General features: G+C 40.9%; 47 protein-coding genes and 2 pseudogenes (2 of these 49 cut by a window edge). 28 read left to right on the forward strand and 21 right to left on the reverse strand.

Annotation, left to right across the window (positions count from 1 at the left end):
- Together PSF11_RS08135 and PSF11_RS08140 are read right to left on the reverse strand one after the other, a co-directional pair.
- A protein-coding gene (locus PSF11_RS08135; RefSeq protein WP_004922642.1) for an L-cysteine desulfidase family protein crosses the window boundary here: on the reverse strand, nucleotides 1–678 show its 5' portion. 642 nt of this gene lie to the left of the window's left edge; the window shows 678 of its 1,320 coding nt (coding positions 1–678); its start codon is at nucleotides 676–678; the stop codon falls past the left edge of the window.
- A 200-nt stretch (nucleotides 679–878) separates the two neighbouring features.
- Nucleotides 879–2,231, reverse strand: a complete 1,353-nt coding sequence (locus tag PSF11_RS08140; protein ID WP_004922637.1) for an MATE family efflux transporter — start codon at nucleotides 2,229–2,231, stop codon at nucleotides 879–881.
- A 216-nt stretch (nucleotides 2,232–2,447) separates the two neighbouring features.
- Here PSF11_RS08140 and PSF11_RS08145 point away from each other — a divergent pair, with 216 nt between their 5' ends.
- A complete protein-coding gene (locus tag PSF11_RS08145) occupies nucleotides 2,448–3,344 on the forward strand; it encodes a diaminopimelate dehydrogenase (protein WP_014656589.1) in 897 nt (298 codons plus the stop codon).
- A 384-nt stretch (nucleotides 3,345–3,728) separates the two neighbouring features.
- On the opposite strand, the gene PSF11_RS08150 is transcribed toward PSF11_RS08145, so the two are convergent.
- Nucleotides 3,729–4,556 carry a phosphoenolpyruvate hydrolase family protein gene (locus PSF11_RS08150; protein ID WP_004922623.1) on the reverse strand — a complete coding sequence of 276 codons (828 nt, stop codon included), beginning with the start codon at nucleotides 4,554–4,556 and terminating at the stop codon, nucleotides 3,729–3,731.
- A 10-nt stretch (nucleotides 4,557–4,566) separates the two neighbouring features.
- Entirely contained in the window at nucleotides 4,567–5,790 is a 1,224-nt protein-coding gene (locus PSF11_RS08155) for a Tm-1-like ATP-binding domain-containing protein (RefSeq protein ID WP_014656588.1), read from the reverse strand.
- Between the two features lie 310 nt (nucleotides 5,791–6,100).
- Here PSF11_RS08155 and PSF11_RS08160 point away from each other — a divergent pair, with 310 nt between their 5' ends.
- Nucleotides 6,101–6,733 carry a TetR/AcrR family transcriptional regulator gene (locus PSF11_RS08160; RefSeq protein ID WP_040132348.1) on the forward strand — a complete coding sequence of 211 codons (633 nt, stop codon included), beginning with the start codon at nucleotides 6,101–6,103 and terminating at the stop codon, nucleotides 6,731–6,733.
- Nucleotides 6,734–6,788: 55 nt separating this feature from the next.
- Here PSF11_RS08160 and PSF11_RS08165 read toward each other — a convergent pair whose 3' ends face one another.
- Nucleotides 6,789–7,199: a GNAT family N-acetyltransferase gene (locus PSF11_RS08165; protein ID WP_004922612.1), complete on the reverse strand. Its 411-nt coding sequence runs from the start codon at nucleotides 7,197–7,199 to the stop codon at nucleotides 6,789–6,791.
- Between the two features lie 149 nt (nucleotides 7,200–7,348).
- Between PSF11_RS08165 and PSF11_RS08170 the strand changes: the two genes are divergently transcribed.
- On the forward strand, nucleotides 7,349–8,404 hold the full coding sequence (locus PSF11_RS08170; RefSeq protein ID WP_072502468.1) for an AbrB family transcriptional regulator: 1,056 nt from the start codon (nucleotides 7,349–7,351) through the stop codon (nucleotides 8,402–8,404).
- 37 nt (nucleotides 8,405–8,441) lie between these two features.
- Here PSF11_RS08170 and PSF11_RS08175 read toward each other — a convergent pair whose 3' ends face one another.
- Complete coding sequence (locus tag PSF11_RS08175; protein ID WP_004922605.1) at nucleotides 8,442–8,789, reverse strand: YacC family pilotin-like protein; 348 nt, start codon at nucleotides 8,787–8,789, stop codon at nucleotides 8,442–8,444.
- 247 nt (nucleotides 8,790–9,036) lie between these two features.
- Here PSF11_RS08175 and cueO point away from each other — a divergent pair, with 247 nt between their 5' ends.
- Together cueO and hpt are read left to right on the forward strand one after the other, a co-directional pair.
- Nucleotides 9,037–10,662 carry a multicopper oxidase CueO gene (cueO, locus tag PSF11_RS08180; RefSeq protein WP_072502467.1) on the forward strand — a complete coding sequence of 542 codons (1,626 nt, stop codon included), beginning with the start codon at nucleotides 9,037–9,039 and terminating at the stop codon, nucleotides 10,660–10,662.
- 362 nt (nucleotides 10,663–11,024) lie between these two features.
- Nucleotides 11,025–11,561, forward strand: a complete 537-nt coding sequence (hpt, locus tag PSF11_RS08185) for a hypoxanthine phosphoribosyltransferase (protein ID WP_014656584.1) — start codon at nucleotides 11,025–11,027, stop codon at nucleotides 11,559–11,561.
- 82 nt (nucleotides 11,562–11,643) lie between these two features.
- On the opposite strand, the gene can is transcribed toward hpt, so the two are convergent.
- Nucleotides 11,644–12,297 (reverse strand): carbonate dehydratase, encoded by a 654-nt coding sequence (gene can / locus PSF11_RS08190; protein WP_004922593.1) that lies wholly within the window; start codon nucleotides 12,295–12,297, stop codon nucleotides 11,644–11,646.
- Nucleotides 12,298–12,555: 258 nt separating this feature from the next.
- On the opposite strand from can, the gene PSF11_RS08195 reads away from it, so the two are divergent.
- From PSF11_RS08195 to PSF11_RS08250, 12 genes are all read left to right on the forward strand, one after another.
- Nucleotides 12,556–13,497, forward strand: coding sequence for an ABC transporter ATP-binding protein (locus PSF11_RS08195; protein ID WP_004922590.1), 942 nt, complete (start codon nucleotides 12,556–12,558; stop codon nucleotides 13,495–13,497).
- The gene (locus tag PSF11_RS08200; RefSeq protein WP_014656582.1) at nucleotides 13,494–14,264 is read left to right on the forward strand and encodes an ABC transporter permease; all 771 of its coding nucleotides are present in this window, start codon (nucleotides 13,494–13,496) and stop codon (nucleotides 14,262–14,264) included. The genes PSF11_RS08195 and PSF11_RS08200 overlap by 4 nt, the downstream gene beginning before the upstream one ends.
- A gap of 754 nt (nucleotides 14,265–15,018) precedes the next feature.
- Entirely contained in the window at nucleotides 15,019–15,570 is a 552-nt protein-coding gene (locus PSF11_RS08205; protein ID WP_004922584.1) for a fimbrial protein, read from the forward strand.
- Between the two features lie 137 nt (nucleotides 15,571–15,707).
- Nucleotides 15,708–16,388 carry a fimbrial biogenesis chaperone gene (locus PSF11_RS08210; RefSeq protein ID WP_014656581.1) on the forward strand — a complete coding sequence of 227 codons (681 nt, stop codon included), beginning with the start codon at nucleotides 15,708–15,710 and terminating at the stop codon, nucleotides 16,386–16,388.
- Between the two features lie 35 nt (nucleotides 16,389–16,423).
- A complete protein-coding gene (locus tag PSF11_RS08215) occupies nucleotides 16,424–18,988 on the forward strand; it encodes a fimbria/pilus outer membrane usher protein (protein ID WP_072502466.1) in 2,565 nt (854 codons plus the stop codon).
- A gap of 14 nt (nucleotides 18,989–19,002) precedes the next feature.
- A complete protein-coding gene (locus tag PSF11_RS08220; RefSeq protein ID WP_004922574.1) occupies nucleotides 19,003–20,061 on the forward strand; it encodes a fimbrial protein in 1,059 nt (352 codons plus the stop codon).
- A gap of 12 nt (nucleotides 20,062–20,073) precedes the next feature.
- Nucleotides 20,074–20,625: a fimbrial protein gene (locus tag PSF11_RS08225; protein ID WP_004922571.1), complete on the forward strand. Its 552-nt coding sequence runs from the start codon at nucleotides 20,074–20,076 to the stop codon at nucleotides 20,623–20,625.
- A gap of 1 nt (nucleotide 20,626) precedes the next feature.
- Complete coding sequence (locus PSF11_RS08230) at nucleotides 20,627–21,169, forward strand: fimbrial protein (RefSeq protein WP_004922566.1); 543 nt, start codon at nucleotides 20,627–20,629, stop codon at nucleotides 21,167–21,169.
- A 578-nt stretch (nucleotides 21,170–21,747) separates the two neighbouring features.
- On the forward strand, nucleotides 21,748–22,317 hold the full coding sequence (locus PSF11_RS08235; protein WP_004922560.1) for a fimbrial protein: 570 nt from the start codon (nucleotides 21,748–21,750) through the stop codon (nucleotides 22,315–22,317).
- Nucleotides 22,318–22,377: 60 nt separating this feature from the next.
- Complete coding sequence (locus PSF11_RS08240) at nucleotides 22,378–23,058, forward strand: fimbrial biogenesis chaperone (RefSeq protein ID WP_004922557.1); 681 nt, start codon at nucleotides 22,378–22,380, stop codon at nucleotides 23,056–23,058.
- A gap of 27 nt (nucleotides 23,059–23,085) precedes the next feature.
- A complete protein-coding gene (locus PSF11_RS08245; RefSeq protein WP_072502465.1) occupies nucleotides 23,086–25,581 on the forward strand; it encodes a fimbria/pilus outer membrane usher protein in 2,496 nt (831 codons plus the stop codon).
- Nucleotides 25,582–25,595: 14 nt separating this feature from the next.
- The gene (locus PSF11_RS08250; protein ID WP_072502464.1) at nucleotides 25,596–26,639 is read left to right on the forward strand and encodes a fimbrial protein; all 1,044 of its coding nucleotides are present in this window, start codon (nucleotides 25,596–25,598) and stop codon (nucleotides 26,637–26,639) included.
- Nucleotides 26,640–26,779: 140 nt separating this feature from the next.
- On the opposite strand, the gene PSF11_RS08255 is transcribed toward PSF11_RS08250, so the two are convergent.
- The 10 genes from PSF11_RS08255 to sfsA all read right to left on the reverse strand — a co-directional run bounded on the left by PSF11_RS08255 (nucleotide 26,780) and on the right by sfsA (nucleotide 36,154).
- Nucleotides 26,780–27,994, reverse strand: coding sequence for a hypothetical protein (locus PSF11_RS08255; protein ID WP_072502463.1), 1,215 nt, complete (start codon nucleotides 27,992–27,994; stop codon nucleotides 26,780–26,782).
- Nucleotides 27,995–28,052: 58 nt separating this feature from the next.
- Nucleotides 28,053–29,267 carry a hypothetical protein gene (locus PSF11_RS08260; protein ID WP_072502462.1) on the reverse strand — a complete coding sequence of 405 codons (1,215 nt, stop codon included), beginning with the start codon at nucleotides 29,265–29,267 and terminating at the stop codon, nucleotides 28,053–28,055.
- A 243-nt stretch (nucleotides 29,268–29,510) separates the two neighbouring features.
- Complete coding sequence (panD, locus tag PSF11_RS08265) at nucleotides 29,511–29,891, reverse strand: aspartate 1-decarboxylase (protein WP_004922542.1); 381 nt, start codon at nucleotides 29,889–29,891, stop codon at nucleotides 29,511–29,513.
- A gap of 48 nt (nucleotides 29,892–29,939) precedes the next feature.
- Nucleotides 29,940–30,803: a pantoate--beta-alanine ligase gene (gene panC / locus PSF11_RS08270; RefSeq protein ID WP_004922538.1), complete on the reverse strand. Its 864-nt coding sequence runs from the start codon at nucleotides 30,801–30,803 to the stop codon at nucleotides 29,940–29,942.
- A gap of 33 nt (nucleotides 30,804–30,836) precedes the next feature.
- Nucleotides 30,837–31,628, reverse strand: coding sequence for a 3-methyl-2-oxobutanoate hydroxymethyltransferase (panB, locus tag PSF11_RS08275; RefSeq protein ID WP_014656572.1), 792 nt, complete (start codon nucleotides 31,626–31,628; stop codon nucleotides 30,837–30,839).
- Between the two features lie 59 nt (nucleotides 31,629–31,687).
- Nucleotides 31,688–32,179: a 2-amino-4-hydroxy-6-hydroxymethyldihydropteridine diphosphokinase gene (folK, locus tag PSF11_RS08280; protein WP_004922531.1), complete on the reverse strand. Its 492-nt coding sequence runs from the start codon at nucleotides 32,177–32,179 to the stop codon at nucleotides 31,688–31,690.
- Between the two features lies 1 nt (nucleotide 32,180).
- Nucleotides 32,181–33,752 carry a polynucleotide adenylyltransferase PcnB gene (gene pcnB / locus PSF11_RS08285; RefSeq protein WP_004922527.1) on the reverse strand — a complete coding sequence of 524 codons (1,572 nt, stop codon included), beginning with the start codon at nucleotides 33,750–33,752 and terminating at the stop codon, nucleotides 32,181–32,183.
- Between the two features lie 85 nt (nucleotides 33,753–33,837).
- Entirely contained in the window at nucleotides 33,838–34,728 is an 891-nt protein-coding gene (gene gluQRS / locus PSF11_RS08290; protein ID WP_036941319.1) for a tRNA glutamyl-Q(34) synthetase GluQRS, read from the reverse strand.
- Nucleotides 34,729–34,789: 61 nt separating this feature from the next.
- Entirely contained in the window at nucleotides 34,790–35,245 is a 456-nt protein-coding gene (gene dksA, locus PSF11_RS08295) for an RNA polymerase-binding protein DksA (protein WP_004922522.1), read from the reverse strand.
- Nucleotides 35,246–35,443: 198 nt separating this feature from the next.
- On the reverse strand, nucleotides 35,444–36,154 hold the full coding sequence (sfsA, locus tag PSF11_RS08300; protein ID WP_004922520.1) for a DNA/RNA nuclease SfsA: 711 nt from the start codon (nucleotides 36,152–36,154) through the stop codon (nucleotides 35,444–35,446).
- A gap of 59 nt (nucleotides 36,155–36,213) precedes the next feature.
- Here sfsA and hrpB point away from each other — a divergent pair, with 59 nt between their 5' ends.
- Nucleotides 36,214–38,706 (forward strand): ATP-dependent helicase HrpB, encoded by a 2,493-nt coding sequence (hrpB, locus tag PSF11_RS08305; protein WP_014656569.1) that lies wholly within the window; start codon nucleotides 36,214–36,216, stop codon nucleotides 38,704–38,706.
- Nucleotides 38,707–39,435: 729 nt separating this feature from the next.
- On the forward strand, nucleotides 39,436–41,952 hold the full coding sequence (gene mrcB / locus PSF11_RS08310; protein WP_036941313.1) for a bifunctional glycosyl transferase/transpeptidase: 2,517 nt from the start codon (nucleotides 39,436–39,438) through the stop codon (nucleotides 41,950–41,952).
- Nucleotides 41,953–42,082: 130 nt separating this feature from the next.
- Here mrcB and PSF11_RS08315 read toward each other — a convergent pair.
- Nucleotides 42,083–42,205: pseudogene (locus PSF11_RS08315) on the reverse strand (NadS family protein); the annotation flags it as partial.
- A gap of 79 nt (nucleotides 42,206–42,284) precedes the next feature.
- A complete protein-coding gene (hemL, locus tag PSF11_RS08320) occupies nucleotides 42,285–43,574 on the reverse strand; it encodes a glutamate-1-semialdehyde 2,1-aminomutase (protein ID WP_004922511.1) in 1,290 nt (429 codons plus the stop codon).
- 334 nt (nucleotides 43,575–43,908) lie between these two features.
- On the opposite strand from hemL, the gene erpA reads away from it, so the two are divergent.
- Nucleotides 43,909–44,253: an iron-sulfur cluster insertion protein ErpA gene (erpA, locus tag PSF11_RS08325; protein WP_004922507.1), complete on the forward strand. Its 345-nt coding sequence runs from the start codon at nucleotides 43,909–43,911 to the stop codon at nucleotides 44,251–44,253.
- A 40-nt stretch (nucleotides 44,254–44,293) separates the two neighbouring features.
- Here the strand turns inward: erpA and btuF are convergent, their stop codons facing one another.
- Together btuF and mtnN are read right to left on the reverse strand one after the other, a co-directional pair.
- Entirely contained in the window at nucleotides 44,294–45,121 is an 828-nt protein-coding gene (gene btuF, locus PSF11_RS08330; RefSeq protein ID WP_072502461.1) for a vitamin B12 ABC transporter substrate-binding protein BtuF, read from the reverse strand.
- 78 nt (nucleotides 45,122–45,199) lie between these two features.
- The gene (mtnN, locus tag PSF11_RS08335) at nucleotides 45,200–45,892 is read right to left on the reverse strand and encodes a 5'-methylthioadenosine/S-adenosylhomocysteine nucleosidase (protein ID WP_004922501.1); all 693 of its coding nucleotides are present in this window, start codon (nucleotides 45,890–45,892) and stop codon (nucleotides 45,200–45,202) included.
- 122 nt (nucleotides 45,893–46,014) lie between these two features.
- On the opposite strand from mtnN, the gene dgt reads away from it, so the two are divergent.
- The 8 genes and pseudogenes from dgt to PSF11_RS08375 form a co-directional block, all read left to right on the forward strand.
- Nucleotides 46,015–47,538, forward strand: coding sequence for a dGTPase (dgt, locus tag PSF11_RS08340; RefSeq protein WP_040132328.1), 1,524 nt, complete (start codon nucleotides 46,015–46,017; stop codon nucleotides 47,536–47,538).
- Between the two features lie 322 nt (nucleotides 47,539–47,860).
- On the forward strand, nucleotides 47,861–49,192 hold the full coding sequence (gene rlmD, locus PSF11_RS08345; RefSeq protein ID WP_072502460.1) for a 23S rRNA (uracil(1939)-C(5))-methyltransferase RlmD: 1,332 nt from the start codon (nucleotides 47,861–47,863) through the stop codon (nucleotides 49,190–49,192).
- A gap of 16 nt (nucleotides 49,193–49,208) precedes the next feature.
- Complete coding sequence (gene relA / locus PSF11_RS08350; protein WP_272682753.1) at nucleotides 49,209–51,446, forward strand: GTP diphosphokinase; 2,238 nt, start codon at nucleotides 49,209–49,211, stop codon at nucleotides 51,444–51,446.
- A gap of 83 nt (nucleotides 51,447–51,529) precedes the next feature.
- A complete protein-coding gene (gene mazG, locus PSF11_RS08355; RefSeq protein ID WP_004922490.1) occupies nucleotides 51,530–52,324 on the forward strand; it encodes a nucleoside triphosphate pyrophosphohydrolase in 795 nt (264 codons plus the stop codon).
- A gap of 38 nt (nucleotides 52,325–52,362) precedes the next feature.
- A pseudogene (locus tag PSF11_RS08360) lies at nucleotides 52,363–52,677 on the forward strand (ATP-binding cassette domain-containing protein); the annotation flags it as partial.
- 607 nt (nucleotides 52,678–53,284) lie between these two features.
- On the forward strand, nucleotides 53,285–54,922 hold the full coding sequence (pyrG, locus tag PSF11_RS08365; RefSeq protein WP_004922482.1) for a glutamine hydrolyzing CTP synthase: 1,638 nt from the start codon (nucleotides 53,285–53,287) through the stop codon (nucleotides 54,920–54,922).
- Between the two features lie 63 nt (nucleotides 54,923–54,985).
- Nucleotides 54,986–56,287, forward strand: a complete 1,302-nt coding sequence (gene eno / locus PSF11_RS08370) for a phosphopyruvate hydratase (protein WP_004922479.1) — start codon at nucleotides 54,986–54,988, stop codon at nucleotides 56,285–56,287.
- 319 nt (nucleotides 56,288–56,606) lie between these two features.
- A protein-coding gene (locus tag PSF11_RS08375; RefSeq protein ID WP_004922475.1) for a DASS family sodium-coupled anion symporter crosses the window boundary here: on the forward strand, nucleotides 56,607–57,671 show its 5' portion. Its footprint extends 321 nt past the window's final position; the window shows 1,065 of its 1,386 coding nt (coding positions 1–1,065); its start codon is at nucleotides 56,607–56,609; its stop codon lies off the right edge, out of view.

Below are 57,671 nucleotides of genomic sequence, written 5' to 3' on the forward strand. Positions count from 1 at the left end.
ATAAACATGGCGTAGCCCTTCCTGAGACAGGGCATCATTTAAATGTGCGGCTTCTAAAATAAAGCGGATATCTTCAAATGGCGCTTGTGTTGCAAATTGATAAACAGCTTTGGCCGTGACAGGGGGAAGTGTCACGTCGGCAGCACAATCCACAGGGGATTCATTTTGTTGCGTTTGTTGGGTGCTATCAAAAATAACAGTGTCGTTATGGATCATTTTTACGACATGCGTATGAGTACCCGCGATAACGACAGTTGCTGAGCCTTTATCTGTAAATACCGTTGCCTCTGAATAGATCACATCATCACAGGGATGCTTAATATCGACAGTAATAAGGCCCTGCGCCAACATATTTTTACTGCGTTCAATGGCACTCGTTGAGGCTGACTTTAATACCTCTAGCCCAGCGTCGGCATCCCCTCCAACAGCACCTAATGCCGCTGCAATTGGGAGACCCACCATGCCCGTTCCCGGTACGGTCACTCCCATGCCATTTTTCATTAAGTTAGGGGAAACGAATGCGGTGACACGAGTGACCGTACCACCAACGCAAGCAGCGGCTTTTGCTGCTGCTAAGGCTAAAGAGATTGGCTCAGTACAACCTAAAGCAGGTTTGACTTCTTGTTTTACTGCATGGATAAAATACTGCCAAAGAAGTGGCTGAGCTTGAACTTGCATAATGAATTCCCCCTAAAGAACACCTGTTTAATAAGGATATTTTAAAGAATTATTGGGAGAAAATTTTCACTATGTTAGAGAAGATAAAATTGTTTGAGAGAAATTTTTTCTATAAAGATGCGAATAGTAAAAAATAAATTTCAAGTTTGAGCTTAATCACAAAAAATCCTGCCTAAGCGATAGGCAGGATAGTATTGGTTTTAAGACTCACTTTCGAGATCAAGTCTCTTACTTTGCCATCGACGAGAACGCCAACGCCATGCGTTAGTTAAACCACGTAACCATTCATCGGCAAAAAAGCCAATCCAAATGCCTAATAAGCCCATTTCCATTTTTATTCCTAAGAAATAACCGAGTGGAATGGCGACTCCCCACATAAAAATAATGGCGGTGCAAAGTGGGAAGCGAGCATCTCCTGAAGCCCTAAGAGCGTTAACCATGACGATATTGATAGTACGCCCCGGCTCTAAAAAAACAGAGAGTAGAAACAGCGGTAACAACACATGAATAATATTTTGGTCATCCGTTAAATTGTTAAGGATAGGGGAACGGAATAACCAAAAGAAAAATACCACGCCAATCGTGACATAAAAGCCCATTTTTAAGCTTTTTATTCCACGACGGTAAGCCTCTTCAAAACGCTTAGCGCCAACAAGGTGTCCCACCATAATTTCATTACCAATACTGATAGAGATACCAAACAGCATGATAAAGAGTGAGAGTTGGAAATAGAGTGTTTGCGCGGCAAGAGAGGTTTCTCCCATTAAACCGATAAACGCAGATGCGGTCATAAAATGGAGGATCCACACTAAATTTTCACCCGCAGATGGCAAGCCTATATGCAGTATTTTACCTAGCATTGTACGTGACCAGCGAACCAGCAGCTGTGGCGTAAACTTGATCCTTAATCCATAGAATAACAGACAGAACAGCAAGATAACGGCGACAATACGGCCCACTACCGTCGACCATGCTACCCCTTCAAGGCCATATTGCGGCAGACCAAAAAAGCCATATAGCACAATCATATTACCAACAACAGTGATCACGTTAGCAATGAGCGTTACCCACATAGCGGGCTGAGCTTTGCCGTACACACGCAAGCAAGCAGCAAGAATGATGGAGATGGCTTCGGGGATTAGACAAATACCAAGAATATGCAAGTAAGCATAACCATCTTCCATAAGATGGGATGGCGTATTCATGATACTGAGGATTTTATATCCAAAAAACAGCGCGATAAGAGCACTGGAAAAACCGAGTAGAAAGTTAAAAGCGATAGAAATATGAATAGCTTGGCTGGCCTTTTCACGGCGTCCAGCCCCTAAATATTGGGCGATGACAACGCTACATCCCACACTAATAAAGTTAAATATGGTAATAAAAAGATCAAATACCTGATTCCCCACGCCCATTGCCGCAAGGTAGGCGGTTGAAACATGGCTCACCATATAGGTATTGATAAGTAATGTGGCCAAATGAAGAAAAATATCAATAAATATTGGCCAACTGAGAGAAAAGAGTGATCTCTCAGTGACATCGGATTGATGCATTGAGAACCTTCAAAATAATTAAAATAAAATTCATATGGATAAAGGAAAAGCAGGCAGATTTTACCCGTATTTATGTTGAGTTAATAGAGTCTATAGGTGCTTATTTAAGGAAAAGTTAATCTTTTGTTTAATAATGATGATTCTGCTAATTTATTCCTGATTGATAGTTATGATATCAATATAAAAAGACAACATCAGAACAGTAAAGGAGTCACAATGACAAAAATTAAAGCCGCAATAGTGGGGTACGGAAATATTGGCCGTTATGCACTCGAAGCGGTATTGGCAGCGGATGATTTTGAACTTGTCGGTGTGGTACGCCGTAATGTACAAAATATCCCAGCAGAATTAGCGGGGTACACCGTTGTCGATGATATTGAAAAATTAGGCAAAGTTGATGTGGCGCTTTTATGCTCACCCACACGGGCGATTGGTGATTTAGCTGAGAAAGTTTTAAGTCAGGGGATCAATACCGTCGATAGTTTCGATGTGCACTCCGATATTGTGGCACTAAAAAAACGGTTAGATAACGTTGCGAAAGAGCATAAAAGCGTTGCCGTTGTTTCCGCGGGTTGGGATCCGGGCTCTGATTCAATTATGCGTACACTCATGTTGGCAATGGCACCAAAAGGGGTCACCTACACTAACTTTGGCCCAGGAATGAGTATGGGGCACAGTGTTGCAGCTAAAGCTATTGATGGCGTTAAAGACGCACTATCGGTAACGATTCCGTTGGGTACTGGCGTTCACCGCCGTATGGTCTATATTGAGCTTGATGCGGGCGCAAACTTTGCAGACGTTGCTAACGCGATTAAAGCCGATAGCTATTTCTCATCCGATGAGACCCATATTCGCCAAGTTGATAGTGTGGACGCGCTCAAAGATGTTGGCCATGGTGTCCATATGACGCATAAAGGGGTTTCTGGAGCAACGCATAATCAATTATTTGAGTACTCAATGCGAATTAACAACCCTGCACTGACATCGCAATTTATGGTTTCTGCGGCAAGAGCGACGATGAAACAATCTGCCGGAGCATATACCGTGATTGAAATCCCACCAGTGCATTTCTTGCAAGGTGATCTCGATAGCTTGATTGCTAAGTTAGTGTAATCACTGGATGGCATGATTGTTTTTGCTACACTCATGCCAATTCCGTTTGACCTATTTAGTCTTTTTAGATAAACCATTAACGTTGGTTTACCGCTTATTTCCCCCGCAATATTGCCATGTCGCGCAGAGTGATAATCTGAGTTTTATTTTAGGTGTTCGGGCTGTTTTTATGATGGCGCAGCGAACGCTTTGTTTTTCCTTGAACGCAACAAAGACAAACGGATAAGTAAGAGAATCAATTCTGGCAGGCTGTAAAAAGAAAAGCACCTACGGTGAAGTAGGTGCCCTGGTGTTGGCAAAGCCATAGATACTCGTGATATTAAAGTTGCATTATTATTAGCGGTTTATGATTACCATGGACAACTTTCATTGAGTATTAAAGTACTAACGTTTAATTGATTTAAATTTTTCGGTTGTTGCAGTGAGAGCGACCTCCGTTGGTAGGCGCTCCATGGAGCTTGCACCATAGAAACCGTGGCAGTCTGGGCAGTTCGCTAAAATATATTCCGCATCTTCTGGGGTCGCAATTGGGCCACCATGGCACAGAACGATAACATCATCGCGTACTGATTTTGCGGCTTTAGCCCAATCATTGATTAATGGCACACAATCTTTAAGTGTTAATGCTGTCTCTGCACCAATATTGCCCCCCGTGGTTAACCCCATATGAGGCACGATAATATCTGCACCCGCTTCGGTCATTGCAATAGCATCTTCACGGCTGAAAACATAAGGGGTAGTTAATAAGCCTTTCTCATGGGCTAGGCGGATCATATCCACTTCTAAACCATAGCCCATCCCGGTCTCTTCGAGGTTAGCTCTGAAGTTACCATCGATTAAACCTACGGTCGGGAAGTTTTGCACACCCGCAAAACCTTTGGCTTTTATTTCATCAAGAAAATGATCAAATTGGCAGAATGGATCTGTGCCATTAACACCGGCAAGTACAGGCGTATGTTTTACAACTGGTAAAACCTCTTTAGCCATATCCATAACGATTTCATTAGCATTACCATAAGCAAGTAGGCCCGCGAGTGAACCACGACCCGCCATCCGGTAGCGGCCAGAGTTATAAATGACAATTAAGTCAATGCCGCCTGCTTCTTCACATTTCGCAGAAAGGCCTGTACCGGCACCACCGCCAATAATTGGCTCGCCTCGCGCGATCATCTCTTTGAATTTTTTCAGCAAGCTTTCGCGATTATGTTTCATTGATGAACCTCTATTTGTTGTTCAAAATGTCCTGGTGTAATTGAATCACTTGTTCACAAAACTCCAGTGAGTTGATGTGATATGGACTCAAAATAAGTTTGCGTTTTTCTGTTGTTATAAGATTTTCAGTTAATGCATCAATGAAGGCTTGATCGGCTTCTGGATCCCAAAATTGAGCGCCTTCAATATCCAATGCTGAGAAGCCTGCCGTTGGGATAATAAAACGCACTTCACCTTCGCAGCGGTTCAGTTTGTTAGCTATCCAGCGGCCCATCTGCTGGTTTTCTTCTTTCGTTGTGCGCATCAATGTTACTTGCGCGTTATGGTTGTAAAATAATCGATGGCGATAATGGTCGGGCACCGTTGATGGGCGTCCAAAATTAACCATATCCAATGCCCCACAAGACAGAACACAAGGGGTCTGTGTTCGTGCTATCGCACCAAATCGATCGTCGTCACAAGCTAAGACGCCGCCAAAGAGGTGGTCACACACTTCTGTGGTGGTGATATCCAATACAGAGTGCAGTAAATGGCTATCGATTAATTTTTCCATCGCTTTACCGCCACTGCCTGTTGCGTGAAAAACCAAGCAGTCATACTGTGATTCAAGTTGCTCAGTGAGCTGTTGAACACAGGGGGTGGTTACCCCAAACATCGTTAATGCAATGGCTGGTTTTGATACATCGTCTACTTTATCTTCACGGTTAAAATAGATTGAGCCAGCAATTTGGTTAGCGGCATTTTTTAGCACTTTACGAGAAATCACATTTAGGCCCGAGACATCGGTGACGGAGTACATCATCGAAATATCACTTGCACCGACATATCCAGAAGTATCTCCTGATGCCATGGTGGAAACCATGAGCTTTGGAATACCAACGGGAAGTGCCTGCATCGCGGGGGTAATTAACGCGGTACCGCCGGAGCCACCTAAGCCTAAAATAGCCGCTACATCGGTTTGTGCATTGAGGTAAAGGCTAAAAGCCAATGACATTGCCTCAATCGCTCTTCCTCTATCACCACAAAAAACGGCTTCAACACCTGCTGGGTGGAAACTGGCAACCGTCTGTGCACTAACATCTGCATCTCTTTTTAATTGTGTTGGTTGCGTAGTCAAATCTACAGTGCGTACAGATAAACCCGTCTCTTTGATCAAATCGCAGACATAGAACAATTCATCGCTTTTAGTATCTAATGTTGTTGCTATGTAGATGTATCCCTGATGTTGTTTCATAGGAAAATCCTTACAGGTTAGGAAGATGTTTAATTTCTCATCTGAATGAGACTATAGTATCATTTTGGTTGAATGTAAAATGAGACTGTAGTCTCATTTTGAGGTTGTTCAATAATTTTTAGATGTTGGTTTCTTTTATGGCTTGATAAATAAGGCATATTTGAATTTTTTGTGTTTTAATTTTTTTTAAGGCGAACGATAAAAATACAAGGTGCTTTAAGAATCGGTAGCTGTCATTATGGCAAAGTGTCATGATGAGTAACCATTCACTATTTTATCGTAGCGAAATGTTTTTAAGGGGAGGGAGACGATGTCATTAACACATTCTAATCATGAATATAAAGGCACAAGAAAACGGACTTACATTTTACTCGTTAATACAGCATTAGCGCTTTTTGAAAAAGGGAGTATGCCGTCAGTCTCTGAGCTTGCCGCTGAAGCGGGAGTGTCAAGGGCTACCGCGTATCGCTACTTTCCGACGCAAAGTGATCTGATCGCTGCCACCGTTAATGCGAGCTTGGGGCCAATTTTAACATGGCAACCACGTAGCCAAAAAACTGAAGAGCGTATTGATGAGTTATTATCATTTGCCTTACCTCGGATGTTTGAGCATGAAGGCGCATTGAGGGCGGCATTGCAAGTTTCATTGCAACAATGGGCACAGGGGCGATCACTGGCGCAAGACCCTAAAGAAAAGCGTCTTGAAAGGGGGAACCGTAAAGACATTTTAACGATGGTGACCGCTCCAATGAAAGATGAGTACCCTCAAGAAATTATTGATAAGGTGATCAAAGCATTTTCAGTCATTTATGGTTCTGAAATCTTTTTAGTACTCAAAGATATTTGGAAACAAGATGATGCTGAGGTCATTGAAATCGCACAGTGGATGGCGAAAGCAATTATTAACCAAGCCACTGCGGATAAAAATGCCCAAGAGTGCTGATATATCGCACTAAAAGAACGGTAGGGGGAGTACCTATCGTTCCTGATATATAGATTTATAACGCTTTCATAAAATAATACCTTTCATGCTTAATCGGGTACTCAATCAGTGTTGAGATCACCTGATAACCTTGTTTTTCATAAAAAGGTTTTGCTTGGAAACTGAATGTATCGACTTGTGCATATTTGGCCCCCAACTCTTTCGCTTTGTTCTCCATGGCTTGTATTAATTGTGATCCAATGCCTTGCTTTCTCAGTGACTCTTCGAGCCAAAAGTAGTTAATTCGTAGCCAATTTCCGAGTGTTGAGCCTGTTATTCCGCCTAATATTTCCCCTTCTTGTTCATAAAATACGGCTAATGGGGAATGAATATCTTCACTGAAAAATTGCAAATTATAGTTAATTAATGATTGATGAATACGAGCAACTTCAGATTCAGACGGGGATGTTGTGATACGTATTGTCATAATTTTGCTTATCTCTCAAGGTAATGATGATTTATACGGTTATTTACTATCTAATAATTTAATGAATTTAAAGTATTAAGAGGATACTATTAAGACTATTACAGATAATATAGGTACGCTAACTGCTCTCGCAGTGATAGGATTTTGCGATGATAAGATTATTGAAGATGGGCTTAGGCATTGCTATTTGTGCCTTAATTGGTGGCACCCTCACTTATCTTGGCGTACCTCTCGCATTAATGTTTGGTCCAATCATTGCTGTCATTGTGTTTAATCGCTTCAAAATTCAATTTGCCATTCCAAAATATACGCTCACATTTGTCCAGATATCATTAGGAACGTCTGTGGGGCTGATGTTTAATCAAGTCTCATTGGGGCAAGTGGAAAATCTATTTCTACTCCTTTTGATGTTGGTCGTCTGTTTAGCCGTCCAATTTTCATTCAGTTACTTTTGGTTTCATCGCAAAGTCGGGTGGACAAAACAAGAAGCGATGCTGGGCTCTGTTCCGGGAGCCATGGCGGCCATATTAGCATTAACAGATCATACCCATACCCCGCCACAAAAAATTGTCATTTCTCATACGATCCGCCTCATCATTTTAATTTTGTTAGCTGGGATCGTGGTAGGTAGCAATGGGGATCCCCAGCCGTTAATTGTACTGCCATCTTTGACGTTAGAAGCAATCTTCTGGTTAACGCTCATTGTATTAACGGGGTTAGGATTAGGCTTGGTATTGCAGCGGATGCATGTTCCTGCTCCATTTATGCTGACATCATTAGGTGCTGCGACGCTGATCCAAGGCTGGCTAGATGTGCAAATCCATTTTCCGGTGATGATCACTGAACTCAGTATGGTTTTGATCGGGATGAATATTGGTAACCACTTTATTGTTTTTCCACTGTCGTCATTGATCAAAAATATCTATTCATCGGCTCAAGTGGTCATTATTAATATTTTCCTAACCTTATTGATCACACTGTTTGCTGCATGGGTGACTGGCTATCCGATTTCGGTATTGTTGCTGGCTTGGGCACCGGGAAGCATGGAAGCGATGACGTTTGCTGCAATCACAATGAAGCTGGATGCTGGATTTGTTATGTCAAATCACATCATTAGGATGGTGATTATTCAAAGTATTCCTTCCATTGCTATGTTCTGGCAAGAAAAGCGGGCGAAAAAAAAGCGTAATAGCGATGTTGGCTGATCAGTGAGCGTTGACTCCCCTCGATAAGGGGAGATGTTTATTTTACATAAGCAAATAAGCCTAATGAATCACGCGCAAGAGATTGGCATTTAAATTCTTGCGGGAGCGGGATCCCTTTTAGGTCATTGTAGCTCTCTTTGTTCAAAACAGTCATTTGGTGTGAATCGTAATCCCCTAAATCCCACTTATTGCTGCGAGCAAAGTAAACGATAGCTCGTTCAATTTCTCTATCAGGGATTTGGGTGTAGCCACAATCATATTTTAAGTAGATAAAGACCGCTGTGAGATCAGCAAGATCTTCAGCTTCGTTGGGGGTCAATGCTCTGGCAGAATGGGTTATTCCTAACAGAGTTATGATGTAAAAAATTACAGTAAATTTGCGCATTCAGTATTCTATCTGTTTTTTATGTCAAGTAACGTTAACATAACAATAGAATTGTTAGTCAAGTATATTTTTCTTAAAACTGTGTAATATACCCTTAATAAGTACATGGTTTCCTTGACCTTCCTGTAAGGGGAAGCTTTATCATTTTTGGACATTAAACCATATTTTGGCCCTAAACGGTAATCACCCACGGAGCCAGATAGTTTGAATTCGTTTATTAATTTGATAAATAAAAGGAAGGTTATCAATGTTACGTCGCGATTTCATTAAGTTGAGCGCTATCACTTATGCGGCTAGTGCACTACCGATTTGGAGCCGTATCGCTGTGGCAGCCGAAAATTACCCAACACTGGCAATCCCTCCACTGCTAGAGCCTGATGCCCAAGGTAATATCCAATTAGCAATCAAACAAGGTGCTTCCCAATTTGTTCCCGGTAAAAAAACGACAACGTGGGGATATAATGGAGACTTACTCGGCCCAGCTTTGAGCCTGAAAAAAGGTCAGAGCGTAAATATTCATATTGCTAACCAATTACCAGAAGAGACAACCGTTCACTGGCATGGCCTTGAAATTTCAGGGGAGCAGGATGGTGGGCCACAAGCGATCATCAAACCGGGCGCTAGCCGTCAAGTCAATTTCACCATCGACCAACCAGAGGCGACCTGCTGGTTCCATCCTCATACTCATGGCAAAACAGGTTATCAAGTCGCAATGGGGCTTGCGGGACTTGTGATTATTAAAGATGAACAAAGCGACAAACATGGGTTACCAAGCCAATGGGGCGTTGATGATATCCCTGTGATTTTACAGGATAAGCGACTTAAAGATGATGGGCAAATCGACTACCAATTGGATGTGATGAGTGCGGCCGTGGGTTGGTTTGGGGATTTGATGTTAACCAATGGTGCGGTATTTCCGAAACATGTGGCACCAAAAGGCTGGTTGCGTTTAAGGCTACTTAATGGTTGTAATGCACGTAGCTTGAACATCTCAACCAGTGATGGACGTAAAATGTATGTTGTAGCAAGTGATGGCGGATTGCTCGCTGAGCCTATTGCTGTGACCGAATTACCTATCCTGATGGGGGAAAGGTTTGAAGTGCTGATTGATGCGAGGGATGGCCGCTCTTTTGACTTGCTGACACTGCCTGTTAATCAAATGGGCATGACAATCGCGCCATTTAATCAACCCTTACCTGTGTTACATATTGAAACCACAATGGGTACTGGTGCGGGGAAATTGTCTGAACAGCTCGCGACGTTGCCCGCCCTCCCTTCATTGGCTGGATTAACGCGTCGTCGTTTTCATTTAATGATGGATATGCGCTTGGATATGCAAGGGATGATGATGTTACGTGAGCGCTATGGTGAGCAAGCGATGGGTCATATGGGCGGACATGGTGGCATGATGCAAGGCCATATGATGTCGAATGGTGAAAATGGCGGTATGGGCATGATGGGGCATGGTAATATGGGCGGTATGCGTAATGGCGGAGGCCACTGCGGAACCGGCTCTGGTGAACTTGATATCCATAATGCCAATACAATTAATGGTCGGGCATTTTCGATGACGGAAGCCGCCTTTGATGCCCCTATGAATCGCCAAGAAATATGGGTTATTTCCGGTCGTGGCGATATGATGCTTCACCCATTCCATGTTCATGGAACGCGCTTTCGCATACTAAAAGAGAATGGCAAGGTTGTGGAGCCTCATCGACAAGGTTGGAAAGACATTGTTAAAGTTGAAGGCCAAGTCAGTGAGGTGCTGGTGGAATTTAAACATCTTGCCACCAAGGCGCATCCTTATATGGCGCATTGCCATCTCTTAGAGCACGAAGATACTGGCATGATGATGGGCTTCACAGTGAGTTGAGGTGATATCACTTAGCCTTGTGTATTAGGTCGTTAATGAGCCATGCTGCTATGCCCTCATTACGCCCTAATACTGAAGTGAAAAAGTCAAGGATGACATCTTTTATTCATATCTATTGCTATTGATTTTATTCGTTTTCTCATCATAAAAAGGCCATATTGCCTGAAATTGTGAAAGATGAGTTATAAAATTTATAACAAGTTATCGGATCCTCTTTTACGACAAATGGTGAGTTCTGTTATACTCCTTCCAAATTTTGTTCTCATATTTCTAATGTTGCTGTTGGTCGCGGCTTAAAAGCGTTTTGCGTCTTATCATAGAAATGTGAATTTTAGTATTCAAAACAAATAGGTAGTGGGAAATTGAAACATACACTAGAAGTGATGATCTCTGAAGAAGAGCTCAGCCAGCGAGTCAGTGAACTAGCTGAAAAAATTAGCGCACATTATAAAAATATTGATGGCGAGCTGGTCTTAGTAGGTTTATTAAAAGGTTCATTTATTTTTATGGCTGACTTATGCCGTAAGATTGAAGTCCCACACGAAGTCGATTTTATGACCGTTTCAAGTTACGGTAACGCAATGAACTCAAGTCGCGATGTTAAAATAGTCAAAGACTTAGATGAAGACATTCGCGATAAGCATGTGTTGATTGTTGAAGATATCATTGATTCAGGGAATACCTTAAATAAGGTTCGTGAGATCTTTGAATTGCGCGGTCCTAAATCCGTGGCAATCTGTACTCTGCTTGATAAGCCATCACGCCGTGAGGTTGAAGTACCTGTCGAGTGGATTGGATATTCAATCGAAGACAAATTTGTTGTTGGGTATGGTATCGATTATGCACAACAATATCGTCATTTACCTTATATTGGCCATGTCACGCTGATTGAAGAGTAAGTGAATAATATTCGATGCGTTAGTTAAAAGAAGGGCCGTTCCATGGAACGGCCCTTTATTCGTTTATCGCGATAAATAAAAATTATTTTTTATTGGTCAATTTAGCAATTGCTTCACGGTAGCAAAGCTCTAATCTTTCACGGCTATCTGCGGTAATATGCAAGTCATGTAGACGACCATTGTTGATACCGTAAACCCAACCATGGATCATCACTTTTTGCCCACGTTTCCACGCTGATTGCATAATGGTTGAGTGACCTAGGTTGTAAACTTGCTCAACGACATTTAATTCACATAAGCGATTTAAGCGTTCGCAAGGTTTTAATTCACCTAACATTGAGCTGTGTCTGTACCAAATATCACGAATATGCAGTAACCAGTTATTGATTAAGCCAAGTTCAGTATTGTCAACCGCAGCCTCAATACCACCACATCCATAGTGGCCGCAGATGATAATATGCTCAACCTGAAGGACATCAACAGCATATTGGATAACCGACAAACAGTTTAGGTCGGTATGGATAACTAAGTTTGCAACATTACGGTGAACGAAGAGATCGCCTGGTGCAGCATTGATTAATTTTTCGGCAGGTACTCGGCTGTCTGAACAACCTATCCATAAGAATCTCGGTTTCTGAGCTTTGGATAGTTCTTTAAAAAATTCAGGATCTTTTTCTTTTACGGAAGCTGACCATGCTTCGTTGTTAGCAAACAGCTCTTCAATTTTTCTCATCATGACGTATAGCCTAGTTGTGTTACTTTACGTTAAAATCTTATACAGCATTTATTTATTAATTAATATTCAGTTGTATTAATCTTTACATCCTTATGATGTGCATTTCATTCTGATTAGACAATATTGATATGGCTAACCACATGAATTGGTTAGCATATACCTATTTTCTCTTTTCTGCATAACAGTGATCAGAAAAAAATGGCATCATAGTATTATATTGCTCCCAAACCTACCCAAGAATAAAGGTGTTTTTTACATATGACTTACGCACTTGAGTTATCGCAGCTCACCAAAACCTATCCAGGTGGCGTGAAAGCCTTGCGAGGAATTGATCTAAGCGTAGAAGATGGTGACTTTTATGCATTACTTGGACCTAATGGCGCTGGTAAGTCGACCACAATAGGAATAATTAGCTCATTGGTCAATAAAACGAGTGGGTCTGTTAAAGTGTTTGGTTATGATTTAGACAAGCAAGTCGTACAAGCTAAACAACAATTAGGGTTAGTTCCTCAAGAGTTTAATTTTAACCCATTTGAAACCGTGTTACAGATAGTACTTAACCAAGCGGGCTATTACGGGGTTTCTCGTTCTGTAGCCCATCAACGGGCAGAAACCTATCTTTCTCAATTGGATTTATGGGAAAAGCGCAATGAGCGCGCGCGTAACCTATCCGGTGGGATGAAGCGTCGCTTAATGATTGCACGAGCGCTAATGCATCAGCCAAAACTACTGATTTTGGATGAGCCGACCGCGGGGGTCGATATTGAATTACGCCGTTCTATGTGGAGTTTTTTGAAAAAGCTCAATGCACAAGGAACGACGATTATTTTGACCACACACTACCTTGAAGAGGCAGAAATGCTTTGTCGCAATATTGGTATTATTCAGCATGGCGAGTTAGTTGAAAATACGAGTATGAAACAATTATTAAGTCAGCTGGAATCTGAAACCTTTATTTTTGACCTTGGCACAAGAAGCCCTATTCCAGAGCTTAAAGGGTATGAAACTCGTTTAATTGATACGTCGACCTTAGAAGTTGATGTGAAAAGAGAGCAAGGATTAAATGGGGTATTTAGCCAACTTAATGAGCAAGGCATCGAAATTTTAAGTATGCGCAATAAAGCTAACCGGTTGGAAGAACTGTTTGTGAACTTAGTGAAAAAAGAAAGTCATGCCGCTCGTTTGGAGGAAGCACAATGATTTCTCTATATTGGGTCGCATTAAAGACTATTTGGATTAAAGAAGTCACACGTTTTGGTCGTATATGGGTACAAACGTTATTACCGCCAGTGATTACAATGTCTCTCTATTTTGTCATTTTTGGTAACCTGATTGGTTCCCGAATTGGCGATATGGGTGGGGTAGATTATATGCAGTTTATTGTTCCTGGCTTGATTATGATGGCTGTGATAACGAACTCCTATTCTAACGTCTGCTCCTCATTCTTTGGCTCTAAGTTCCAAAAGAACATTGAAGAATTGCTCGTTGCGCCAGTACCGACACATGTCATCATTGCTGGTTTTGTTGGTGGTGGTGTTGCTCGCGGTATTTTGGTTGGGCTACTTGTCACCATCGTGTCATTGTTCTTTATTCCACTCCAAGTACATTCTTGGAGTATGGTGATAATTACATTGTTATTAACTTCAATCGTTTTTTCACTGGCAGGGTTATTAAATGCAATTTTTGCCAAAACATTCGATGATATCAGCATAGTTCCTACTTTCGTATTGACACCATTGACCTATTTAGGTGGCGTATTCTATTCACTCTCATTATTACCTCCCTTTTGGCAAGCGGTATCAAAACTCAACCCGATTGTGTATATGATCAGTGGCTTTAGGTATGGCTTTTTAGGTATTGCTGATGTATCAATTGCCGTGACATTAGGTGTATTGATGATCTTCTTTGTGATTTTTTATGGATTAACATGGTATTTAATTGAGCAAGGGAGAGGGCTAAGAAGTTAACGATATAACTTATTTTCTTATCTCGAAGTGACTTAATTTAACCCCTAATAGCTAGCTAACTATTGGGGGTTTTTTTATACCTTAATATCTAGCGACGATTAGTTAGATCCCTATATTCAATTCAGATTTTTATCAATCATGAAATTAACATGGAATACAGTTACGAAAATATACTTAGTTTGGTTTCTGGCGTAAATAATATTAATAAAAAACAATCACTATAATTTATGAGATAAATATAACTAAACTGTCTTTTTGCGATATATGTTCAAATGTAACTAACAAAAAAGTATTAAAATAATTTCAATCTTAAATTTTTTTTATTTTTCGTTGGGTAGGAAAAATAGATATTCTTAACATAATGATTTTATTGTATTTTCTGATATCGAAAAAAAATAGCAAACGCAAAATAGTAGAGATATCAGTACAGTAGGGTGAAATATTGCCTTACATTTATGTATTAGAATATTGAATACTCTCTTCCCCCTCGAATTGGATTTAATAGCTTTCTTGTGTTTTATTTTTGGTTTTTTGTTCTGTGATTTTCTTTTTTATAGCGTTTTGTTTAGTGATTTGTTTGTTTTTAATGTAAATTAACGGTTTTCACACGTAAACTGGATTTTACACATAAATTGCATATACTCCTATGCAGGATGGTCGAGATAAGAAATAACCTTATTAAACTATGTAATTTCATAGTGAAATACCAATAAAAGAATTAGATAACAAATTATATATTTTAGGAGTCATCAAGATGAAACTAAATAAAGCCTTATTAGTTACTTCAGCTATCACTATGTCTTTATTCACTGGCGTTGCAAATGCAGATGTCATTGATGGTAAAGAAACGGGAACTATCCATTTTAAAGGGCAATTTGTTGAATCAACTTGTACTATCGAAACAAATAATGAGAACTCAAGTGAAGGAACAGTACAGTTAGGCACTTGGTTGGTGAGCCATTTTCAAAAATCCGATGAAACAACAAAACCAACAAAGTTTGTGATTGCACTTAACGAATGCCCTGATGTTATTAAAAAAGCAAAGATCACTTTCACTGGAACTGCGGATAGTACAAATAGCAGCTTATATAAAACATCCACAGAAGTTGGTGCTGGTATTGGTATTACTCATGCTGAAAGCGATACAGCTTATATTACCCCTGGAGCACCAGCGGGTGAAATTGAACTTAAAGGAGCTAATAATAGCGGTGAGAAGGAATACTATGCCCGTTATGTGACAACTGGCCCTGTAAAAGCGGGTGTGGCTAACGCGGATGTGACAGTAACAATTTCTTATAACCAATAATGCCAAGTAAATAAACAATAATAATTAAAGTGAGAAAAATTCTCGATTTAATTTAACAAAGTTTTAGCATTAATGGGAACATATCATTCTACACGTGATTATCAGAAGGTATGTTCCCCATATTTAGGGATAGCATTATGGTTAAAACATTAATATCTACTCTTTTTTTCTTCTTTTTAATCGTAACCCAAGCGAATGCAAGTGTTGTACTTGGTGGAACACGGGTTATTTATGATGCAAACAGCAAAGAAGCTTCCATTACAGTTCGTAATAATGATAAGACACCATATTTAATTCAATCTTGGATTGATCATTTCGATAGTAATAATCAAACTAAGTTACCTTTTGTTATCACCCCTCCCTTATTTAGAATTGAACCTGAATCCAGCAATTCATTGAGGATTGTTTATACAGGTAAAGATCTACCTGACGATAAGGAAAGCGTTTTTTGGTTGAATGTAAAGTCGATTCCACCGACTGATCCTAATGCTAAAAATAACCTGACTATTTCGATTAATAATCGAATCAAACTGATTTATCGCCCTAAATCATTATCGAGCGCAGACGCAGGGGCTGCTTATAAAAAAGTGACATTTGAAAGAAAAGGCAACCTGTTAGTGGGTAAAAATCCAACACCTTATTATGTCTCTTTTAGTGAATTAAAAGTAGGGAATAAATCTATCGACGAGCCTGTTATGCTTCCTCCTATGGGAGAGCATTCGTGGAATATTTCAGGTATTCAAGTTAATAAAGTGATGTGGAAAGCCGTGACTGATGTTGGTGGGATAACAGATAGTCAAGAGCAAGAATTAAAATAATAAAAAATTAAAGTCAGGTATGGAATTTTACTATTATGCTAATTTTTAATAAAGAAGAGTACATACAAGAAAATTTAGTATCCATATTTGAACTCAGCAAGATTGCTCCTCATTCGCTCAGCAAAGCCATTGCAGGTTTAACTCTGTCAGTTGCTTGCCTTCCAATGGCGTTTGCTGGTGACTATTTTAGTCCTCACTCGTTAACGCCAGTTAATGGACAAAATATAGCCGAATTGCAAAGTTTAGAGCAATTTTCAACGCCTGGAGGACAGCAGGAGGGCGAATATCATGTAGATATTGTCTTAAATGGGCAAGGAGTAGGTTCTAAATCTTTGGTTTTTGTTAAGAGCAAAGAGGAGCAAAAATTAATACCAGTACTCACTAAAGAGGAACTTGAAAATTGGGGGGTTAATGTTAAAACCCTTCCTACTTTTGCCAATTTAACTGAAACACAGCCAATTGAAGATATTTCAAAGTATATTCCAGATGCGTATACACGGCTTGAATTGACTAACCAGAAGCTGATTATTTCTATTCCTCAGATAGCGATGAATAAAACAGCGTCTGGAACAGTTGATCCTAGTTTATGGGATGATGGTGTACCCGCTCTGGTATTAAGTTATTTTTATCGGGGATCTAACACTTGGTATAAATCTTCTCATGCAGATACGTCATCCCACTATGTTAACTTACGCAGTGGGTTAAATGTTGGCCCTTGGCGTTTAAAAAATTATTCAACGTATTCTTATCAAAATAATCAAAGCCGTTGGCAAAATATTGAAACCTACCTTGAACGGGGCATTAATCCTCTTAAATCTCAATTAACAATTGGTGATACTTCAACGCCAAGTGAAGTCTTTGATGGTTTTCAATTCCGTGGTGCTAAACTCGCTTCAGATGAATCGATGATCCCCAGCTCTCTACGTGGTTTTGCACCGATCATCCGAGGAATTGCGCAAAGTAATGCCGAAATAACGATAAAACAAAATGACTATATTATTTATCAATCTTATGTTTCACCCGGCCCCTTTGAAATAAACGACCTCTATTCGACGGGAACGAGCGGAGATTTAACGGTGACGGTAAAAGAGGCCGATGGGAGTGAACGCTCATTTATCGTTCCTTTTTCTTCATTAGCCATTATGCAGCGTGAAGGTCAATTGAAATACGCAGTGACTGGCGGGAAATTTAAAAATAATAACAGTGGCAAAGAGCCTAATTTTGCGCAAGCAACGGTCATTTATGGTTTACCTAAAGGAATAACGGCGTATGGCGGTGGTCTATTTTCCAAAGATTACCAATCTTATGCTGCGGGTATTGGATTAAACCTAGGTTATGTTGGTGCTTTGTCTTCAGATGTGACCCAAGCAAAAACAAAATTTACTCAATTTGATAACCGACAAAAAACAGGTCAATCGTACCGTGTTCAATATACTAAAAATCTGTTAACTACAGGTACCACAGTCACCTTTGCAGGTTATCGTTATTCAACTGAGGGCTTTTATTCTTTCCCAGAAGCTAACGCTAATTATTTGCGAGACAGTTTTTATAGCAAAAAAAATCGTTATCAAGCGACGGTTAATCAGGATTTAGAGGCTTATGGCAACCTTTATGTTTCCGCTTATCAGCAAGATTTTTGGAATCAAAGTGGTCATGAGCGGACATTAAATGCGGGTTACAATAATAACTATAAAGGTTACCAATATACCTTGAATTATAGCTATTCTGATTTTTCAGGCTACGATAAGGCTGATCACCAATTTGTTCTCTCTTTTAGCATACCTCTTGGTGGCCTATCGATTAATAATAGTATGCTAAACCTCTCTATGAGTAGTAATAACAGAGGGGATAGTAATTATATGGCTGGATTGAGTGGATCCCTGTTGGATGATCATAATTTAAATTATTCAGTACAGCAGTCATACGGCAATCGAAATCAAAAAGCACAAGGTAATGCTTCATTATCTTATAAAAGTACGTATACCATCGCAAATGCTGGCTATAGCTATGACCAATTTTCACAACGCGCCAATTATGGCTTAAATGGTGCCATTGTTGTGCACTCTGATGGTGTGACATTATCTCAGCCAATCTATGACTCTTTTGCTATTGTGAAGGCGCCGGGAGCAAAAGGGGTTAAAGTTAAAAATAAAACAGGAATAAGAACTGATTGGCGAGGTTATGCGATAGTTCCTTATCTCAGCGCCTATACACAGAATGAAGTGTTATTAGATACCACGTCATTACCAGAAAATGTTGATTTGCAAAAAAGCGCACTGACCCTAGTTCCGACAAGAGGTGCGGCAATGTTAGCGGAGTTTAAGACATATACAGGATATCGTGTTTTATTGACAGTGACGCACAATGGGAAAGCCGTTCCTTTTGGTTCAATAGGACAATTAGTTTCCGAACAAGATGGATTAAGCAGTGGTGGTATTGTTGGGGATAATGGTGATATTTATTTTAGTGGTATGCCAGAGCAAGGAAAGATCCATATTAAATGGGGAAATCAAACAGATGAACAGTGTATGGCCAATTACCAACTTAATGAACAAGAAAAGCAAATGCCAGTAGCATCTCTGCAAGCAATATGTGAATAAAGAACGGAGATAAAATGAAAAATACAGTATTAAATTTATCATCAATTGCATTTTTTCTCGGATTGCTATGTGGTTACCCAAATATAGCTATAAGTTCAGATATTTCTGCAAGGATCATTTTTCCTGATTCAGAATTAGTGTTTGATGATGCTGCGGGAGAGGTCGCATCGGGAACGATTATCGGGGAGGGATGGCAAATATATTCAGGAACAGTTTGTCAAAGCAACCTTAATAACCCGAAAGAGCAAGGGAAGTTTACCGAAATGATATTTTATGATGCTAGGTACGCAACAGGCCTAACAGTTAATTTTGGAGGAAAAGCGTTCCCTGTTTATGCTGGAAATGTTAAAGGCGTTGGTTATGCTTGGGGAATTAGAGAGGATGGTGATCCTGAGTGGTATCCAATAAAAGATAGGTATGGAAGTGGCCCTTTTAGTTTAGAAAAACCTGATACTGAGGTCAGGATTGAAATTGCCTTTGCAAGAGTCAGAGTTGATGGTATCCCGCCAAAAGGTGATACAAAGATCTCTCGCGATGCTCGGGCATTTTTTACCTGTTATAAGGACGATGATCCCCAATATACTTATGATGGATTTATAGATAGTAGCTATACTCATTTAAAGTCGACAGCCTCTACTTGTAATATCAATACAAAAAGATTAAATATCGATTTAGGGGAGCATGATCTAAATAGGGTAAATAGGTTTGATGTTGGCTATAGGTTTGGTTTAGCAGAAGAAAGTATTGAGATGAGTTGTAATGCTGAGATGCGTGTTTATATGACATTAGGCGAATATGGAAGAGCCTCTAAAATAGGCAGTGATTTCATCGAGTTAACAGATAACTCGGACTCACCTGGCTATGGCGTGCAGGTTTTTCATAATGGCTCTCCGGCATTAAAAGTTGGTGGTGATAAAAACGTTGTTACCGATAATCATCAGCTTCTATTTCGTACGGAAGCAGGCAAAAAGAATTATACCGTTCCATTGCGTTTTGAATATGTTAAAACGGCCAAAAAGGTTAAAGCGAGTTCAGGGAATGCAGCATTAACACTAACGTTTGCTTATGACTAAAGGATTGATACCATGAGACAAGGTTACAATCTAATACGTTATTTTTTTCTCGTATTCCTTATCCCTATTCTGATTAATTCGGCCTCTGCAACAGTAATGGTCAATTATACAGGAAGCATTAAACATTCGACTTGTGGTATCAAAACACGGAATATCAGTGTTGATTTAGGAACTTGGCTAACTAATAGTCCTAGAGGTTTTGGCAGTGCAATAAATTCCCAGTCTGAATGGATTGAATTTACACTTGAGTTTGATTGCCCAGATAAAATGAGTGTATTAAATGGCCAATTTCAAGGTGTTTCAGAATCTAATGGCCGTTATTTATCGCTTGATAAAGGTGATGGATATTCAACGGGAGCTGCAATTGAATTACAAAGCTATGAAAATAGTCTCCACAATTGGGTCAACCGAGATATTAATACGCTATATAACTTTATGCAGAATGAAGCTATTAATAAGGGAAATACTGAATTAAAAGTGCGTGCTCGTTATGTTCAAACCAATAGTAAAATTACACAAGGTAAAGCAAACGCTTCGGTTACCTTTGTCGTACAGGCTAATTAATATGACCACTAAAAAAATACTGCGGATAGTATTGCTGAGTTATTTCGGGTTAACTATAAACCATGCTTACAGTTACGATGTGTTAGTCAACATCACAGGTGCTGTAAAAGCTTCAACTTGTGATTTAAGTTCTAACCAAACTAAAAATATTAATTTAGGGGATATTTATTTAAGCTCTACAGGTTTGGGAGGCAGCGTTGGTTCGACTAGCCCAAAGGCGGATTGGTCAATTAGCTTGAAATGTCCAAGTAATATTCCAGTGATATTTATACCTAAAGGTAACAGTTATTCTGGTCAATCTAGTGTCTTAGCGCTTGATGCGGTCGATGGCGTTGCAACGGGGGTTGGGATAGAAACAGAATATTCAATGGATAAAAATAATTGGAAAGCATTAACGCTCAATGTACGAAATGAAATTATTAATAGTGTAAAGAGTGAGGGTGACATTCATATTTTTATGCGGGGTTACTATAAACAAATAAATGAAAAAGTAACACCTGGTTTTGCAAATGCCTCCATGACTATCGATATTGTTTACCAATAAAGATAAGAAAAAAATTATTGAATAAAGCCAAGATAAATGAGTGAGATTTATCTTAGCCTTATTTTTTATTTAGAAAACCAAATTATTATAAAAGTTAAAATAATCAACAAGGAAACTATATTTTTACCCGCAATAAATGTAAAAAAGTACTACAGAGCAGATAAAGATGTTCAATATAGGTAAGTAAAAACAGTTATACATAACCGTATGATAATAAAGTAATTTTAGGTATATAATTTTAATTATTCATTTTTTGATGCAGATCAAAAAATAATATTCCTATATAACAATGAGTTGTGATGTGTGAGTTGTTTTTTTGTCACCTCTAAAATTTACGTTTTGAAAAACTTACACAAATCAAATACTACTTTAATGTTATATACTCTTTTTACATGTTACTCACCAGTCGGGTAACATGAATTTTTAACTATTTCTTATTTGTGTATATAAGTCTTTAATATGTTCTCGCATTAATTTTTAGAATAGCGATATTTACCTATATCTATACTATTTTATTAATTACGCGCTGAATAATTAACATTACTATTAATTACTATGTAGAGTGTAAAGGTATATCAATGAAAAAATTATCAACTCGAAATATTTTTATGGCTGTTATTGCTTCAGCATTTGCTTTTTCAGCAACAGCAGAAGAGCAAAGTGGAACGATTAAGTTTAAAGGACTTATTTATAATGCTACATGCACTATTAGCCTGAATGATACTAACTCACCAAACGCTGATGTAAAAATGGGACGTTTTGCTACTAGTGAGTTTACTGAGGAAGGTGATGAGGTTGGTGGTACTGGTGGTGATGGTAAATTAAAAATTAAATTAATTGACTGTCCTGATCAAGGTACTATATCTATCAATTTAACGGGTCATGAAAACCGTTTTGATAAAACTATTTTAGAACTGGACAATAAAGGTAGTGCTGGCGTTGCAAAAAATGTGGGTATCCGTATTTACAATGAAGATGACCTATCCAAGCCATTAAAAATTAATGGTAGTAAAAGTGAAGAAATAAAAGTAAATGGTAACAGTGCTCAATGGACTGGAACTTTTATTGCTAAGTATGTAAGTACAGACGATGACGTAGAAGCAGGCCAAGCAGACGCAACATTAAATTATAAAATTACTTATAAATAATTTGATAACGCAGATTATCAATTATTAATCTGCGTTACTTTTTTTCTTGGAGGACATCCTATGTTTATGAAAAAAATAGTTCCTACACTGTTATTGTGTTTTCTTGCTAGTTCAACCAGCTATGCTGGCTTTGGTTTAGAAACAACGCGTGTTATTTATCACGAAAAAGAGAATAGCGAAGGTGTTGTTGCATTTAATACAGATAAAAATAGGAATTATTTACTTCAATCTTGGGTGGAAGATAAAAATGGAAAAATAACACAAGATTTTGCAGTAACACCTCCATTAATTAAGCTAAAATCTGAGCAAAAAAACACGATCCAACTGACTAAAATAGCATCATTACCGAGTGACCAAGAAGCATTATATTGGCTAAATGTAAAATTTGTGGCACCAAGTAGTGAGGATTTAGAAAACGTTTTACGTTATTCAATGACAAACAAAATAAAGCTAATTTATCGACCTACAGCATTATCCGATAAAAAGCTTGAAGATGTTGTCAATGAGTTAACTTGGTCTCGCTCTACCGCTGGAGTCAAGGTTGTTAACCCAACACCATTTTATATTAACATTGCAAAAATAAAAATTAATAACAGAGAAGTCGAAGCACCAAGCTATTTAGAACCACGCTCTGAAACAGTAATTAATGTTTCTAATTTAGGGGCTAGTTCCAATAAGGTTTCTCTAAACTATATCAATGATTATGGTAAAGGGTTAGATAGTCAATATCTTATAAAATAATAATCTAATAAAGTAGAGTAAAGGCCTATGAATCGTCTTTATCATAAAAAGTATCCATATTCACCTCTGTTTATGGCTATTGTATTCGCTTCATTGTCATTTGAAATGCGGGCTGCTGATTATTATCCACCTAGCTTGTTAAATATTGCAGGTACAGATACGCAATTGACTAATGAAGATCTGGATGTGTTTAGGGAAAATGATATAGCACCAGGGAAATACCATGTCAGGTTTTTCATTAATAATAATTTAATTCTTAATAAAGAAATTAGCTTTGTGATGATGCCTCGGGCAGATGGTGGAGAACAACTTACACCTTGTTTTAGTTTTGCGGATTGGGAAAGTTTTGGTATAGATTTTCATAAGACCTTAAAAGGTGATCAAGAATGCTTCAATATTAATGATATTGAGTATATGACACAGTCACTTGATTTAAATACTAAAGTGTATTCAATGACTGTTCCGCAATCAATGATTAATCAGCTGCGCATAAGAAAAGCTGAAGAAGCACAGTGGGATGATGGCATTCCTGCTGTATTTTTAAATTACTCTTTTTCGGCTTTTAACACCTATGAAGGCGGTAAAGTCGATGATAACTATTATGGTAATATTCAGACGAAAATTAACATAGGCTCATGGCGTTATCGTAATTATTCCACATGGGCCAACAATCGGCACGATAAGAATAAATGGAATAATATTAGCAACACCTTATCAAGAAACATTAATATAATAAAAAGTGAGCTAACACTAGGGGACTTATATACAAGCTCGCAATTATTTGATTCTTTTAAATTTAAAGGGGTTAAATTAGCATCAGATAGGCAAATGGAACCTTATAACTTAACGAGTTATGCGCCAAGCGTAAATGGTATCGCTAATTCTGAATCTATCGTGACTATTGTACAAAATGATCAAGTTATCTATAAGAAAAGTGTGCCTGCTGGGCCATTTGAAATTACAGATTACTATCCAATGAGTAATGGTGGCAATCTATATGTCACAGTAGAAGAAGCAAATGGTAATGAAGTTAACTTTATTGTTCCTTTCTCATCAATTGCTTTTTTAGAGCGAAAAGGCAGTATTAAATACAGTTTCTCTAGTGGTGAATATGATGGGAATAATAACGGTGATGGCCGTTATGTGAATGAAGCTGAAATCTATTATGGATTAACAGACTTTGTGACCGTTTTTGGTGGTGCACTCTACGCTAAAAAATACCAATCCTATGCAATCGGTACAGGGTTTAACTTAGGTGAGGTTGGCGCAATTACAACGGATGTTGTGCACTCTCGTACTGATGTTGATAATCAATCTACGTTGAGTGGTAATGCATTTAGAGTCAATTACTCAAAACATATTGAGACAACGAATACGAGCTTAGCTTTAGCGGGTTTCCGTCATTTTGATGCTGATTTTATGAATATAGATGACGCATTCTTTTATGAGGAAAAATACCGTGGCAGCTATGAAAAACTAAAAAATGAATACACCGTATCTCTTTCTCAACCAATACTCGATAGCTCAAGCTCGATTAACTTAAATAGTGTTGTTTATGAGTATTCAAGTGGTCATAAACAACAATCTTATAATGTTGGTTTTAACAGTAATATCGATAAGGTTCATTACAGTGTCTATTACACCTATTCAAAAGGTAGACAATTTGAAAATGATAACAGCCGTTCATACAATTTGAGTTTAAATGTCAGTATTCCGTTCGATGTGTTAAATAACACAATGAGTGTGAATTATGGCATATCAACGGATGACCAGCATCGTACTTCACAAACAGCACGTTTAAGTGGCAGCTATGGCGAATTATATCGTGGAACGTGGGATATTTATCAAGGCTACGGTAATAAAGGTATGGGCTATTCAGGGGGATTAAGTAGCTCTTATCGCTCCCCTTATGCAGTCGTTAATGCAGGGTACGCTTATAACGATAGCCATAAAAACTTTAATTACGGTATTAGTGGTGCATTTGTTGGCACTCAATACGGTGTGGTATTAGCACCTTCAATGCAAGATACAAGCGCATTGATTCTTACCAAAGGGACACAAGGTGTCGGTATTATTAATGGGCAGTCAGTTGAAACTAACGCTTACGGTTTAGCGATTGTTCCGGGGATGGCGCCATATCGTAAAAATACACTGGCGATTGATACAAAAACTATCCCACAAGATACCGAAATTGAAAATAACATTATTAATAATGTTATCCCAACAAAGGGCGCTTTGATACTGGCTGATTTCGACGCTAAAAAAGGCTACAAGTTATTATTTAAGTTACAGCATCCAACGAATAAAGAATTACCGGTAGGTGCAAAAGCTGTTACAGAAGATGAAGCGACTCATCTCGTTTCTAACTTTAATACCTTGTATTTAGTTGCAGATAAGCCTAAAGGGCGCATTAAAGTTAATTGGAAAAATGAGGGTGCTAATGAATCCTGTGATGTGGATTACAACATCGAAAATACCATGCCAACAAATGGGCTTTATATCCTGAATTCAGAATGCCGCTGAAAGGAGTAAGAATAATGAGAAAACAGATTAATTGGGGCTATGCAGCAGCGTTCAGCGTGGTGTTAATGTTCTCTGGGATAAATAGCAGTATTGCGGCTCAGAATTGTGTTGAAGGAGGGGATGGTCAAAATCACTCTGCAATGCGCGCAATGGTGGACATTAAATTAAGTGGTGCGATCAAAAAGAACGACGAGATTGCTCGTTATACATTTGTGCGAGAGAGTGGACGAGGTGGTGTCGCGCAGTGTGGGCCTGACTCACAAGTCTATGCTTATGCAACATACGGTGAAGGCAGCGGCATTATAGCGAGATATTATGGCGAAATTGATGGGAAGCCCGCTTACCATGTGCATGCTGGTGGCCCCGTAAATATCGTCTATGTCTTAATTGAAAGTAAATCAGAATTGCCTTTTACAAATCGTCCAGGACAAGTGTTGCCTGTTCCTGAAGGTGCACTTATGCCTATAGATGCAACGGTTATTTTTTATGCCGGTAAAGATAACCCGACGGCAACATCCTTTGATAATTCGGTGATTGGGGCGATACTCATTAAACGGTTTGACCCAGGTGGTGGCTCGACAAAAGTTGGTTATACTTATCGACTAAAAGGAAAAGTGACAAGTGCGCCGACATCTTGTGAAGCTAAAAATACCGATTTGTCATTTACGTTACCTCGGGTACCGACCACGGCATTCCCATCCGTAGGGTTCCCGACAACGCCGTCATCTGTTGAGGAACATATTAATATCGTCTGTACGGGGAATGTTTCAGCGAAGATCAAGCTCATTGCAAACAATACAGCGAGTTATAATGGCAAAGATGCAGTGATTAAAATCGATAATGAAGGGCAAGGTAATAATGCCAGTGGTATTGGGTTTGTTGTAAAATCACCATTAAACAATGATAACGTATTAGTTAATCAGGAGTTTGTTAAATTAGCTGATTTAGAAAAAGGTGAAACGCGTGTTCCCCTGAAAGCGGAATATTACCGTTATGGTAATTCTGTCAAAGCAGGGAAAGCAGAAGCGACGGCACAATTTGTTTTGCAATTTAACTAAACGATAGCAAAAGGGGAGGAGCAGATCATCCCCTACAATGATGAATGAACAAAATACCCCGCCTATTTGTTGGCTATAATGTCATGATAAAAATTGGTTGTACGAAAATAATAAAGACTCGTTTTTCTTAAAGTGGTTATTTAAACGCTGACAGTACCATACATATCCTCTTCAAATACAATATTAATATTCCCTCTATTACCATACTCATCGATAATAAAAATTTGCAGAGGGTCGGCCACATGATAGGGGGCAGGGCAATAATATCCCCAATAATAGAGTTTCTTATCTCTAAGATACATTTGATGACAGACGATAGTGATGGCGTGTTTATCTAAGGTGGTTTTTGACCAAAGAGGACCGAGATTTCCTTCCAGCCGAGGCCAAATCGCATAAGTTGTATCGCCTACAAATCGGCCATCTTTTTCCTCAGTACAATAAAGAGATTGGCGGATATCTTTTATAATCCTATTTAGTCCTTTATTTAATATATTGGAATAGCCAATCTCTATATTATTAGGCTCTATAAACCAGCTATTAACATAAATTCCGCTATAATAAGGCCCTCCAACGATCTTTATTGCATGGGGCATCACGTGATTATGGTACCAATCTTTAATTTTAGGGATATGTTGTAAGCTATATACAGGAGATTTATACTTTAATTTATATTTATTATGCGTTGTAATTTTAAATGTTTTACGTCTTATGACCCCGTAATTATGCTCATAATTCCCCAGTATCGCCCCTTTACTGATATGAAATGAAATATTTTTTGAGATTTCCTGCCAATCGTTATCTGTTATAGCGATGTTTTCATTATTATCATAATCAATTTTTTTAATTCCTTGAATGATAACCCGCTTAGGTGCAATAAAAATAATTTCTCCTTTATGATTTAAAGTGCCATTTTGTGAGGTATTGAATAAACCTTCACCATCGATTCTCACCCCGACTGCAATTTCATGTCCGGGATTGATCTCTTTCAGTGAGAAGTAATATGAGGCACTGATCCTTTTTGTGCTTCTTATGGCCTCTATAGATGCATTTTTTATGTGAGTAATCTCATTCTGTACGGCTTTACAATAGTCTCCCCGATGTTCAGATATTATCCATTCATCACCGAGTAGTTGTTGATCTGAAAAGGAACAAAAATAGATACAGTCTCTAAATTCTTTTTCATTTTCAAAAAAAGCGTCATTATTTTCATCTAAGATTTCAGCAGTAACAATAACCTCAACTTGATTATATCCATTTGCATAAATAACCGAATGAATATTAGTCGGATTATCTTTAAAATGAATGCTAAGATGGTTGATTTGTTTGAATTTTTTAGCTGGGGGTGAGTTAAGCATTTTGGCTCCAAATATTTTAAGCTAAAAGATCAATAGTGCCACTTTTAACAAAACGGATTTAAACAGTAATTTCCCCATCAATATTATGGCGATACTCAATAGTCATGATGCCTTCATTGCCAAACTCATCAACAATTTCAACATGGCTTGCTAAGGATGTGTTTGATTGAGCACGGCATTCAGCACCGAGATAGAGAGGAATGTGATCCACTAAATTGATTTGATGGCAAACAAGGGTGATACTATTTTGATTATTATTTGAAAAGCGGGCAAGTTTAGGCATATCGTTGCTAAATTGTGGCCACACAGAAAACGTATTTTTTTTATTAAATTCACCATTTCTCATGCTTGTAAAATAGAGTGGAGGCTTTTTCTTGTGGGTTAGCTCTGTCCAACCTTCGTTAATTGCGTGAAAATAGCCGACTCTATCTCGAGTCTCAATAAACCAACTCGTTAAGTATGCACCGAGCGCCTGATCATCGGTGGCATAATTCATTGCATGGGGCATGGTCGTACTATAAAACCAATCTTTATAAGGAGCACTATAAGGCAATGTAGGCGAGACCCTTTTTTCGATAATGTTATATTTGTTGGCTGTAATAATAGATATTTTTTTATAGCGAATAATGGTTGCATAATTCCGATAAGAGCTGGAGTGCCGATTGCTACCATTGCGGAATAATGCATCGGTCATGATATATTTCCAACCTTTATCAATCACCATAACATTTCTATTATTTGTATAATCGATAGGGGATATCCTGCTTACTGAAATTCGGCTAGGTGATTTAAAGACAGAGCCTGAATTTAAAGTAGGTGTTCCATTCATTGAGGTGTCAAAATTGCCTATTCCAGGAATATTAATTCCTACTGCGATTTCTAAGGCGGGGTTAACAATGTCGGATGAAATAAACTTGGATATTTGAAATGTCGAGCGGGTTATCGTTCGTAGGGTTGGTGGCTCCCGCCTTGATAGAGTTGTGTCATACTTAACAGCTTTACAAAATGGCCCTTTTTCATTCGAAATTTGCCAATTTTGATTTAAGGGTTTACCATCAAAAAATGAACACAGATAAGTGGCATCTTGCACTTCTCGTTCATTATTAAAATAAGGCTCTCCATCTTCACTAATAGCATCAACAGTAATCAATATTTCGATTTGATTTTTTTTATTTGCATAAATAAAGCCACTGGAAAACGAAGGCATATTTTGAAATTGGATCTTTAGAGTATATAACAGTCCAAACGTCTTCTTGTTTCTATTATCATTCATAGCATCCCCTTTATGTGATGTTTTTTTCAATCTAATATAAATTGGGATGTTAAATAATTATCTTTTTTATTAGCTATGGCGATTTAAATGATATTTTCTAGAGGTATTACTGAGATTAATATAATAATTTTTAATGTTATAGAAAAAGATCAAATAACGAAATGAAAGCTGTATTTTCTTGCTTGGCTAAAAAAGGAAGCTAAGTAACCCCCAACAAGCTAACTGCCGTTGGGGGATATAGCGTTAAGCGACTTGTACAGGAACTGCTTTGGCAACACGGCTCATAATATTGTCACCGTCAAAGTAAGCGACTTTGGGTTTATGGTGACGAGCATCTTCATCTTTGATATCAACGTATGAGCAGATAATCAATCTATCGCCAACAGCAGCACGACGTGCAGCGGCACCATTGACTGAAATAATTTTAGAACCTCTTTCACCTGCAATTGCATAAGTAGAAAAACGTTCTCCATTATCGACGTTGTAAATATCAATGGCTTCGTACTCGAGGATCCCAGCGGCATCCATAAAATCCTGATCAATAGCACAAGAGCCTTCGTAATGAAGGTCGGCTTGTGTGACCTTAACCCGATGTAATTTACCTTGTAACATTTTTCTAAACATAATTATTGTCTACCATTTTTAATCGTCATGCTGTGTTTGCTTGTTTTTTTAAGCTGAAACTGTGGGTAGGTCAACCTGTAAATTATCAATCAAACGGGTTTGCCCTAACCAAGCTGCCATTAAGATGACCGCTTTTTGACTTATATTGCTCAATGGAGCAAGGGTTTCGGCATCACGAATAAATAGCTCATCAGGGGTAAAACCTGCTTGGCGAAGCGAATCATCGATTTCTTGGATAATCGCTTCAACGTTGTCAGGGGCTGCAATTAGCTTCTCTGCCGCCTGTTGCATAATGCTATATAGTTGTGGTGCTATTTTGAGTTCACTTGCTGATAGATTGTTATTTCTTGAACTCAATGCAAGCCCATTTTTCGCTCTGACGGTAGGCACAGAGACAATTTGTATATCAAAAGAAAGGTCACTCACCATTTTGCGAATTAGCTGTAATTGCTGGAAATCTTTTTCACCAAAAAACGCTAAATCAGGTTGGACTAAATTAAACAGTTTGGTAACGACTGTTGATACACCGCGAAAATGCCCAGGGCGACTCGCACCTTCAAGTATTGATGATAATTCAGGCACTTCAACAAAAGTTTGTTGCGCCATTCCTTCAGGGTAAACATCTTTCACAGAAGGGGCAAAAACGAGATTGATATCGCGACGTTTCAGCTTTTCACAATCCTCTTGCAAGGTTCGAGGGTAATTGGCTAAATCGGATTGGCGATCAAACTGCATAGGGTTAACGAAAATGCTGACAATTACAATATCAGCTTGTTGTTTCGCTTCATCAATTAAAGCTAAATGTCCATCATGCAGGTTGCCCATGGTTGGTACAAGAGCGATACGTTTACCTTCTAGCTTCCAGCGGCGGATCTCACGGCGAAGAATGGGAGATGTTTCGACGATAAGCATAGGTGAATTCCTTATTATTGAGCCGTAATAAAATTATTCAAAAGAATGATCTTCACTAGGGTAGATCCCTGCTTCAACTTCTTGAATATACAGTTTAACCGCATCTTGAATATTGCCTGCTTGTGCAAGGAAGTTCTTGGCAAACTTAGGAGGGCGGGCCGTAATGCCTAATGCATCATGCATGACAAGAATTTGCCCATCAGTACCATTGCCTGCACCGATACCAATAACCGGAAGGAGTAGTTCTTCTGTAATATTATTGGCTAGTGAGGTAGGAACACACTCAAGAACCAAAAGCTGTATTCCCGCATTTTCTAGCGCAATGGCATCTTTCATGAGTTGGTTGGCGGTAACCTCATCGCGACCTTGTACTTTATAGCCACCAAGAACGTTGACGGCTTGTGGCGTTAGCCCTAAATGCCCACATACGGGAACGGAACGTTCACACAGCATTTTGACGGTATCGCATAGCCAGCAACCCCCTTCAAGTTTTACCATGTTTGCACCAGCCTGCATCAGAATAGCGGCATTAGCACAAGCTTGTTCAGGGGTGGCATAACTCATAAAAGGCATATCAGCGATAATAAATGCGTCTGGTGCACCTTTGCGTACACAGCGAGTGTGATAAGCGATTTGCTCTACGGTAACAGGGAGGGTGCTAGATTCGCCTTGTATGGTCATACCAAGGGAGTCACCGACGAGCATGACTTGGATACCTTGCTCTGCAAATAGCTGAGCGAAGCTGGCATCGTAAGCCGTCATGGTAGCAAATTTGTGTTTGTCTTTTTTAAACTGACCCAGAGTAGCCAGAGAAATTGGTTTCATTATAATAACCTCCGGAAAAGATCCCACTGACGACCCCTCCTGTTTAGGAGGTTCACTGTTTAGGTTGTAATATCCCAAAGGGTGAGGCCATTACGTGGGACGAGTGTGAGCCTTTCTGATAGCGGTTCGCCATCAGGAAAAATCAGATCAGGGGCAATGTCATTGAGCGGGTATAACATAAATTCCCGCTCTTTTAGCCCATAATGAGGTACGGTCAATCGTGGGGTATTAATAATATGATTGCCGAAAAGCATAATGTCGAGATCGAGCGTTCTAGGGCCCCAACGCTCAGCTTTGCGAACTCGACCAAGCTCCAGCTCAATGCGTTGTGTATGATCAAGCAACGCTTCTGGCTCAAGCTCAGTTTCAAGTGCAACCGCCATATTAAGAAAATCGTTTTGATCTTGTGGCCCCAGCGGTTTACTACGATAGATCGAAGAGGTGTTGACTATACGGCTGTTTGGGAGCGCATTTAACGCATCAATAGCCTGTTGAGCCTGTTTCAATGGCTCACCAAGATTACTGCCAATAACAATATAGACCAACTCCATTCTATGACCCCTGATTTTTATTTGGTTTATGGGCGCTTGATGATGACTTGCGTGGGCGATGGCGTTTACGCACTGGCGCACTACCTAGCTCAGCTATCATCTCACGCTGCTTAGTATTATTGGAACGCTGATACTCATCCCACCAGACAGCAAGCTCTTGAAGCTCATTTCTCCGTTCAACATTGGCCCTTAATTCTAATAAATCAAATGCAGCACGGAACTTTGGATGCTCCATTAATTTATTCGCTCGACGCCCTTGGCGGCGAGGAAGGCGTAATTGCAATTGCCAAATATCACGCATGGTGGTGGTGATACGTTTAGGTATCGCAATCGAACGGCACTGCTCATCAAGTATGTCATTCATCGCCAGTGCGAAAGCATCATAGTAGGCAAGCCCACCTTCTTGAGACAGCTTTTCTGCATGTTCCGTAACGGGATACCATAACATGACTGCAAATAAAAATGCAGGATTAACCCGTTTATCATTTTTGAGCCTAAAGTCAGTATTTTTGAGTACCTGATCAATGATTTTTTCCATTGGCGAATCATTGTTATTGGTAAAGCGACTACTGATAACCGGAAACAGTTGCTCAAATAAGTGGTACTCTTTTAGCATGTTATAGGTTGCATAACCTTGACCCGCTTGTAGCAGTTTCAGTGACTCTTCAAATAGCCTTGCTGAAGGAATTTCACGCAATAGCGGTGCCAGACGTTGGATTGGTTGCGCCGTATTTGGCTCAATACGCATATCCAATTTACAGGCGAAACGCACCGCACGTAGCATGCGAACAGGATCTTCGCGATAACGAGTCTCTGGATCACCAATAAGGCGAATAATCCCCGCTTTAAGATCGTTTAAGCCGCCCACATAGTCACGAACAGAGAAGTCATCAATGTTGTAGTAAAGGCTATTAACGGTAAAGTCACGGCGGATTGCGTCTTCTTCGATAGAGCCGAAAATATTATCCCGTAGCAACATGCCATTTTTGGCTTGCTGGGAGCGGTTTTTATCTTCCGACTCAATTTGGTCATGGTGACCGCGGAAAGTGGCAACTTCAATGACCTCTGGCCCGAACATAATGTGGGCGAGACGGAATCGACGACCGACTAGCCGGCAGTTACGAAATAGTTTGCGGATCTGCTCAGGCGTTGCATTAGTTGTAATATCAAAATCTTTGGGTTTTTTACCAAGGAGTAAGTCACGTACACCACCGCCAACGAGGTAGGCCTCATAGCCATTTTTATTTAAGCGATAAAGTACCTTCAGTGCATTATCACTAATATCACTACGTGAAATAGTATGCTCTGAACGAGGAATTACAGTGATATTTTCATCTGTTTCAGTCGTCATTGTCTCTGATTTCTCTGCCTGAATACCGGCACGTTTGGACTGACGAACCGTGGTTTTTGTTTGTTTAGCGTTCTGTTCTACGGACTGAGCTGTCGCAGTGTCAGAATAAGTGACTGGCCTTTCACCGGCTGCCTGTGCGTCACGCGTGTCCTTGTCATTTCGCGATAAAATATTACGGCAGAAATTTGCTACTCGGTTAAAAATAGTACACCTCGATATCATTACGAATATTCATTAAACAAAATAAGCGGCTAATCATAGCTTACTGGCCTTTCTTTGAGAATGCTTAAACGCATAAAAGTCATATTCAGTCATAAGCATTGTCAATAATATCATGAGATGGGATCGCCGCTAGCTGCCATTTATCCGTTGCGGTTTTTAAAATCTCATCGGTACTCAAATCACGCCAGTACTGGATTGGCGGTTGATTCAGTAATGTTAGTGCATGGCATATTACTGGGCGAGGATCCGTCATCGGCAGTGCTGTGGCATGATTTTGCTTTGATAGCTTATTATTATCATGATTTAGGATCAGCGGTAAATGGGCATAATCAGGAACAGGCAATGAAAGGTGGTGATATAACGAAATTTGCTGTGAGGTGGTAGGGATTAGGTCTGCGCCTCTCATCACTTCAGTGACATTTTGATAATGATCATCAACAACAGCGACTAAATTATAAGCAAACAAACCATCTTTACGATGAATAATAATATCTTCTTCAGCGACATTGGCTGGTGTCACAATTTCGCCTCTGAGCCTATCTGTAAATTGATAAACGGGGTGAGTTTGTTTTAATCGAATAGCCGCTTGATGGTCTGGAAGATGGAGGTTGCGACAATGACCATCGTAATGCCCTTGCAACGCTTTGATACGTTGCCGTGAGCAAGTGCAGTAGTAACTTTTGCCTTGTTGGCGAAGGTCATCTAATGCAGCACGGTAGGCATCATGACGTTTTGATTGGTACAGTACCTGATCATCCCAATATAAGCCGTAATGCGCTAACGTTTTTAGAATATTATCAGCCGCGCCGGGAACTTCCCTTGGGGGATCAATATCATCAATACGCACCAGCCATTTACCTTTTTGCGAGCGTGCTTGCAAATAGCTACCTAGGGCGGTGACGAGTGAACCAAAGTGAAGGTTACCTGATGGAGATGGTGCAAAGCGACCAATATAGGGTGAAGTGGAGGTGCTCATTACTAGATTTCCTTATAACGGCGCAAGGTTAGTGCGCCGTTAAGGACTCCATAATCAGTGATTAGCCAGCCATTTGCTTTTCGCGAATTTCTGCTAATGTTTTACAGTCGATACACAAATCAGCGGTAGGGCGGGCTTCCAAACGACGGATGCCGATTTCCACACCACAAGATTCGCAGAAGCCAAAATCGTCTTCTTCGACTTTCTTCAGTGTTTTCTCGATTTTCTTAATCAACTTACGTTCACGGTCCCGGTTGCGTAATTCAAGGCTGAATTCCTCTTCCTGGGCTGCCCGATCAACAGGATCTGGAAAGTTAGCTGCCTCATCTTGCATATGAGTAACTGTCCGGTCTACTTCATCCCTGAGTTGATTGCGCCATGCTTCGAGAATGAGCTTAAAATGCGCCAACTGGGCTTCGTTCATGTACTCTTCGCCAGCTTTTTCATGATAGGGTTCAACCCCAGCAATGGCGAGAATGCTTAAGGACGATGTCTTACGTTTTTGCCCTTCTTGCATAATGCTTCTCCTACACACGCAAATTTCACAAAACCCCAAAGGGGGGAAAAATTAAGGTCGCTATAAATAGCAGAAGAGTGCCCTCTTGGCAATCGTTCATGCAATGAGTTTTGTAATGCTGTGAAGGCGCGCGTGTTTATTCCTTTTTAAGCCTCCAGAACCCATGCGTCTTCGCTTTGAGCAGCGAATAAACTATCATTATTTGATAGGTGTAAACTTAATTTTTTTACCCAATAGCATTTTTTGCGTATTGATATCTACTTGATAACACAGTACTTCAACACCATTTTCGATAGCTTCTTTCAAAAGTGTGGCATATTGCTTATCAATATGGGCTGCTGCCGAGACCTCGTAGATCCCCGTATGCAAAACTGCAAACAACAGTATGGCTTTTTTTCCTTCTTTAGCAATTGTTGTTAGCTCTCGTAAATGCTTTTGTCCGCGTTCAGTCACAGCATCGGGAAAATAGCCATGGTTATTTTCCAATAACGTGACAGATTTTACTTCGATAAAACAATCGGGTAGCCCATCTCCAGATAAAAAGAAATCAATCCGGCTATTTTCAGAACCGTATTTCATCTCAGGCTTTATTACACTATATTCGGATAATTCTGGAATGGTTTTTTGCGCCAACGCCTCGGCAATGATCTGGTTAGCTCGTAATGTATTGATACAAATTAGATGATTTTGTGACGTTTGTGTCACTTCCCAACTGTGTGGGTACTTGCGTTTTGAGTTATTCGATGTTGAATACCAAATTTTATCTCCGGGCGTTGCACAGCCAGTCATCGCCCCCGTATTGGCACAGTGGATAGTCATGACTTCACCGTCAGGTGTAACGACATCCGCTAAAAAGCGCTTGTAGCGTTTGATCAGTGTGGCTGGTTGTAACGGGGGAATAAACTCCATATTGTCTCCGCAATCAGTATTCAGGAAATAAGCAGCAATGCTACAATCTTTGCCTGAAAATGTTAAATACCATTGGAGTTATCAGCCGCGTGTTACCGATTTATGACGTTAGTGATTCCTTACTTACGGCCTTACAGCAATCTCCGCAAGTGTTATTACATGCCCCTACAGGGGCGGGTAAATCAACCGTTTTACCTCGGCTAATATTAGAAAGTGGGGTGATTGACGGACGTATTATCATGTTGGAGCCGAGACGAATTGCGGCTCGTAGCGTCGCTAAACGGTTAGCCGAGCAGCTAGGCGAAGATATCGGTAACACGGTAGGGTTGCGCATGCGCTCTGAAAGCCGAGTTAGTGTAAACACACGTATCGAAGTGGTGACTGAAGGGGTTTTGACTCGCATGTTGCAAGATGATCCGATGTTAGAAGGGGTCGGTTTAGTCATTCTTGATGAGTTTCATGAACGCAGTTTACAAGCGGATTTAGGCTTGGCGCTACTGCTTGATACTCAGCAGGCACTGCGTGATGATTTAAAAATCTTGTTGATGTCGGCCACATTGGATGATCAAGGGCTGGTGGCTCTATTCCCTGATGCCCCCGTGATCGTATCCGAAGGGCGTGCCTATCCTGTCGAAAGGCATTTTTACCCCATTAATGCGAATAAATTATTCCACAAAGAGGTGGCAAATGCGGTTTGGCGATTACTTCAACAAGAAAGTGGCTCGCTATTGCTTTTTCTACCCGGTGCGGGGGAAATCGAGCGAACACGCTCAGAGCTAGCTTCTATGGTTAGTGAGGACATACTTTTATGCCCAATGTATGGGGCACTATCAATAAAAGAGCAGCAGCAAGCCATTCAGCCTGCCCCTGAAGGCAAACGTAAAGTCGTTTTAGCGACCAATATTGCAGAAACTAGCTTAACGATTGAAGGCATTCGCTTAGTTGTTGACAGCGGTTTTGAACGAGTAGGCTTATTTAATCCTCGCACTGGACTAACAAAACTGGTTAAACAGCGTATTAGCCAAGCGTCCATGCAGCAGCGGGCTGGGCGAGCAGGACGGTTAGAAGCCGGTATTTGTTGGCATTTATTCAGTCAAGAGCAAGCGGAAAGAGCCGCACAATTTAGTGAAGCTGAAATATTACACAGTGATTTAAGTTCGTTATGGTTATCCCTGTTGCAGTGGGGATGCCAAGCGGTGGAGCAGCTTCAATGGTTAAACCTGCCACCACAACCCGCAATAGCCGCAGCGAAAGAGTTGCTGAGTCGACTTGGGGCGATTGATCAACACGGTAAGCTAACTCCGCTTGGAAGAGGAGTCGCAGAACTCGGAAGTTCAGTGCGCACTGCCGCCGTGTTGTACAAGGCCTTGCAAAGTCAAAATAATGAAGTGATTAAATTAGCGGCGTTATTAGTGGCAATATTAGAAGAGCCTCCACGCCAAGCTCACAGTGATATTTATTATTATTTGGATAAGCCTACAGAGAGTTGGTGCAAACGTGCCACTTTATTATGTGGTTATCCGGTCACAGCAGCAGTTGGCAGAAACGTCTCGCTAATAAGTGAGTGGTTACCTACTTTATTAGCGAGCGGTTTTCCAGACCGTATCGCGAAAAGTCGAGATCATCAAAGCCGCTATCAGTTAGCAAGTGGATTAGGGGCATCGTTAGATGAAAATGACGCGTTGTTAGGAAATGAGTGGCTAATCGCTCCAACACTTTGGCAACCTGAAACCTCAGCAGATGCCAAAATAAGTCTAGCAACCCCTATTGAGATCGCTAGCTTGCAGGCGGCTTGTCCTGATTTGTTTTATCAGCAGGAAACCGTCGAGTGGGATGAACAAAAAGGCACTTTAATTGCTTGGCGACGGTTGCAATGTGGGCAATTGGTTGTTCGCTCTGAAAGATTAACCCATCCTGATAGACAACAAATTAAACAGGCATTGTTACATTGGCTAAGGCAAAATGGATTAGAAAGTTTAAATTGGAGCCCGTTTGCACAGCAGTTTCGGATCCGTTGCCAATTGGCTCAACGTTGGTTTGCTGATACCACTTTACCAGATGTGGCTGATGAGGCTTTGTTGGCTTCCTTAGAAGCTTGGCTTGCGCCTTACTTAGATGGAATAACTCACCGTAAGCAACTTCAAGAAATCAATGTCGGGGAGCTGCTGATGCATCGTTTAGATTGGGAGCAACAAAAATGGTTAAAAGAGGCTTTACCGACGGACTATTTAGCGGGTTCGGGGAGTCGTGTAAGCATTCACTACTCTTTAGATAAGCCCCCGATGATAGAGATCCGCATGCAGGAGATGTATGGGCAGACATCGAACCCAACGGTTGCTCATGGCAAAGTCGTTGTGGCGGTTGCTTTGTTATCACCTGCGATGCGCCCATTACAGATCACCCAAGACTTAGGGGCTTTTTGGCAGGGCAGCTATCGAGAAATACAAAAAGAGATGAAAGGTCGCTACCCAAAACATTTATGGCCAGATGATCCTGCTAATACGCAACCTACCAATAAAACTAAAAAAGCGATGAATACCGAGGGGCGTTAAATAGAAGCGAATGAAAAAACAGGCGAGATATACACGAAACACACCGTGAAAAAGCATCATCAGTCAATTTGAGCCTTCTAATTTTTTGTTGGTATGGATAAGTGCGCTAGCAACTCAATCCAGATATGGGTCGTGATAGACGGTCTAACTGAGAGCGTTTTTATCTTGCGTTGTTGTGCTATGTCTCAGACATGGCATGAGTTTCACTGTCTGTCAGTAAATCGATGTAAATATCTGCATAACGTAACAGAAAAAAGTTATAGCTAGCTTCAGGCATTTTTTATCCACTCATTGCGCGACAAAATTGATATGGATCCTACACGCTCTATTTGATATGGAATAATAGAGTAAACTGTAAAAATTACTTTAAATATTAATTGGTTAATTGAGTGTTACGTGTATGCGTGTTTTTAGTTGGAAAGTAAAGTATCACGGATAAAAATATTCTATTTTATTAATTGCTTATAGGGTTTATTTTGTTTTTTTGCCGTGTTGGTATGTCATTGGCAGTTTTTGAGATAAAATTTAGCGATGCAAATGATGTGCAGACAAAGATAAGTGCGTAACAAGGCTATTTTATGCTCTAATAGATGTCCGTGGTGATGGAGTGATATTATTTGCTGCGTAAGGTAATGAAATGTAATTAAGAGCTTTCTTCTGTGAACGCTTTGACATTTTAAGTCAGAATCAAGGATAGTACGTTAAGAATGTAGGTGATATGGAGCGACCATGTCCGGTAAAGATTTTGAACCTATTGGTAGACGTAAAAATACGTCGACGAAAAAAAAGCAGTCTCATTCACGCCGCCGCCGTGATGACTATGATTATGATGAAAAATTATTTGATGACGATGATATTGATGAGCAAGACCTCGATGATGAAGAGGACGAGCTAATGGCGAAGAACAAAAATAACAAAGGTAACAAAAATCGTAAGCCAAAAAGCCGATGGCGCTGGTTTTGGTTATTGGTCAAAATTTTTATTGTCTTTGCTGTATTGCTTGGAGCCTATGCTTTTTATTTAAACCAGCAAATCAAAGAACGCCTTGATGGCAAGGTTTGGGATTTACCTGCGGCAGTGTATGGCCGGATGGTTAACCTTGAACCGGGAATGGATTATAGCCAAGCTGAAATGATCCGCTTACTGGAAGGTATGCAATACCGTAAAGTGACGAAAATTACTAGCTCAGGTGAGTTTTCCGTTAAAGGCAACACGATTGAAATATTACGGCGTCCATTTAATTTCCCTGATCAGAAAGAAGGGAAAATATTGGCGCGCATGGTGTTTGACCAAGGGATCTTAACTAAAATTGAAAATATGGAAAATGGCCGTTCATTTGGCTTCTTCCGGTTAGACCCTAAACTGATCACCATGATGCAGTCGGCGAATAATGAACAGCGCTTAGTTTTACCGTTGTCAGACTTCCCTGAATCGCTAGTGAAAATTTTGATAGAGACCGAAGACCGTAACTTCTATGAACATGATGGGGTGAGTCTTTACTCTATTGGTCGAGCGGTTGTCGCTAACTTATCGGCGGGCAAATCTGTGCAAGGGGGAAGTACCCTGACGCAACAGTTAGTTAAAAACTTATTTTTAACGAATGAGAAGACATTCAGGCGCAAAGCGAATGAAGCCATTATGGCGCTCTTGCTAGATTACAACTATAGCAAAGACCGTATCCTTGAATTGTACCTCAATGAAGTGTTCTTAGGGCAAAACGGGAACGATGAAATTCGTGGCTTCCCATTAGCGAGCCTCTATTATTTTGGTCGCCCTATTAATGAATTAAGCCTAGACCAACAAGCGTTATTAGTTGGAATGGTTCAAGGTGCCACAAAGAATAACCCGTGGACGCAGCCAGAAAATGCGATTAAACGTCGTAACATCGTGTTGAAAATACTAGAAACACGCAATGTTATCGATAATGAAATGTATCAAGTGCTTAGCGCGCGTCCTTTAGGAGTAAAACCAAGAGAAGGGCTTGTCGCCTCTCAGCCTGCTTTTATGCAGATGGTTCGTCAGGAATTAAATGAAAAACTGGGCGATAAAGTTAAAGAGCTTTCTGGCGCAAAAATCTTTACGACTCTTGACCCCGTAGCACAAACTGCGGCTGAAAATGCGGTGGAATCAGGTGTGGCTCAGCTACGAGCAGATCGCAAACTGAATGATATTGAAGGGGCGATGGTCGTTGTTGACCGCATTAACGGTGAAGTTAGAGCGATGGTGGGTGGCTCACAGCCACAATATTCCGGTTTCAACCGTGCGCTCAATGCGCGTCGTAATATTGGTTCATTGGCGAAGCCACCGGTTTATTTAGCGGCATTGAATGAGCCTGATCGTTTCCGCCTGAATACATGGCTAAAAGATGAACCATTATCCGTTAAGGTGGGGAATCAAGTCTGGAGGCCAAGAAACTATAGCCGCAATTTTACAGGGGGAATGATGTTGGTTGATGCATTAGCGAAATCACAGAATATCCCAACGGTAAACTTAGGGCTAGAAGTTGGGCTGGATCAGATAGTTAATATCTTTGTGCGCCTAGGTGCGCCAGCGAGTGCGATGGAAAAAGTTCCCGCAATGCTACTTGGTGCGGTTAACTTAACACCGGCTGAAGTGGCGCAAATCTACCAAACCATTGGTGGTAATGGTAACCGCGCTAAACTTTCTGCATTACGCTCTGTTATTGATGGCGATGGCACTGAAATTTATCAAAGCTATCCATCCGCTGAGCGTGCAATACCGTCACAAGCGGCTTATTTAACGCTCTATGGTATGCAGCAAGTGGTGCAACAAGGTACTGGGCGAGTACTGCTGAAGAAATATGGCAAATATAATTTAGCGGGTAAAACGGGAACAACCAATGACTTGCGTGATAGCTGGTATGCAGGTATTGATGGTAAAGAAATCGCCATTGTCTGGATTGGTCGTGATAATAATGGGCCAACACAGTTAACGGGCTCTACCGGTGCATTGCGTGTGTATCAGCGTTATTTGGATAATCAAACACCATTGGCGTTGATTAATCGTCAGCCTGAAGGGATTGTGGATATGAAAGTGATGCCTGATGGTCAATTTAACTGTTCAGACTTTGGTGGCGGACGCGTATTGCCGATTTGGACTGAGGCGCCAGACGCATTATGCCAATCATCCGCACAGCAAGAGCCAGTTTGGGATTTAAATAACAACGCTCAACCGGCCCAAGAAGACGCACCAGATTGGGTGAAGGAAATGTTCGGTAATAATTAATTAGTACCGTAAAATGAAAATGCCCCGTGAGTATCAACTCGCGGGGCATTTTTTATAGGCGGAGCTTATACGATCAACACTTGAAATAACAACAGACTGTTTGCATCGCTATAAATATTTTCACCACTTATCCAAGTGGGATATGCCGTTTTAATTCCCCACTTTTTATTGTTTCAGCACTTGTTCCCAATGCTTTGACGGGTTCAACTTGTGAAATTGTAAGTTGTGCTCTAATCGCTTTAACATTAATGAGGAAACGCTAGTCGCGACAAAATGAGGGAGTAAAGGCGTAAATAAGGAGGCGAAGATATCGCCTCCGAGTGAAAGAAAGGTTAAGCAGTTTTCATTTTTGCAAATGCAACTTCTGCTGCTTCGATGGTTTTCTCAATATCTTCATCGCTGTGAGCAATAGACATAAAACCTGCTTCGAATGCGGAAGGCGCTAAATAAATACCTTGCTCTAACATAAGGTGGAAGAAGGTTTTAAAACGCTCAACATCACACTTCATGACGTCTTGGTAGCAAGTCACACTTTTTGCGTCAGTGAAGAAAATACCAAACATGCCGCCGACATGGTTGATCACCATTGGAATTCCTTGCTCCTGTGATACGCGTTTTAAACCGCGGGCTAATTTTTCAGTTAGCTCGGTCAGTCTCGCGTGAACACCTGGCTGTGCAACCTCATTAAGACAAGCAAGGCCTGCTGCCATTGCAACTGGGTTACCGGATAGCGTTCCTGCTTGGTATACAGGCCCAATCGGCGCAAGTTTTTCCATGACTTCGAAACGACCGCCAAATGCGCCAACCGGCATACCACCACCAATGATTTTACCTAGGCAGGTTAAATCAGGTTGTACACCATAGTAATCTTGCGCGCCGCCGAGTGCCACACGGAAACCCGTCATGACTTCATCAATGATCAATAGGGCATTAAATTCATCACACAGTGCACGTAGGCCGGGTAAAAACTCATCGGTTGGTGGAACACAGTTCATGTTACCCGCAACAGGCTCAACAATGACGCACGCAATATCTTGTGGATAATTTTCAAAAGCCTGACGAACCGATGCTAGATCGTTATAAGTGCAGGTGAGTGTATGTTTAACGAAATCTTCAGGTACACCCGGAGAGTTAGGCTCTCCCATTGTCAATGCCCCTGAGCCTGCTTTGACTAATAAACAGTCAGCATGGCCGTGGTAGCAACCTTCAAATTTAATAATTTTGTCGCGACCTGTGTAACCACGTGCTAAGCGGATCGCACTCATGGTTGCCTCAGTACCTGAGTTCACCATACGGATCATATCGATAGAAGGCACTAATTCACAAACCAGTTTTGCCATTTCCACTTCTGCGGCAGTTGGCGCACCGAAACTTAAGCCTTTATTGACAGCTTTGATTACGGCATCACGGACGGCAGGGTGGTTATGACCAAGCACCATTGGCCCCCAAGAGCCTACATAGTCAACATAAGCTTTACCATCAACGTCAAAAATATAAGCGCCATCAGCACGTTCAATAAATAAAGGCGTACCACCAACACCATTAAATGCTCGTACTGGTGAGTTGACGCCTCCGGGGATTAGCTGTTGCGCTTCATTATATAAGTTTAAAGATTGGCTCATGCAAGGCTCCTGAATAGGGACAAATAAATCGACTAAATACCGTTGAAACGAGACTTATCATACTTCAAGTTACTTAGATAGGGTGGCTCAAGCCATAAGGTAGCGCTGAGTGAGGCCACTTTTGGTTGGTCATCTACATGCAACTTGAATTATTTAATAGGCCTATTCTAAAGCACGGAACCAATTAAACCAAATGCATTGATTGGTATGCACAATGTGTTGAATTACGACACAGGACTTGAATCAATGACTAAGCTGGCGGATAATTAGTAAATTGATCTGAGTAAGCTATCTGCTTACGCTGAATTACCGGTTGACCGGCTTGGAGTAAAAAATGAGTGATGATGCAGCTCTGCCATTGCAGTTTACTGATGCGGCAGCAATTAAAGTAAAAGACTTAGTTTCTGAAGAAGACAACCCAAACCTGCGTCTACGTGTTTACATTACCGGTGGTGGTTGTAGCGGCTTTCAGTATGGCTTTACCTTTGATGACCAAATTAATGATGGCGACATGACCATTGAAAAACAAGGCGTTGCCTTGGTGGTTGACCCAATGAGCCTACAATATTTGGTTGGCGGAAGTGTTGATTATACTGAAGGGTTAGAAGGTTCACGTTTTATTGTGACCAATCCAAATGCGAAATCCACCTGTGGTTGTGGTTCTTCATTTAGCATTTAAGTCTTATCGTTGAGAGGGGCGTTCCCCCTCTCATTCATCGCTATTCTGAGTGTAATTGTTCACACAATGACTGGGCCGCCAGCACTACGCGAGGGCCAGCACGATGAAACCAATCTTCATTTAAACGAATAATCGGGATAGAAAGTTGCGTTTGCCAAAATTGGCGAACGGCAGTTTCTTGAGTCTCGGTTCCTGTCATTACAATCATCTCGGGCTGCCTAGCAATAACCTGTTCACGGCTGACTTGAGGCCAAGGCACAGCACTGTTTGCGAAAATATTTTCCCCACCACACATTGAAACAATGTCATTTTGAATAGTGTTACTGCCTGTACTAAATAGGGGGTGAGTGCCTAGTTGAATAAATACCCGTTTTTTGGGGCGCTCTTGCTGAGCGTAACGTTGTTTTAGCTGGTTAAGTTGCTCACGCATCGATAAAACGGACTGCTGGGCAATTTGGGGCTGCGGGCTGTATTTAGCCAGTTGTTCGATAGCAGAAATAACCCCTTCAACGCTTTGTGGATCGAAATAGATAATAGGGATCCCCAAAGCAGCAAGTTGGTCGAGTGGGCGCTGAGGGTTACCACCTCGCCAAGCTAAAATAAGATCGGGTTTTAGTGCCACAATCCGTTCGACATTAAGGCCTTGCCAATCGGAAACCTGCTCTAATTGTTTCGCTTCGGCAGGATAATCGGAGTATGCACTGACAGCAATCAGGCTTTCGCCTAATCCAGCCGCATAAGCCAACTCAGTATTCGCTGGAGAAAGGCTGATCACGCGATGTTTCGTGTCTGCAACAACCGATGTATTAAAAAATAGCAATAGTAGTAAGGCGAGTGTGGTTTGAAGTGTGCTTGGGTGCCATTTCATGCAGTCATTGCCTCTAACTAAAAGAATAAATAAAAAGCATAGCGTTTTATTGACTATGCTTTTTATTTTAAACGAAAGTTATGCGAGTTCAGCTAAAATTGCCGCTATCATCAGTGATGATTGGCGCGCTGCAACAGGTAAAAACTCATCAAAACTGGTGTGTGATTCTTTATCTGCTACATCGGAAATAGCGCGTACGACAACAAAAGGTACAGCGAATTGATGGCAAACTTGGCCGATGGCGGTAGCTTCCATCTCAACAGCAGCGACTTGAGGGAAGGTTTTTTTAATTCGAGCCAAAGGCTCTGCGCCATTGATGAAAGCATCACCACTGCACACAAGGCCACGAACCGCATTCATATCCAACTGTTGAATACATTTTTCGGCGAGCGCGATCAATTTAGGGTCAGCCATAAATGCGGGAGGGCATTGCGCCATTTGGCCTGGTTCATAACCAAAAGCAGTTACGTCCGCATCGTGATAACGTACCTCAGTTGAAACAACGATATCGCCAACATTTAAGTTAGGATCTAAACCACCCGCTGAGCCAGTATTAATTACTATATCGGGTTGGCAATGTTCAAGTAGCAACGTGGTGCCGATTGCCGCCGCCACTTTACCAATACCTGATTTTAGCAGCGCAACGTCGACGCCATTAATTTTCCCTGTGTAAATTTCACAGCCAGCACGGCTGAGAGTTTGGCAGCCTTCAATTTGTTCACGCAGGATGGCAACTTCCTGCTCCATTGCACCTATGATACCGACTTTCATTATGTCATACTCACTGTTGATTAATTAGACACTTAAGGTAGAGATGACTAAAGTGTAACATTGAAAGGTATTATTTCTCTGCCTTTTATTTTTGTCTCGTGTATAAAGGATGAGGAGTTGGTGTGAGCGAAATTAATTTTCTAACAAAATTAAATTATCAACGAAACTATAATAGCGCGAAAAGTCCTCGAGTCTCTGCTCACAATGAAGATGCTGTTAATCGCCAATTTGAAAGTGATAGAGGCCGAATTATCAATTCAGCGGCGATCCGTCGGTTGCAGCAAAAAACACAAGTATTTCCATTAGAACAAAATGCCGCAGTGCGCAGCCGATTGACCCATTCCTTAGAAGTACAACAAGTCGGGCGTTACATTAGCAAAACGGTTCTTCACGAATTAAAAAAGAAAAAGTTACTGGAAAAATATGGGCTACATGAGCGTTGTGATGCGTTTGAAAGCCTAGTCGAAATGTCTTGTTTGATGCACGACATCGGTAACCCTCCTTTTGGGCATTTTGGTGAAGCCGCAATTCAGAGTTGGTTTCGCCAACTGCTAGCCCCTCAATACCAATACACACCCGATTATCCGGATCCTTGTAAAATCGCCGCCATGCGTTTAACTGGGGATGAACGTCTTGATCTCTTCCGTCGTCAACTTAAACAGGATCTATGCTCTTTTGAAGGTAATGCGCAAGGGATACGCATGGTACATCGCCTATTGAAGCTAAATCTCACTTATGCACAAGTCGGCTCTATCTTGAAATATACGCGTGGAGCATATGATCTTGAGCCTATTCCTGAAGAATTTGATTATTTGATGAAAAAGCCGGGCTACTATTGGTCTGAACTCGGTTTCGTGAATGAACTATGTAAAAAATTAGAGATGGGTGAACATTGTCGCTTCCCACTTTCTTATATTATGGAGGCGGCTGATGATATCTCTTATTGTATTGCTGATTTAGATGATGCCGCTGAGAAAGGAATTTTTACCGTTGAACAATTGATCAACTATTTGCGGAACGAATGGGGGGTAGTCGAAAAAGGCGACTTATTTGATGAAACCATTATGAGCGCTTTTAATAATATCAGTGATAACCATACAAGACGAATTCAACAAGACCAGTTTTTTATGTATTTACGAGTGAATATTACCAGTAAATTGGCTCGTTACAGTGCTCAGCGTTTTATTCAGAATCTCCCCGAAATCTATGCAGGGCGCTTCAATAGCGCATTGTTGGAAGATAAAAGCCCTGAGCATCGTTTACTTAAAGTTTTGAAAACGGTTGCATTTAAGCATGTCTTTAGCCATCACGAAGTAGAAGAGCTGGAGTTGCAAGGTTATCGCATCATTGGGGGGCTGTTAGATTTTTATCGCCCATTATTGATGTTAGAAAGGGAAGACTTTATTTCGCTAGTTGAAAATAACTATCACAAACAATTTTTTATCGAAACACGGTTATTCCATAAACTCTCTAATAAGCACCGTTTGTCATACAGTGAAGCAATTGAAGGCATATGTGCAACAAATGAAATAGAGAAATCTATTCTTGAGTTTTATTATCGGGCACGATTGATTCAGGATTATATCAGCGGCATGACGGATCATTATGCCTATGAAGAATATCGTAAATGTATGGTGTCAAACTGATTGTTTATTCGGCAGTAAGGTGATGAAGGCGTCAATTATTTTGAATAAGAGCCGTTCAAACAAACAAAAATAATAAAAAAATATACGTTAAGTGAAAAAGTGATAACTCATCTTGGCAAAAAAACTGCTATTATAGGCGCGCTTTTACTGAGCATATATTCTGCTGACTAGGTGATATGCACTAGTAGACGCTATAGTTACGCGTAGGTAGAGCTTAAAGTCAGTGTGTTGTCGCGTATCTTATGCCAGTGAGAGAGCATCTCTTTAACCAAAGAGAATATAAAATTATTTTCTGAAACTTAACACCTCGTAGTGACAAATTATGGCCCAATTTTACTCGCCAAACCGCCGTACCACCCAACGCCGTCAAATAACGGTGACAATCGATAGTCTAGATGCAGCAGGTCAAGGAGTTGCACGCTCTAATGGTAAAGCGATTTTCGTAGAAGGGCTTCTACCCGGTGAACAAGCGCTAATTGAATTGGTTGAAGAGAAAAGCCGCTTTGCGAAAGCAAAAGTGGTTAAACGTTTAAGTACCAGCCCACAACGGGTTAAGCCACAGTGCCGTTATTTTAATCAGTGTGGTGGCTGCCAGCAGCAGCACATTGATATTTCTCTACAAAGAGAAAGTAAAGCCAATGCATTACAGCATCTAATCGCCCGAGAAACTGAGGTTCAAAAAGAAGCCAAGCCCATTATTTTTGGTGAACCTTATGGTTACCGCCGTAGAGCGCGTCTTGGATTACAGTATCAAAATAAAAGCAAACACCTGTTAATGGGGTTTCGCCAAACTCAATCGAATACCTTGGTCGATATCAAGCAGTGCCCTGTACTGCATCACGACCTTGAACGATTGATCCAACCACTATCTGACTGCTTAAATCAGCTAAAAGCTGCACCAAAACTCGGCCATGTGGAGTTGATCCGAGCAGATAATAGCCTCATTGTCTTACTGCGCCACCTTGTACCATTGGCTCCCTCCGATCAGCAGCTGCTTAAAAGCTTTGAACAGCAACATGAGGTCTGTGTTTGGTTAGCAGGGGATGAACATAGCTTACATCCGTTAAGCGCTTCTACCGTGATACCCGAATATCAGGTTGCTGGGGAAATGTTACAGTTCAGCCCATTAAACTTTATTCAAGTCAATAGTGACATCAATCAGAAAATGGTTGCTCAAGCACTTGAATGGTTGGATCTGCACCCACATGATCGAGTTTTAGATTTGTTTTGTGGCATGGGGAATTTTACATTGCCTATCGCGAGGCGAGTCAAAGCCGTGGTTGGTGTTGAAGGTGTCGAAAATTTAGTCAAACAAGCGAGAAATAACGCGCAGCGCAATTCAATTGGTAACGCGACCTTCTATAATGAAAACTTAGAGGCGCAAATCCATACTCAGCCATGGGCAGCTGAAGGGTTTAATAAGGTATTGTTAGACCCTGCTCGAGCGGGCGCCGCTGGCGTAATGGAACATTTAGTTAAACTGATGCCCGAAAAAATTGTCTATGTTTCTTGTAACCCGACCACTTTGGCACGGGATAGCAAAATTTTGCTTCAAGCGGGATATCAGTTAGTACAACTGCGGATGTTGGATATGTTTCCGCATACCAGTCATCTGGAATCAATGGCGCTATTTATCAATAGCCCAGAGGGTTAACAGGTAGGGAGAATATATGGTTGCTGTAAGAAGTGCACATCTTACCCCAGCAGGTGAGTTTGCCCCAGAAAAATGGGTAAGCGGGCTGGGCCTAAATAATCCACAATCAGAACAAAAACTTATCCATACCTGGCAGTATTGTCATGAAAAATTAGCAGGGCAAGAAACGGCACCCCTACTGCTATGGCGTGGGATCGAGATGACCGAAATACTCTCGACGCTGAGCATGGATATCGGTAGCTTACAAGCCGCACTGCTATTTCCGTTAGTTGAAGAGAAACAGCTCGATGAACAAGCGGTAATTGATGATTTCGGTCAATCAATTTATGAGCTGGTAAAAGGTGTCCTTGAAATGGATGCCATCCGCCAATTAAAGGCGACACAGTCGGGGGAAACTAGCTCCGTTCAAGTGGATAATATTCGTCGTATGTTACTGTCGATGGTTGAAGATTTCCGCTGTGTTGTTATCAAGCTAGCCGAACGCATTGCGCATCTACACGAAGTGAAAGATGCGACAGAAGATGAGCGCGTATTAGCCGCTAAAGAGTGTTCCAATATCTATGCGCCATTGGCCAACCGCTTGGGTATCGATCAACTCAAATGGGAATTGGAAGATTTTTGTTTCCGTTATTTGCACCCAGAAGAATACAAGAAAATTGCGAGTTTATTGCATGAGCGCCGTATTGATCGCGAAGAGTATATCGATAACTTTGTGACCACATTGCGCAAAAAAATGCTGAAAGAGAATATTCAAGCTGAAATTTATGGGCGTCCCAAGCATATTTACAGCATTTGGCGCAAAATGAAGAAAAAATCGCTAGCATTCGATGAGTTATTCGATGTCAGAGCGGTACGTATTGTCGTTGAACGTCTACAAGACTGCTATGCAGCGCTGGGGATAGTACATACCCATTTCCGTCATTTGCCGGATGAATTTGATGATTATGTCGCCAACCCTAAACCCAATGGCTACCAATCTATCCATACCGTAGTACTTGGGCCAAATGGTAAAACCCTCGAAATACAGATCCGCACCCGCCAAATGCATGAAGATGCAGAGTTGGGGGTTGCTGCACACTGGAAATATAAAGAGGGAGCAACAGGGGTTGGTAAAGGAAGCAGCTACGAAAACCGTATTGCATGGTTGCGTAAATTGATAGCATGGCAAGAAGAGATGGCTGATTCAGGTGAAATGCTTGATGAAGTGCGTAGCCAAGTTTTTGATGACCGCGTATATGTATTTACACCTAAAGGGGATGTTGTTGATTTACCTGCGGGGTCAACGCCACTCGACTTTGCTTATCATATCCACAGTGATGTTGGGCACCGCTGTATTGGCGCTAAAATTGGTGGTCGTATTGTACCGTTTAGCTATCAGTTACAAATGGGTGACCAAATTGAAATTATTACCCAAAAACACCCAAATCCAAGCCGTGACTGGCTCAACCCTAATTTAGGCTATGTGACAACCAGCCGGGGGCGCGCTAAGATCCATAACTGGTTCCGTAAGCAGGATAGGGATAAAAACGTGCTGGCGGGGCGTCAAATTCTTGATAACGAATTAGCGCACCTTGATATAGGTATCAAAGAGGCGGAAAAATTATTGATAGCACGCTATAACGTCCATTCTCTTGATGAGGTCTTGGCCGGAATTGGCGGTGGTGATATTCGTATCAATCAATTAGTCAACTTCTTACAAAGTAAATTCAAGAAAACGTCAGCGGAAGAAGCCGATCGCGAAGCGATGAAGACGCTGGAAAGTAAAACTGCGGCGCCACGGCCAGCTTCCCAAACGAATAGCAGTGGTCGCGTAGTTGTCGAAGGTGTGGGTAACCTAATGCACCATATCGCACGCTGCTGCCAGCCCATTCCTGGCGATGACATTGTTGGATTTATCACGAAAGGGAGAGGTATTTCTATCCATAGCGTTGATTGTGAACAGCTTGCTGAGTTGCAAAGCCATGCACCTGAGCGCCTAGTTGATGCAGTATGGGGGGAGAACTACTCCAGTGGTTATTCGCTAGTGGTGCGTGTTGTTGCTAACGATAGAAGTGGGCTGTTACGTGATATCACAACCATCTTAGCTAACGAAAAAGTTAACGTACTTGGCGTTAGCAGCCGTAGTGATGTTAAACAGCAGTTAGCGACCATCGATATGACGATTGAAATTTATAACCTACAGGTATTGGCTCGAGTATTGGCCAAACTGAATCAATTGCCTGATGTGATCGAAGCGAAACGCCATTCTAAATAATCGTAACATCGTTATGCAGTAATAAACGATCCCATGTTATCCTTGCGAAACATGGGATTTTTATGGTTTAAAAAGGTCAAAAAATGAGTACGACAGCATCACAGCTTGAACGATTACTAGGCATTATGGCGAAATTGCGTGATCCACAAACAGGTTGCCCGTGGGATACTCAACAAACGTTTAAAACGATTGCTCCTTATACGCTTGAAGAAACTTATGAAGTCATTGATGCCATTGAGCGTGAAGATTTTGATGACCTAAAAGGTGAATTAGGCGATTTGTTATTCCAAGTCGTGTTTTATGCGCAAATGGCGAAAGAGCAGTCACGTTTTGATTTTAATGATATTTGCCAAGCGGTTAGCGATAAACTAGAACGACGCCACCCGCATATTTTTGACGCAGAAAATCACCCTGATAGCAGTGTTGCACTGGCAGGATGGGAAAAGCGTAAGTCTGCTGAACGTGCACAAAAGGCGCAATTTTCCATCCTTGATGATATTCCAAGCGCGCTACCTGCCTTAATGAAAGCCTATAAGATCCAAAAACGTTGTGCATCAGTGGGTTTTGATTGGGACACGTTAGGGCCTGTAGTCGACAAGGTTCGCGAAGAGCTGGATGAAGTAATGGAAGAGGCCACTCAAGTGGTTGTTGATGAGCAGCGCTTAGAAGAAGAAATTGGCGATCTACTGTTTGCGACCGTGAATTTATCACGTCATCTAGGCCATAAACCCGAAATGGCACTTAACAAGGCCTGCCAGAAGTTTGAAAAGCGTTTTCGCCAAATAGAGTCACGTCTTGCACTAGAAGGTAAAACCACAGAAACCGCAACGCTTGAGGAGATGGAACAGCATTGGCAGCAAATTAAGCTCTCGGAATAATATTTGTTTTTAATGTGTTACCTTATTTTTTAAAATAGTTAGCATCAATACACGAGGAAATATCTTCATTTCCTAGAGGATATGAAACGATAATTGGTGATATAGGAAGTCTCCTTTCTGGAGGACAAAGGCAACGAATATCGATTGCAAGAGCACTTTATCGAGAACCTAAAATTTTGTTAATGGATGAAGCGACAAGTGATTTGGATGTAGAAAATGAGCGTAAAATAACGGAGGCGATTGCCTCACTGCAAATTACCCGTATTTTTGTTGCCCATCGCCCTGAAATGATAAAGTCGGCAGATAAAATTTTTAATCTGCAATTAAATCACTGGGTGTCACAATATGATTGACTATTATTGTTGCTGAAAAAGCCATCATAACTGCAAAGCAAGCTTAAGTTAACCTCATTAACATCCACTTAATACACGCTAGATTGCTGATCTTTTCTACGAGATATACAAAAAATTTCACCTAATTTAATAAAACCATCTTAGTTCACTCTAGTTTTGCTGAAAGGATTTAGCTTTTGCGAAAAATATGCTAGCCTTAGGAGGTGTTTCTGTATAGAGACACGAATTAAAGAGAGGTGAAGTGTTATGAGTGGCATCATAACGCAAATTTGCTAACCTAAAATAGGTATATGATGAGTAAACTCACATTGCTATTTTACTTTAGGGAAAACAGTTTCTACGCTGTCGTATCTCAAAAGCTATGGTAAGCAAAGTCACTTAATGGGTTAAATGGCTTGAGTGATAGCACTGTTGCTGTTTGCATGTTAATCAACCTTGTTTGGGGCTAGAAAATATTTTTTATTTTAACTAGCTGATATTAATGGAATATAGAGGAAAATTAACCTTATTATGCTTAGAACATTTGTAGCGAAATTAAGGTTCGGGTATACTGTTTTCCCGTCCTGTTATATCCATCATCTTTTAAACCTAAACTTTCAGGTTCAGCATGAAAACTAATTATATTTTTGTGACCGGCGGGGTCGTATCCTCTCTGGGTAAAGGCATTGCCGCAGCCTCTTTGGCGGCTATACTCGAAGCCCGTGGACTCAATGTCACCATTATGAAACTGGATCCGTACATCAACGTTGATCCAGGGACAATGAGCCCAACCCAACACGGGGAAGTTTTCGTTACAGAAGACGGCGCTGAAACTGACTTGGATTTAGGTCATTATGAGCGTTTCATCCGTACCAAAATGACGCGTCGCAACAACTTTACAACGGGGCGCGTTTATTCAGAAGTATTGCGCAAAGAACGTCGCGGAGACTATCTTGGCGCGACTATCCAAGTTATCCCTCATATTACCAATGAAATTAAAGACCGCATCATCCGTGGTGGTGAAGGTCATGATGTTGTTTTAGTCGAAGTTGGCGGAACGGTTGGTGATATCGAATCATTGCCATTCTTGGAAGCTATTCGTCAAATGGCGGCAGAAGTAGGGCGTGAACGCACACTCTATCTGCATCTGACTTTAGTTCCTTATTTGGCGGCAGCGGGTGAAGTGAAAACTAAACCAACTCAGCATTCTGTTAAAGAGCTGCTATCCATTGGTATTCAGCCAGATGTGCTGATCTGTCGTTCAGACCGCGTTATTCCTGCGAATGAGCGTGCAAAAATTGCACTGTTCTGTAATGTTCCTGAAAAAGCGGTTATTTCACTCAAAGACGTTGATTCCATCTACAAAATCCCTGGTATGTTGAAATCACAGGGCTTAGATGAGTATATCTGTAAGCGTTTCAATCTTGACTGCCGCGAAGCAAACCTTGCTGAATGGGAACAAGTGATTTATCAAGAAGCAAACCCTACTGGTGAAGTGACCATTGGTATGGTTGGTAAGTATGTTGAATTACCTGATGCTTATAAATCAGTTATTGAAGCTTTAAAACACGGTGGATTGAAAAATCGCCTAACTGTGAATATCAAACTGATTGATTCACAAGATATTGAAACTCGTGGTGTTGATCTATTAAAAGGCTTAGATGCTATCCTTGTTCCGGGTGGATTCGGTGAGCGTGGTATCGAAGGTAAGATCATGACAGCGAAATATGCACGCGAAAATAAAGTGCCTTATTTAGGCATTTGTTTAGGTATGCAGGTTGCCTTGATTGAATTTGCACGTAACGTTGCCAATATGGAAGGTGCAAACTCAACTGAGTTTGATGCAAACTGTAAATACCCAGTCGTTGCGCTAATTACTGAATGGCGTGATGAAAATGGTAACCTAGAAGTGCGTTCTGAAGAGAGCGATCTTGGTGGAACCATGCGTGTTGGTGGTCAACCATGCCACTTAGTTAAAGACAGCTTGGTTCGTGATATGTATGGTGCAGATACGATTGTTGAACGTCACCGCCACCGCTATGAAGTGAATAATCTGTTGCTAAAACGCATTGAAGATGCGGGGCTAAAAGTTGCAGGTCGTTCAGTGGATAACAAACTGGTTGAAATTATTGAAAATCCAAATCACCCATGGTTTGTGGCATGCCAGTTCCACCCTGAATTCACTTCAACGCCAAGAGATGGTCACCCATTGTTTGAAGGTTTTGTTAAAGCCGCTGGTAGCTACCAGAAAGGTGAGTTGAAATAAGATATGGCGGGGTAGGCAGATGTGCCTGCTCCCCACAATTTAACTTGTACTGAGGAAAACCTAATGTCCAAAATCGTTAAAGTGATCGGTCGTGAAATCATTGATTCTCGTGGTAACCCAACTGTAGAAGCTGAAGTTCATCTAGAAGGTGGCTTTGTTGGTTTAGCAGCCGCGCCATCAGGTGCATCTACAGGTTCTCGTGAAGCACTGGAACTGCGTGATGGTGATAAATCACGTTTTCTGGGCAAAGGCGTTCTGAAAGCGGTTGCCGCTGTTAATGGCCCAATTGCAGAAGCGCTGATTGGTCAAAATGCAAAAGACCAAGCGACTATCGATAAGATCATGATTGATCTAGATGGTACTGATAACAAATCTAAATTTGGTGCGAACGCGATTTTGGCTGTGTCATTAGCTAACGCGAAAGCGGCAGCTGCGGCAAAAGGTATGCCTCTTTATGAGCATATTTCTGACCTAAACGGTACTCACGGTCAATATTCAATGCCTCTGCCAATGATGAACATCATCAATGGTGGTGAGCACGCTGACAATAACGTCGACATTCAAGAGTTCATGATCCAGCCAGTTGGTGCTTCAACACTGAAAGACGCTGTTCGCATGGGTTCTGAAATTTTCCATCACCTAGCGAAAGTACTGAAAGCTAAAGGCATGAACACTGCTGTTGGTGATGAAGGTGGTTATGCGCCAAACCTAGAATCTAACGCTGCTGCACTAGGTGCTATTAAAGAAGCTGTTGAGCAAGCTGGTTATGTATTAGGTAAAGATGTCACTCTGGCGATGGACTGTGCGGCTTCTGAGTTCTATAACAAAGAAACTGGCAACTATGAGCTAAAAGGTGAAGGTAAAACCTTTACTTCTGAAGAGTTCACTCATTATTTAGAAGGTCTGACTAAAGAGTATCCAATCGTTTCTATCGAAGATGGCTTGAACGAATCTGATTGGGATGGTTTTGCATACCAAACTAAAGTGCTTGGTGACAAAATCCAATTGGTTGGTGACGATCTGTTTGTTACAAACACTAAGATCCTCAAAGAAGGTATTGAGAAAGGCATTGCTAACTCTATCCTGATTAAATTCAACCAAATCGGTTCTCTGACTGAAACATTGGCTGCTATCAAAATGGCGAAAGATGCGGGTTACACTGCGGTTATCTCTCACCGTTCAGGTGAAACTGAAGATGCAACCATTGCAGACTTAGCGGTTGGTACTGCGGCAGGCCAAATCAAAACAGGTTCTATGAGCCGTTCTGACCGTGTTGCTAAATACAACCAATTGATCCGCATTGAAGAAGCATTGGGTGACCGTGCTCCATTCAATGGTCTGAAAGAAGTTAAAGGCCAAGCATAATTTAAGCTAGGTTGAGTTATTTCTCAAAACGGGGAGCATTGTCTTCCCGTTTTTTATTAGCCCCCATCCCCCCATTTTTTTGTTTAAATTTCTTTATCTTTTGCTAAGGAATTACACGGACTCATCATTTTTTAGATGTTCACAAAATCGATAGTTTTTTATGTATCAAATGAAAAAAGTGTTTAATTGCGCGGTACAGCTCTCAATTTTGCATCATCTACATTTGAATTTCATTCGATTAACTCTATATTCCCCATACTGTAAATAAATATTAACAAGAGCTTGGGCACTAGGATGCTGATAAGCCAATGGAGTGAATATGGATGCTTCTGAATCTCTGAAACCTTCTGTTGGGCCAACGCCATCAAATGTAAAAGGTTGGGTGATTTTAGCGGTTGATATCGTATTGCTAATTTTACTTTTAAAATATTTACCATTTGATGATAAAGCGAATGCTGGGCTTGCAATGATGGTATTTATTGGTGTGCTTTGGTTGACTGAAGCGATACACGTTACTATCACTGCATTATGTATCCCAATCTTAGCGGTTGGTCTTGGTTTGATGAATACAGGCGATGCCTTGAAGTCATTTGCAAACCCAATTATTTTCCTATTTTTTGGTGGTTTTGCTTTGGCGACAGCGTTGCATATTCAAGGCCTAGACCGGCTGATCGCTAACCGTTTATTAATGGTAGCACGTGGGCGTTTATCCGTAGCCGTGGTGTTGCTATTCGGTGTAACGGCACTGCTATCAATGTGGATTAGTAACACGGCAACAGCCGCGATGATGCTACCCCTTGTGTTAGGTATCCTTTCTAATTTGGATGCGCGTCATGAACGTAACACCTTCGTGTTTGTTCTATTAGGTGTTGCTTATAGTGCGAGTATTGGTGGTTTAGGTACCATTGTTGGTAGTCCACCAAACGCAATCGCAGCTTCTGCACTTGGCTTGGATTTCTTGTCATGGATGAAATATGGCATTCCAATTATGGTTGTGCTGTTACCAATGATGTTTGTGCTGATGTTTATGATGCTACGTCCAAATTTGAAGCATCGCTTTGAATTAGAGCTAGAGCATGTGGAATGGAATGGTAAACGTATCACAGCGATGTGCATCTTTCTTATCGCGGTGCTGTGCTGGATCACTAGTACATTTATCAGTAAAGCATTAGGTGGCGTTAAAGATCTGGATACGATTATTGCCGTAAGTGCAGCAATCCTTATCGGGGTAACTGGTGTTGCGAGCTGGGCGCAAATCCAGAAAAACACGGAATGGGGCGTATTGATGCTGTTCGGTGGTGGTTTAACACTGAGCGCTATTCTAAGTTCGTCAGGTGCAAGTAAGATTATGGCTGACTGGATGCAAATGACTTTTGGTCAAAGC

Source organism: Providencia sp. PROV119, assembly GCF_028482435.1.
Classification (GTDB): domain Bacteria; phylum Pseudomonadota; class Gammaproteobacteria; order Enterobacterales; family Enterobacteriaceae; genus Providencia; species Providencia stuartii.

Bases quoted from the DNA above. Each gene is read 5' to 3' on its own strand.
- mrcB (WP_036941313.1), top strand. From the start codon at position 39,436: ATGTCCGGTAAAGATTTTGAACCTATTGGTAGACGTAAAAATACGTCG.
- gluQRS (WP_036941319.1), bottom strand. From the start codon at position 34,728: ATGAGCACCTCCACTTCACCCTATATTGGTCGCTTTGCACCATCTCCA.
- PSF11_RS08250 (WP_072502464.1), top strand. From the start codon at position 25,596: ATGAGAAAACAGATTAATTGGGGCTATGCAGCAGCGTTCAGCGTGGTG.
- mtnN (WP_004922501.1), bottom strand. From the start codon at position 45,892: ATGAAAGTCGGTATCATAGGTGCAATGGAGCAGGAAGTTGCCATCCTG.
- can (WP_004922593.1), bottom strand. From the start codon at position 12,297: ATGATGAGAAAAATTGAAGAGCTGTTTGCTAACAACGAAGCATGGTCA.
- sfsA (WP_004922520.1), bottom strand. From the start codon at position 36,154: ATGGAGTTTATTCCCCCGTTACAACCAGCCACACTGATCAAACGCTAC.
- PSF11_RS08140 (WP_004922637.1), bottom strand. From the start codon at position 2,231: ATGCATCAATCCGATGTCACTGAGAGATCACTCTTTTCTCTCAGTTGG.
- PSF11_RS08235 (WP_004922560.1), top strand. From the start codon at position 21,748: ATGAAAAAATTATCAACTCGAAATATTTTTATGGCTGTTATTGCTTCA.
- hemL (WP_004922511.1), bottom strand. From the start codon at position 43,574: ATGAGCCAATCTTTAAACTTATATAATGAAGCGCAACAGCTAATCCCC.
- PSF11_RS08230 (WP_004922566.1), top strand. From the start codon at position 20,627: ATGACCACTAAAAAAATACTGCGGATAGTATTGCTGAGTTATTTCGGG.
- PSF11_RS08155 (WP_014656588.1), bottom strand. From the start codon at position 5,790: ATGAAACAACATCAGGGATACATCTACATAGCAACAACATTAGATACT.
- pyrG (WP_004922482.1), top strand. From the start codon at position 53,285: ATGAAAACTAATTATATTTTTGTGACCGGCGGGGTCGTATCCTCTCTG.
- PSF11_RS08205 (WP_004922584.1), top strand. From the start codon at position 15,019: ATGAAACTAAATAAAGCCTTATTAGTTACTTCAGCTATCACTATGTCT.
- mazG (WP_004922490.1), top strand. From the start codon at position 51,530: ATGAGTACGACAGCATCACAGCTTGAACGATTACTAGGCATTATGGCG.
- hrpB (WP_014656569.1), top strand. From the start codon at position 36,214: ATGTTAAATACCATTGGAGTTATCAGCCGCGTGTTACCGATTTATGAC.
- panD (WP_004922542.1), bottom strand. From the start codon at position 29,891: ATGTTTAGAAAAATGTTACAAGGTAAATTACATCGGGTTAAGGTCACA.
- btuF (WP_072502461.1), bottom strand. From the start codon at position 45,121: ATGAAATGGCACCCAAGCACACTTCAAACCACACTCGCCTTACTACTA.
- panC (WP_004922538.1), bottom strand. From the start codon at position 30,803: ATGCTTATCGTCGAAACATCTCCCATTCTTCGCCGTGAGATCCGCCGC.
- relA (WP_272682753.1), top strand. From the start codon at position 49,209: ATGGTTGCTGTAAGAAGTGCACATCTTACCCCAGCAGGTGAGTTTGCC.
- PSF11_RS08175 (WP_004922605.1), bottom strand. From the start codon at position 8,789: ATGCGCAAATTTACTGTAATTTTTTACATCATAACTCTGTTAGGAATA.
- PSF11_RS08165 (WP_004922612.1), bottom strand. From the start codon at position 7,199: ATGACAATACGTATCACAACATCCCCGTCTGAATCTGAAGTTGCTCGT.
- rlmD (WP_072502460.1), top strand. From the start codon at position 47,861: ATGGCCCAATTTTACTCGCCAAACCGCCGTACCACCCAACGCCGTCAA.
- PSF11_RS08200 (WP_014656582.1), top strand. From the start codon at position 13,494: ATGATTTCTCTATATTGGGTCGCATTAAAGACTATTTGGATTAAAGAA.
- erpA (WP_004922507.1), top strand. From the start codon at position 43,909: ATGAGTGATGATGCAGCTCTGCCATTGCAGTTTACTGATGCGGCAGCA.
- PSF11_RS08150 (WP_004922623.1), bottom strand. From the start codon at position 4,556: ATGAAACATAATCGCGAAAGCTTGCTGAAAAAATTCAAAGAGATGATC.
- cueO (WP_072502467.1), top strand. From the start codon at position 9,037: ATGTTACGTCGCGATTTCATTAAGTTGAGCGCTATCACTTATGCGGCT.
- PSF11_RS08195 (WP_004922590.1), top strand. From the start codon at position 12,556: ATGACTTACGCACTTGAGTTATCGCAGCTCACCAAAACCTATCCAGGT.
- PSF11_RS08240 (WP_004922557.1), top strand. From the start codon at position 22,378: ATGTTTATGAAAAAAATAGTTCCTACACTGTTATTGTGTTTTCTTGCT.
- PSF11_RS08145 (WP_014656589.1), top strand. From the start codon at position 2,448: ATGACAAAAATTAAAGCCGCAATAGTGGGGTACGGAAATATTGGCCGT.
- PSF11_RS08170 (WP_072502468.1), top strand. From the start codon at position 7,349: ATGATAAGATTATTGAAGATGGGCTTAGGCATTGCTATTTGTGCCTTA.
- PSF11_RS08260 (WP_072502462.1), bottom strand. From the start codon at position 29,267: ATGAATGATAATAGAAACAAGAAGACGTTTGGACTGTTATATACTCTA.
- PSF11_RS08245 (WP_072502465.1), top strand. From the start codon at position 23,086: ATGAATCGTCTTTATCATAAAAAGTATCCATATTCACCTCTGTTTATG.
- PSF11_RS08220 (WP_004922574.1), top strand. From the start codon at position 19,003: ATGAAAAATACAGTATTAAATTTATCATCAATTGCATTTTTTCTCGGA.
- panB (WP_014656572.1), bottom strand. From the start codon at position 31,628: ATGAAACCAATTTCTCTGGCTACTCTGGGTCAGTTTAAAAAAGACAAA.
- eno (WP_004922479.1), top strand. From the start codon at position 54,986: ATGTCCAAAATCGTTAAAGTGATCGGTCGTGAAATCATTGATTCTCGT.
- folK (WP_004922531.1), bottom strand. From the start codon at position 32,179: ATGGAGTTGGTCTATATTGTTATTGGCAGTAATCTTGGTGAGCCATTG.
- PSF11_RS08160 (WP_040132348.1), top strand. From the start codon at position 6,101: ATGTCATTAACACATTCTAATCATGAATATAAAGGCACAAGAAAACGG.
- PSF11_RS08210 (WP_014656581.1), top strand. From the start codon at position 15,708: ATGGTTAAAACATTAATATCTACTCTTTTTTTCTTCTTTTTAATCGTA.
- pcnB (WP_004922527.1), bottom strand. From the start codon at position 33,752: ATGATATCGAGGTGTACTATTTTTAACCGAGTAGCAAATTTCTGCCGT.
- PSF11_RS08225 (WP_004922571.1), top strand. From the start codon at position 20,074: ATGAGACAAGGTTACAATCTAATACGTTATTTTTTTCTCGTATTCCTT.
- dksA (WP_004922522.1), bottom strand. From the start codon at position 35,245: ATGCAAGAAGGGCAAAAACGTAAGACATCGTCCTTAAGCATTCTCGCC.
- PSF11_RS08255 (WP_072502463.1), bottom strand. From the start codon at position 27,994: ATGCTTAACTCACCCCCAGCTAAAAAATTCAAACAAATCAACCATCTT.
- PSF11_RS08215 (WP_072502466.1), top strand. From the start codon at position 16,424: ATGCTAATTTTTAATAAAGAAGAGTACATACAAGAAAATTTAGTATCC.